This window comes from Actinomycetota bacterium, assembly GCA_035640355.1.
In the GTDB taxonomy this organism is placed as follows: domain Bacteria; phylum Actinomycetota; class UBA4738; order UBA4738; family HRBIN12; genus CALGFI01.
The window spans coordinates 1-56,453 of sequence record DASQWI010000022.1 but is presented as its reverse complement, the minus strand read 5'-3'; the positions used below and the strand labels follow the sequence as shown (position 1 = coordinate 56,453).

Annotated in this window: 62 protein-coding genes and 1 pseudogene (1 of these 63 running past the window's edge); 29 read left to right on the top strand and 34 right to left on the bottom strand. The window is 68.4% G+C overall.

Features of this window, described 5'->3' with window-relative positions; translation table 11 throughout:
• The 7 genes from VFA08_11885 to VFA08_11855 all read right to left on the bottom strand — a co-directional run.
• On the bottom strand, window positions 1–63 hold the start of the coding sequence (locus tag VFA08_11885; GenBank protein HYZ14284.1) for an SDR family NAD(P)-dependent oxidoreductase. 690 nt of this gene lie to the left of the window's left edge; the window shows 63 of its 753 coding nt (coding positions 1–63); its start codon is at window positions 61–63; its stop codon lies beyond the left edge, outside the window.
• A complete protein-coding gene (locus VFA08_11880; GenBank protein HYZ14283.1) occupies window positions 60–821 on the bottom strand; it encodes an SDR family NAD(P)-dependent oxidoreductase in 762 nt (253 codons plus the stop codon). Before VFA08_11880 ends, VFA08_11885 begins: the two co-directional genes overlap by 4 nt.
• On the bottom strand, window positions 818–1,606 hold the full coding sequence (locus VFA08_11875) for a polysaccharide deacetylase (protein ID HYZ14282.1): 789 nt from the start codon (window positions 1,604–1,606) through the stop codon (window positions 818–820). Before VFA08_11875 ends, VFA08_11880 begins: the two co-directional genes overlap by 4 nt.
• Window positions 1,603–2,271, bottom strand: a complete 669-nt coding sequence (locus VFA08_11870) for a branched-chain amino acid ABC transporter permease (protein HYZ14281.1) — start codon at window positions 2,269–2,271, stop codon at window positions 1,603–1,605. Before VFA08_11870 ends, VFA08_11875 begins: the two co-directional genes overlap by 4 nt.
• A complete protein-coding gene (locus VFA08_11865) occupies window positions 2,156–3,097 on the bottom strand; it encodes an SDR family oxidoreductase (protein HYZ14280.1) in 942 nt (313 codons plus the stop codon). Before VFA08_11865 ends, VFA08_11870 begins: the two co-directional genes overlap by 116 nt.
• Window positions 3,098–3,543: 446 nt before the next feature.
• Complete coding sequence (locus VFA08_11860) at window positions 3,544–4,569, bottom strand: universal stress protein (protein ID HYZ14279.1); 1,026 nt, start codon at window positions 4,567–4,569, stop codon at window positions 3,544–3,546.
• An 18-nt stretch (window positions 4,570–4,587) separates the two neighbouring features.
• A complete protein-coding gene (locus tag VFA08_11855; protein HYZ14278.1) occupies window positions 4,588–5,055 on the bottom strand; it encodes a DUF2269 family protein in 468 nt (155 codons plus the stop codon).
• A gap of 73 nt (window positions 5,056–5,128) precedes the next feature.
• Between VFA08_11855 and VFA08_11850 the strand changes: the two genes are divergently transcribed.
• Both VFA08_11850 and VFA08_11845 read left to right on the top strand, forming a co-directional pair.
• On the top strand, window positions 5,129–6,085 hold the full coding sequence (locus VFA08_11850) for a Ku protein (protein HYZ14277.1): 957 nt from the start codon (window positions 5,129–5,131) through the stop codon (window positions 6,083–6,085).
• 143 nt (window positions 6,086–6,228) lie between these two features.
• Window positions 6,229–7,737: a hypothetical protein gene (locus VFA08_11845; GenBank protein ID HYZ14276.1), complete on the top strand. Its 1,509-nt coding sequence runs from the start codon at window positions 6,229–6,231 to the stop codon at window positions 7,735–7,737.
• Between the two features lie 68 nt (window positions 7,738–7,805).
• Here the strand turns inward: VFA08_11845 and VFA08_11840 are convergent, their stop codons facing one another.
• A complete protein-coding gene (locus tag VFA08_11840) occupies window positions 7,806–8,156 on the bottom strand; it encodes a PRC-barrel domain containing protein (GenBank protein ID HYZ14275.1) in 351 nt (116 codons plus the stop codon).
• A gap of 212 nt (window positions 8,157–8,368) precedes the next feature.
• Between VFA08_11840 and VFA08_11835 the strand changes: the two genes are divergently transcribed.
• The 4 genes and pseudogenes from VFA08_11835 to VFA08_11820 all read left to right on the top strand — a co-directional run bounded on the left by VFA08_11835 (window position 8,369) and on the right by VFA08_11820 (window position 10,904).
• Window positions 8,369–9,001: a phospholipid scramblase-related protein gene (locus tag VFA08_11835; protein ID HYZ14274.1), complete on the top strand. Its 633-nt coding sequence runs from the start codon at window positions 8,369–8,371 to the stop codon at window positions 8,999–9,001.
• A gap of 368 nt (window positions 9,002–9,369) precedes the next feature.
• A pseudogene (locus VFA08_11830) lies at window positions 9,370–10,089 on the top strand (DUF222 domain-containing protein).
• The gene (locus tag VFA08_11825) at window positions 10,075–10,335 is read left to right on the top strand and encodes an HNH endonuclease signature motif containing protein (protein HYZ14273.1); all 261 of its coding nucleotides are present in this window, start codon (window positions 10,075–10,077) and stop codon (window positions 10,333–10,335) included. The pseudogene VFA08_11830 and the gene VFA08_11825 overlap by 15 nt, the downstream one beginning before the upstream one ends.
• Window positions 10,336–10,559: 224 nt before the next feature.
• Window positions 10,560–10,904, top strand: a complete 345-nt coding sequence (locus VFA08_11820; protein HYZ14272.1) for a plasmid stabilization protein — start codon at window positions 10,560–10,562, stop codon at window positions 10,902–10,904.
• A gap of 8 nt (window positions 10,905–10,912) precedes the next feature.
• On the opposite strand, the gene VFA08_11815 is transcribed toward VFA08_11820, so the two are convergent.
• The 3 genes from VFA08_11815 to VFA08_11805 form a co-directional block, all read right to left on the bottom strand.
• On the bottom strand, window positions 10,913–11,446 hold the full coding sequence (locus tag VFA08_11815) for a cupin domain-containing protein (GenBank protein ID HYZ14271.1): 534 nt from the start codon (window positions 11,444–11,446) through the stop codon (window positions 10,913–10,915).
• A 223-nt stretch (window positions 11,447–11,669) separates the two neighbouring features.
• Window positions 11,670–12,476 (bottom strand): ABC transporter permease, encoded by an 807-nt coding sequence (locus tag VFA08_11810; GenBank protein ID HYZ14270.1) that lies wholly within the window; start codon window positions 12,474–12,476, stop codon window positions 11,670–11,672.
• A complete protein-coding gene (locus VFA08_11805; GenBank protein HYZ14269.1) occupies window positions 12,473–13,462 on the bottom strand; it encodes an ATP-binding cassette domain-containing protein in 990 nt (329 codons plus the stop codon). Before VFA08_11805 ends, VFA08_11810 begins: the two co-directional genes overlap by 4 nt.
• Before the next feature lie 122 nt (window positions 13,463–13,584).
• On the opposite strand from VFA08_11805, the gene VFA08_11800 reads away from it, so the two are divergent.
• Window positions 13,585–14,061, top strand: coding sequence for a MarR family transcriptional regulator (locus VFA08_11800; GenBank protein ID HYZ14268.1), 477 nt, complete (start codon window positions 13,585–13,587; stop codon window positions 14,059–14,061).
• 109 nt (window positions 14,062–14,170) lie between these two features.
• Here VFA08_11800 and VFA08_11795 read toward each other — a convergent pair whose 3' ends face one another.
• From VFA08_11795 to VFA08_11755, 9 genes are all read right to left on the bottom strand, one after another.
• Window positions 14,171–17,143: a S8 family serine peptidase gene (locus VFA08_11795; GenBank protein HYZ14267.1), complete on the bottom strand. Its 2,973-nt coding sequence runs from the start codon at window positions 17,141–17,143 to the stop codon at window positions 14,171–14,173.
• Window positions 17,144–17,367: 224 nt separating this feature from the next.
• Window positions 17,368–18,048, bottom strand: a complete 681-nt coding sequence (locus VFA08_11790; protein HYZ14266.1) for a DUF1345 domain-containing protein — start codon at window positions 18,046–18,048, stop codon at window positions 17,368–17,370.
• Window positions 18,041–19,186, bottom strand: coding sequence for an ABC transporter substrate-binding protein (locus tag VFA08_11785; protein ID HYZ14265.1), 1,146 nt, complete (start codon window positions 19,184–19,186; stop codon window positions 18,041–18,043). The genes VFA08_11790 and VFA08_11785 overlap by 8 nt, the downstream gene beginning before the upstream one ends.
• A gap of 82 nt (window positions 19,187–19,268) precedes the next feature.
• Complete coding sequence (locus VFA08_11780; GenBank protein HYZ14264.1) at window positions 19,269–20,048, bottom strand: ABC transporter permease; 780 nt, start codon at window positions 20,046–20,048, stop codon at window positions 19,269–19,271.
• Window positions 20,045–20,872, bottom strand: a complete 828-nt coding sequence (locus VFA08_11775; protein ID HYZ14263.1) for an ABC transporter ATP-binding protein — start codon at window positions 20,870–20,872, stop codon at window positions 20,045–20,047. The genes VFA08_11780 and VFA08_11775 overlap by 4 nt, the downstream gene beginning before the upstream one ends.
• Window positions 20,873–20,880: 8 nt before the next feature.
• The gene (locus tag VFA08_11770; GenBank protein ID HYZ14262.1) at window positions 20,881–21,813 is read right to left on the bottom strand and encodes an ABC transporter permease subunit; all 933 of its coding nucleotides are present in this window, start codon (window positions 21,811–21,813) and stop codon (window positions 20,881–20,883) included.
• Window positions 21,810–22,826, bottom strand: coding sequence for a TIGR03842 family LLM class F420-dependent oxidoreductase (locus tag VFA08_11765; GenBank protein HYZ14261.1), 1,017 nt, complete (start codon window positions 22,824–22,826; stop codon window positions 21,810–21,812). Before VFA08_11765 ends, VFA08_11770 begins: the two co-directional genes overlap by 4 nt.
• Window positions 22,827–22,837: 11 nt before the next feature.
• Window positions 22,838–23,677 carry a nitrilase-related carbon-nitrogen hydrolase gene (locus VFA08_11760; protein HYZ14260.1) on the bottom strand — a complete coding sequence of 280 codons (840 nt, stop codon included), beginning with the start codon at window positions 23,675–23,677 and terminating at the stop codon, window positions 22,838–22,840.
• A gap of 138 nt (window positions 23,678–23,815) precedes the next feature.
• Window positions 23,816–24,049: a hypothetical protein gene (locus VFA08_11755; GenBank protein HYZ14259.1), complete on the bottom strand. Its 234-nt coding sequence runs from the start codon at window positions 24,047–24,049 to the stop codon at window positions 23,816–23,818.
• A 20-nt stretch (window positions 24,050–24,069) separates the two neighbouring features.
• On the opposite strand from VFA08_11755, the gene VFA08_11750 reads away from it, so the two are divergent.
• Entirely contained in the window at window positions 24,070–24,819 is a 750-nt protein-coding gene (locus VFA08_11750) for a hypothetical protein (GenBank protein HYZ14258.1), read from the top strand.
• A 9-nt stretch (window positions 24,820–24,828) separates the two neighbouring features.
• Window positions 24,829–25,374, top strand: a complete 546-nt coding sequence (locus VFA08_11745) for a hypothetical protein (GenBank protein ID HYZ14257.1) — start codon at window positions 24,829–24,831, stop codon at window positions 25,372–25,374.
• A gap of 8 nt (window positions 25,375–25,382) precedes the next feature.
• Here VFA08_11745 and VFA08_11740 read toward each other — a convergent pair whose 3' ends face one another.
• Window positions 25,383–26,888, bottom strand: coding sequence for an HD domain-containing phosphohydrolase (locus VFA08_11740; GenBank protein HYZ14256.1), 1,506 nt, complete (start codon window positions 26,886–26,888; stop codon window positions 25,383–25,385).
• Window positions 26,889–27,208: 320 nt separating this feature from the next.
• Between VFA08_11740 and bcp the strand changes: the two genes are divergently transcribed.
• Window positions 27,209–27,664, top strand: coding sequence for a thioredoxin-dependent thiol peroxidase (bcp, locus tag VFA08_11735; protein HYZ14255.1), 456 nt, complete (start codon window positions 27,209–27,211; stop codon window positions 27,662–27,664).
• 4 nt (window positions 27,665–27,668) lie between these two features.
• Here bcp and VFA08_11730 read toward each other — a convergent pair whose 3' ends face one another.
• Complete coding sequence (locus VFA08_11730; GenBank protein ID HYZ14254.1) at window positions 27,669–27,932, bottom strand: hypothetical protein; 264 nt, start codon at window positions 27,930–27,932, stop codon at window positions 27,669–27,671.
• Between the two features lie 39 nt (window positions 27,933–27,971).
• Complete coding sequence (locus tag VFA08_11725; protein HYZ14253.1) at window positions 27,972–28,937, bottom strand: winged helix DNA-binding domain-containing protein; 966 nt, start codon at window positions 28,935–28,937, stop codon at window positions 27,972–27,974.
• A 325-nt stretch (window positions 28,938–29,262) separates the two neighbouring features.
• Between VFA08_11725 and VFA08_11720 the strand changes: the two genes are divergently transcribed.
• The 3 genes from VFA08_11720 to VFA08_11710 all read left to right on the top strand — a co-directional run bounded on the left by VFA08_11720 (window position 29,263) and on the right by VFA08_11710 (window position 31,171).
• Window positions 29,263–29,622: a hypothetical protein gene (locus tag VFA08_11720; protein ID HYZ14252.1), complete on the top strand. Its 360-nt coding sequence runs from the start codon at window positions 29,263–29,265 to the stop codon at window positions 29,620–29,622.
• Between the two features lie 122 nt (window positions 29,623–29,744).
• A complete protein-coding gene (locus tag VFA08_11715) occupies window positions 29,745–30,263 on the top strand; it encodes a DinB family protein (protein ID HYZ14251.1) in 519 nt (172 codons plus the stop codon).
• Complete coding sequence (locus VFA08_11710) at window positions 30,260–31,171, top strand: 5'-3' exonuclease (GenBank protein HYZ14250.1); 912 nt, start codon at window positions 30,260–30,262, stop codon at window positions 31,169–31,171. Before VFA08_11715 ends, VFA08_11710 begins: the two co-directional genes overlap by 4 nt.
• A gap of 35 nt (window positions 31,172–31,206) precedes the next feature.
• Here the strand turns inward: VFA08_11710 and VFA08_11705 are convergent, their stop codons facing one another.
• The 3 genes from VFA08_11705 to VFA08_11695 form a co-directional block, all read right to left on the bottom strand.
• Entirely contained in the window at window positions 31,207–31,863 is a 657-nt protein-coding gene (locus tag VFA08_11705) for a sucrase ferredoxin (protein HYZ14249.1), read from the bottom strand.
• Window positions 31,864–32,194: 331 nt separating this feature from the next.
• Complete coding sequence (locus VFA08_11700; protein HYZ14248.1) at window positions 32,195–33,379, bottom strand: cupin domain-containing protein; 1,185 nt, start codon at window positions 33,377–33,379, stop codon at window positions 32,195–32,197.
• Window positions 33,376–33,666, bottom strand: coding sequence for a hypothetical protein (locus VFA08_11695; protein HYZ14247.1), 291 nt, complete (start codon window positions 33,664–33,666; stop codon window positions 33,376–33,378). The genes VFA08_11700 and VFA08_11695 overlap by 4 nt, the downstream gene beginning before the upstream one ends.
• A 109-nt stretch (window positions 33,667–33,775) precedes the next feature.
• Between VFA08_11695 and VFA08_11690 the strand changes: the two genes are divergently transcribed.
• Window positions 33,776–34,054 carry a Rho termination factor N-terminal domain-containing protein gene (locus VFA08_11690; GenBank protein HYZ14246.1) on the top strand — a complete coding sequence of 93 codons (279 nt, stop codon included), beginning with the start codon at window positions 33,776–33,778 and terminating at the stop codon, window positions 34,052–34,054.
• A gap of 62 nt (window positions 34,055–34,116) precedes the next feature.
• Here the strand turns inward: VFA08_11690 and VFA08_11685 are convergent, their stop codons facing one another.
• Window positions 34,117–34,632 carry a CHRD domain-containing protein gene (locus VFA08_11685; protein HYZ14245.1) on the bottom strand — a complete coding sequence of 172 codons (516 nt, stop codon included), beginning with the start codon at window positions 34,630–34,632 and terminating at the stop codon, window positions 34,117–34,119.
• A 96-nt stretch (window positions 34,633–34,728) separates the two neighbouring features.
• A complete protein-coding gene (locus VFA08_11680; protein HYZ14244.1) occupies window positions 34,729–35,886 on the bottom strand; it encodes an aromatic ring-hydroxylating dioxygenase subunit alpha in 1,158 nt (385 codons plus the stop codon).
• Window positions 35,887–36,033: 147 nt separating this feature from the next.
• Here VFA08_11680 and VFA08_11675 point away from each other — a divergent pair, with 147 nt between their 5' ends.
• The 9 genes from VFA08_11675 to VFA08_11635 are packed head-to-tail and all read left to right on the top strand — an operon-like array spanning window position 36,034 to window position 43,655.
• Window positions 36,034–36,696 (top strand): UdgX family uracil-DNA binding protein, encoded by a 663-nt coding sequence (locus VFA08_11675; protein ID HYZ14243.1) that lies wholly within the window; start codon window positions 36,034–36,036, stop codon window positions 36,694–36,696.
• Window positions 36,697–36,700: 4 nt separating this feature from the next.
• Window positions 36,701–37,771 carry an ATP-dependent DNA ligase gene (locus VFA08_11670; protein HYZ14242.1) on the top strand — a complete coding sequence of 357 codons (1,071 nt, stop codon included), beginning with the start codon at window positions 36,701–36,703 and terminating at the stop codon, window positions 37,769–37,771.
• A gap of 44 nt (window positions 37,772–37,815) precedes the next feature.
• Window positions 37,816–38,727 (top strand): non-homologous end-joining DNA ligase, encoded by a 912-nt coding sequence (ligD, locus tag VFA08_11665; GenBank protein ID HYZ14241.1) that lies wholly within the window; start codon window positions 37,816–37,818, stop codon window positions 38,725–38,727.
• Between the two features lie 59 nt (window positions 38,728–38,786).
• A complete protein-coding gene (locus VFA08_11660) occupies window positions 38,787–38,948 on the top strand; it encodes a hypothetical protein (protein ID HYZ14240.1) in 162 nt (53 codons plus the stop codon).
• A 39-nt stretch (window positions 38,949–38,987) separates the two neighbouring features.
• On the top strand, window positions 38,988–40,415 hold the full coding sequence (locus VFA08_11655; GenBank protein HYZ14239.1) for an LCP family protein: 1,428 nt from the start codon (window positions 38,988–38,990) through the stop codon (window positions 40,413–40,415).
• Window positions 40,416–40,418: 3 nt separating this feature from the next.
• Window positions 40,419–41,300 (top strand): LLM class flavin-dependent oxidoreductase, encoded by an 882-nt coding sequence (locus tag VFA08_11650; GenBank protein ID HYZ14238.1) that lies wholly within the window; start codon window positions 40,419–40,421, stop codon window positions 41,298–41,300.
• 47 nt (window positions 41,301–41,347) lie between these two features.
• Window positions 41,348–42,001, top strand: a complete 654-nt coding sequence (locus VFA08_11645; protein HYZ14237.1) for a metallophosphoesterase — start codon at window positions 41,348–41,350, stop codon at window positions 41,999–42,001.
• Entirely contained in the window at window positions 41,998–42,906 is a 909-nt protein-coding gene (locus VFA08_11640; GenBank protein ID HYZ14236.1) for a ParB N-terminal domain-containing protein, read from the top strand. The genes VFA08_11645 and VFA08_11640 overlap by 4 nt, the downstream gene beginning before the upstream one ends.
• 11 nt (window positions 42,907–42,917) lie before the next feature.
• Window positions 42,918–43,655 carry a Type 1 glutamine amidotransferase-like domain-containing protein gene (locus VFA08_11635; GenBank protein ID HYZ14235.1) on the top strand — a complete coding sequence of 246 codons (738 nt, stop codon included), beginning with the start codon at window positions 42,918–42,920 and terminating at the stop codon, window positions 43,653–43,655.
• On the opposite strand, the gene VFA08_11630 is transcribed toward VFA08_11635, so the two are convergent.
• Window positions 43,645–43,854, bottom strand: coding sequence for a hypothetical protein (locus VFA08_11630; protein ID HYZ14234.1), 210 nt, complete (start codon window positions 43,852–43,854; stop codon window positions 43,645–43,647). The genes VFA08_11635 and VFA08_11630 overlap by 11 nt on opposite strands.
• A 319-nt stretch (window positions 43,855–44,173) precedes the next feature.
• Here VFA08_11630 and VFA08_11625 point away from each other — a divergent pair, with 319 nt between their 5' ends.
• Window positions 44,174–45,448 (top strand): tetratricopeptide repeat protein, encoded by a 1,275-nt coding sequence (locus tag VFA08_11625; protein HYZ14233.1) that lies wholly within the window; start codon window positions 44,174–44,176, stop codon window positions 45,446–45,448.
• Between the two features lie 6 nt (window positions 45,449–45,454).
• Here VFA08_11625 and VFA08_11620 read toward each other — a convergent pair whose 3' ends face one another.
• The 4 genes from VFA08_11620 to VFA08_11605 form a co-directional block, all read right to left on the bottom strand.
• Window positions 45,455–46,435, bottom strand: coding sequence for a zinc-dependent alcohol dehydrogenase family protein (locus tag VFA08_11620; GenBank protein ID HYZ14232.1), 981 nt, complete (start codon window positions 46,433–46,435; stop codon window positions 45,455–45,457).
• Window positions 46,436–46,476: 41 nt separating this feature from the next.
• Window positions 46,477–47,286 carry an aldo/keto reductase gene (locus VFA08_11615; protein HYZ14231.1) on the bottom strand — a complete coding sequence of 270 codons (810 nt, stop codon included), beginning with the start codon at window positions 47,284–47,286 and terminating at the stop codon, window positions 46,477–46,479.
• Between the two features lie 68 nt (window positions 47,287–47,354).
• On the bottom strand, window positions 47,355–48,218 hold the full coding sequence (locus tag VFA08_11610; protein ID HYZ14230.1) for a PAC2 family protein: 864 nt from the start codon (window positions 48,216–48,218) through the stop codon (window positions 47,355–47,357).
• A gap of 95 nt (window positions 48,219–48,313) precedes the next feature.
• Complete coding sequence (locus tag VFA08_11605) at window positions 48,314–48,583, bottom strand: Lrp/AsnC ligand binding domain-containing protein (GenBank protein ID HYZ14229.1); 270 nt, start codon at window positions 48,581–48,583, stop codon at window positions 48,314–48,316.
• Window positions 48,584–48,690: 107 nt separating this feature from the next.
• Between VFA08_11605 and VFA08_11600 the strand changes: the two genes are divergently transcribed.
• Window positions 48,691–50,445 (top strand): D-alanyl-D-alanine carboxypeptidase, encoded by a 1,755-nt coding sequence (locus tag VFA08_11600; GenBank protein ID HYZ14228.1) that lies wholly within the window; start codon window positions 48,691–48,693, stop codon window positions 50,443–50,445.
• A 75-nt stretch (window positions 50,446–50,520) separates the two neighbouring features.
• A complete protein-coding gene (locus VFA08_11595; protein ID HYZ14227.1) occupies window positions 50,521–52,434 on the top strand; it encodes a PAS domain-containing protein in 1,914 nt (637 codons plus the stop codon).
• Between the two features lie 3 nt (window positions 52,435–52,437).
• Here the strand turns inward: VFA08_11595 and VFA08_11590 are convergent, their stop codons facing one another.
• Complete coding sequence (locus tag VFA08_11590; GenBank protein ID HYZ14226.1) at window positions 52,438–53,187, bottom strand: IclR family transcriptional regulator; 750 nt, start codon at window positions 53,185–53,187, stop codon at window positions 52,438–52,440.
• A gap of 67 nt (window positions 53,188–53,254) precedes the next feature.
• Between VFA08_11590 and leuC the strand changes: the two genes are divergently transcribed.
• The 3 genes from leuC to VFA08_11575 form a co-directional block, all read left to right on the top strand.
• Window positions 53,255–54,700 carry a 3-isopropylmalate dehydratase large subunit gene (leuC, locus tag VFA08_11585; GenBank protein HYZ14225.1) on the top strand — a complete coding sequence of 482 codons (1,446 nt, stop codon included), beginning with the start codon at window positions 53,255–53,257 and terminating at the stop codon, window positions 54,698–54,700.
• Window positions 54,697–55,287, top strand: coding sequence for a 3-isopropylmalate dehydratase small subunit (leuD, locus tag VFA08_11580; protein ID HYZ14224.1), 591 nt, complete (start codon window positions 54,697–54,699; stop codon window positions 55,285–55,287). The genes leuC and leuD overlap by 4 nt, the downstream gene beginning before the upstream one ends.
• A 151-nt stretch (window positions 55,288–55,438) precedes the next feature.
• The coding region (locus VFA08_11575) for a response regulator (protein HYZ14223.1) at window positions 55,439–56,453 on the top strand (1,015 nt) is incomplete at its 3' end.

Genomic DNA, 56,453 nt, shown 5'->3' with positions numbered 1-56,453 from the left:
GCCGATCCCCGACGCGCCACCGGTCACCACCGCCCGCCGCCCGTCGAACCTGTCGGTCGTCATGTCAGGACGACTCCGCCGTTCACGCCGATCGTCTGCCCGGTCACATAGGCCGCATCGGGCGACGCGAGCCACGCAACCGCGCCGGCCACGTCGGCGCCGGTTCCGTGTCGTTCGAGCGGAACGCTCGCCCGGACGGCCTCGACCTCGTCGTCGACCGCGACACCGCGCTCCCCGGCGCGCAGCCGGAGGTCGGCGAGGTGCATCTCGGTGAGCATGTTGCCCGGGGCGATCGTGTTGACCCGGATCCCACGCGGCGCCACCTCGAGCGCGAGCGAGTGCGTGAAGAGCGCGACCGCAGCTTTCGACGCGCAGTACGCCGCGGCGTTCGGGACGCCCTGCTGCCCGAAGATCGATCCCATGTTGACGATGCACCCGCCGTTGGCCATGGCGCGTACACACGCCTTCGACATGAGGAACGTTCCGATCAGGTTCACGTCCAGCACGCGGTGGAACTCCTCGATCGACGTGTCGGCGACGGTGGTCGACGGACCGCCGACGCCGGCGTTGTTGACGAGCAGGTCGATCCCATCGAGGCGCTCGACGATCTGGCCGACGGCGGAGGCGACTTCCTCTTCATCCGAGACGTCGCACCGGATCCCGAACGCCTCCCCGCGGGAGTTCTCCCGTTGGACCCGATCGGCCGTCACCATGACCGTCTCGTCCACGTCGACGAGCGCGACGCGGCCCCCGTCCGCGACAAGGCGCGCGGCAACGCCCTCACCGAGCCCCCGCGCGGCTCCGGTGACCAGGCTCCTCATCCGGCGTGCTCCGCGATCTCGCCCGTCGTGGCGATCCACACCCCGTCGAGACCCTGAACGAACCCTATGAACTCCTCGAGGAAGGCGATCCGCCCCGGCCTGGCGATGATCTGCGGATGACAGGTGATGACCGCGGCTCCGCCGAGCTCGGCGATGCCGAGCACCTCCTTCTCCCAGATGGAGCGCACTTCTTCGACCGTGGAGATTTTCTTCGTCCACGTCGACGGGTCGAACCAGAAGTGCGGCGCGTCGTCGAGGATCCACTGGATGGGGACCTCCACGACCTGGGATCCCTCGTGGCGGTACGGCCGGATCTCGTCCATGAGGTTCGAGGAGTAGGCGAACCCGTGGGTCTCGAGCAGCGAAAGCGTGTGGCCGCTGAAATCCCACGAGGGCGATCGGTAGCCGTGGACCCGCACGCCGAACCCCTCGAGGGCCTCGCGGCCCTTGACCAGCTCCGCCTCCTCTTCATCGCGAGACAGGTTCGTCGGCGAGGTATGCGTGTACCCGTGGTGCGCGATCTCGTGCCCCGCGGCGACGATCTCCTCGACGCGGTGTGGATGTCTCTCGGCCACGCGTCCGGGGATGAAGAAGCTCGCGCGAACCTCGCGGCGACGAAGGACGTCGAGCACGAGCGGCACCGCCACCTTCGCCCCGTATGTGCCCTGCGAAAGGATGCCCGGGCGCTCCGCGTTGGCCGGGTCCTCGCCGATCCACACCTCCTCCGCGTCGAAGTCGAAGGTGAACGCCACCGCGGCGCGGGCGCCGTTCGGCCAGTCGGTCATGGCTCCCTCCGTCCCACGCGGACGCGGGCTTCGGACGGCTCGTCGGTCGGCTCTGCCGTCGCCCCCTTCCCTTTCTCCGTCTCGTCCTCGGCCATCCATCGCTGCACGCGTTTCCACGCATCGCCGAAGGCGGGGACGAGGCCTCGAGGCGCGATCACGATCGTCCCGAGCAGAATGAGCCCCACGATGATCAGACGCGCCTCCTGGAAGTCGCGCAGGTACTCGGACACGACCGTGATCACGGCGGTGCCGACGATCGGACCGGCGAACGTGCCGAGCCCGCCGACCACGAGCATGGCCACGAACAACGCCATCGGCGCGAGACCCATCACGCTGGGCGCGATCACGCCGAAGTAGTGCGCGTAGAAGGCCCCCGCGATGCCGGCGATGAACGCGGAAACCAAGAACGTGATGATCTGCATGCGCATCGGGCTCACACCGCGCGCTGCGGCGTAACCGGGTGAGTCGCGAAGCGCCTTCAGCGGCGGTGCCAGCCAGTAGTACGCGCGTTGACGCGCGTCGGGCGAGAGGTCACCGAACGCGATGTCCTTACCGGAACTCGTCGATGCCGTGGCCGTCTTCCTGCTCCCAGCCGTGGGCGGCGATGTAGCCCCAGCAGTCGGGCCGGCTGCCGTCGGTGTCCGTGACGCCGTAGGCGTCGGCAAGCTGGCGCGCGCTGACGATCGAGCCCTTCCAGCGCTCGGCGTCGCCGGCCCGGGCGAGCGCGGCGACGCCTCGGGCGACATACGTCGGCGACTCTGAGATCGCGAAGCCGGGACGGTCCCGGCAGGCGTCCCGCCAGTTCGCCTCGGTGACGCCGAAGTTCTCCAGCATCTTCTCCGAGCGCAGCCAGCCCGGAGTCACCCCGACGACCGCCACCGGATCGTTCTCCAGCTCGACCGCAAGGCCCTTCACGATCCGCTCGACGTTGGCCTTGACGAGGTCGTAGTAGAAGCCCACGTTGCGCCGAAACTCGGCGTTCGCCTCCGAGGTGCCGTCCGTCATCTCGACGACGAGGCCAATCGTTCCGTCAGCACCCGCGGTGCGCAAGATGAAGGGGATCGCTGCGCGACACGTGATCAGATGCGTGTGCACGCCCATCTGCAGCATCCGTAGTCCGCCCGCCCAGTCGTGCTCCCAGAGCGGCTTGTCCCATTCCGCGTACCTGTCGCCGCCGAAGATGTCGTTGACGAGCACGTCCAACCGGCCATGGTCGCGTTCGATTCCCCCGACGAGCTCGGCAACCGAGGCGGGGTCTTCGTGATCGACCACGAGTGCCGAGCCCACCCCGCCTGCGGCCGAGATCAGTTCCCCGGTCTCCTCGATCGTTTCGGGCCTTCCCATCTCCGACGGCCCGGACGCACGGCTGCTGCGGCCCGTCGCGAACACGAAGAAGCCCGCCCGCGCCAGCTCCACCGCAATGGCACGGCCCGCCCCGCGCGTCGCTCCCGCAACCAGCGCCACCTGCCCCGAGGGCCGCCGCTCAGACATGTCCACCTCACTCGTCGTCCCCCTGGGTCCGGACGATAGATCCTCGGCTGGGCTGTGGTGTTACTTCCCGGACTGCAGCTCCCAGGCGGCGATCACGGCGTCTTCGACGGCATCGGCATTTCCGTTCACAAGGTCCGCCACCACCATCATGTGCTTCGTGAAGCGCTTCGGCACCGAGAAGGTCTCCGGGAACGACTGGAGTAGGAAGTCTCGAAACTCGAACGACGCACGAATCCGATGTGGCTGTCATCGAGCTGCCGCGCCACCAGACGGCCGCGATACCGCCAATGAAGCAAGCCGTCACGACGGCTCTCGGAGACACCGTCGAGCTCGGCCGCCAGGCGGCTGAGGTCCGCGAGGCTCACCAGGCCATCGTCGCATGCCGCTCCTGCATGTAACTATGCCGTCGCGCGTCGGGGCTGGACTTCTGCCACCGAAAGGCCGCGTCAGGTCGAGATCGGATCGAGCGGGTGACGCGTCGGGCCGTTCTTCACGGTGCCGTCGGCTTCGTAGCGGCTTCCGTGGCACGGGCAGTCCCACGTCTTCGCGCGGTGGTTCCATCCGACGGTGCATCCCATGTGCTTGCACCGTGGCGACAGCACGGTGAGCGCGCCATGCTCGTCTCGATAGGCGGCGACCCTCTTGCCGTGGAGCTCCACGATCCCGCCCTCGCCAGGCTCGAGATCCGCCGCCGAGCGCCCCACGGTGTTGACGATCAGCACGTCGCACGGCGCTTGGTGGGAGACCTTGTCGGGCACCACCCCCAGCAGGAACCGGAGGCCCCCGGTCATCCCCTTGTTGCCGACGACGACGAGGTCGTGTCCTTCCGAGGCGGCCAGCTCGGCGATCCTGTCCCCGGGATCGCCGGCGAGGACCTTCGTCGGCATGTCGCGGTTGCCGAGGCGCTCCGCGGTGTCGCGAAGGATGATCTGGCCGACCGGCTCCTCACCGACGTGGACGAGCGTGACGCTCGCGCCGTGCGCCTTGGCGAACTCGGCGCCCACACGCGCGGCTCGGTCGGCCGTGGGGGAACCGTCCGTCGCGATCAGCACGCTGGCGTACTCACCGGGACCCTTGGCCCGTTCGGGCTTGGACGTACGGATGATCAGCAGATCGCACGGCATCTCGTGCGAGACGCGGTCGGGGACGCCACCAAGCCGGAGCATGTGGCGTTCTCCCATCCCGATGTCTCCGACGATGAGGAGCTCGGCGTTGCGACGGTCGGCGATCTCGACGACGCCAGCGGCGGGTTCGCCCTTGACCGGTTCGGCGTCGACGGGGACGCCGGCGGCGCCGGCCCTCGCCCGGGCGCGCTCGAGCGCCTCGACGGACCTTCGTCTGCTCGGACCGTCGGTGAACGCCGAGATGAACAGGACTCGTCCGTTCGACGACGTGGCGAGCTGGAGCGCGACGTTCTCCGCGATCGTGGCCGTCTCGGATCCGTCGGTCCCGACGGCAATCGTTCCGTACATGTTGATGCGTCCTCCGTGTCAGAACGGCTTGATGACCATCAGGTACGCGATGAACAGGACCGACGCGAGGCCGACGATCACGACGATCAAGGGAACGTTCGAGCGCAGCATCGCGTCGAGCTGTGCGGGCGCAACGGCCGAGCTGCTCGACTCCTCGATGGTCATGACCTCTCGGATCTTCTTGTAGTACGGAGCGGGGAGGGCGTACATGAAGATGAGGTTCGCCAGGAACACTCCGAGGCCAACCCAGATCCAGCCCTGGTCCCACCAGCTCCCGCTGAACCCCGCCCAGATCCCGCCGCCCAGCAGTAGCACGACCGATACGTAGAACGCGCTGAGCGAGGAGTTCGAGATCTGGAGCATCACGCGGATCCGGTCGGGGTTGCGCTCGTGCCGGAGCCGCAGCGCCATCGCCGCCGAGACGCCGTGGCTGAACATGAAGCCCAGCACCCCCACGATGTGGATCAGGACGATCCATTCGTACATCGCGCTACCTCCGGGGAGGAACCCTACCGAGTTCAACCACCGGCTCGCTCGGCGCGAGGGTAGGCTTCGGTTCGTGCCGAACGCCGTGTGGAGCGGAAGTCTCAGCTTCGGGCTGGTGAACGTGCCGGTTCGGCTGATCCCGGCTACCGAGCCGAAGGACGTTCGATTCCATCTGTATGACCGGTCGGGACGGCGCGTTCGGTACGAACGGGTCGTGGACGAGGAGCCCTCGTGGGAACCACCGCAGCGGAGCGAGGAAGCCGCCGAGCCGGAGCCGGTTCAGGACCGGGATGCCGAGTCGCAACCGCCGTCTGCCGTTGGCGAGGTGCCCGTCGAGCGGGTCGAGCCTTCGGGCGGCGGGCGGATCGGCTGGGAGGACGTCGTTCGCGGAATGGAGACCGACACGGGCGACGTCGTGTTGCTCTCGCGCGAGGAGATCGACCGCGCGCGGCCGCAACGCAGCCGCGCGATCGACGTCGAGGACTTCGTCGACCTCGCCGACATCGACCCCGTGTTCTTCGAGAAGACCTACTACGCGATCCCGCAGTCGCTCGAGGCGGCCAAGCCGTACGTGCTCCTACACCGGGCGATGCAAACGACCGGTCGGGTCGGCATCGGCCGGTTCGTCCTGAGGACGAAGCCGCATCTCGTCGCCGTACGGCCGATGGACGACGTGCTCGCCGTCGAGACGTTGTTCTTCGGCGACGAGGTTCGAGATCCCTCGGCGTTGGCGCCCGGACTCGGCAGCCTCCAGGTCGACGAACGCGAGCTCGACCTCGCCGCGAAGCTCGTCGAGATGCTCAAGACCGAGTGGGACCCGTCGCGGTACTCGGACACCTACCGCGAGGAGCTCCTGCGGATGCTCGCCGAGAAGGCACCGACCCGGCGCGCCGAGGAAGCGGTGGCGGCCACCACCACCGCGGAGGGCGGGTCGGCGGTCGAGCAGCTGATGGCCGCACTCAAGGAGAGCGTCGAGCAGGCCAAGGCCAAGCAGGAGAAGGGGCCCCCGGGGTCGAAGAAGGTGGGCTAGCGCCGGCGACGAGTTCACAGGCACGGTGACGTGCCGAAAGACCGACCAACGCAGGATTGATGTGCCTGCGTTGGGCGGCTCACACTTTGCCCCTCATGCACGAAAGGCGATCTTCCGATGCCCCGGCGCGACGAAACCTGTGGGTGGTGCTCGCCCTGCTGGACCTCGTCCTGCTGGGGCTCTCGGTTCCCATCTCCGCCTCGTTGGTGGACGGCGCCGAAGCCGACGCGCGAGAACGGGCCGGTCGGCTCGCCGACTCGGTCGTCTCGGACGCGGTTCCACCACCATTGACGGGCGACATCGTGGGGACGGCTCGCCGAGATCTCCTCGAGCGCCTGCGTTCCCGAGCCCTCGACGACACCGTCGCGCGAGTCCTCGTCTGGACGCCGTTCGGCGATCTGGTCTTCTCCTCTGCCGTCGCCGAGGTTCCATCCGAGACGATCCCCCGCACCGACCTGCACTTCTCGCAGGCCGCGGCGGGTGCGATCTCGAGCTTCATCACCGAATCGACCGAGTCGTCGGACCGAGTTCATCGAACGTTCGTGCCGGTTCGGCCGTCTGACGGGGGCTCTCCGTACGCGGTTGCGCAGATCGATCAGCGGTACTCGGCGATCGTGGCTCAGGCGCTCCGTTTCTGGCGTCCGGTGCAACTTGCCCTGCTCGGCATACTCGTCGTCTTGGGCGGCCTCATCGTCTACTCGTTCCGTCGGGAACGACATACCGTGGCGCCGCAGCCCGTTCTCGCCGAGACCGCGGCGACGCTCTCGCTCGAGGAACGCCTTCGCGAGGCGGAGGCCGAGGCGGCGGAGGCCAAGGAGCGACTGGCCACCGCCGAACGCCAGATCAAGGACGCATCGACGTTGCAGATTCCCGCGAGCATCGTGGCTCAGGTCGACGAGCTCGAGGCGCGGATGGCGGCCCACGCAGCGGAGCGCGAACGGTCGGACTCCGAGATGCAAAGGCTGAGTGGGGAGCTGGAGGCGAGGAACGCTGAGCTGGTGACCAAGGATTCCGAGCTGGCGCAGGCCCGCGAGATCGTGGCCGCGAAAGACGCCCAGCTTGCGCGATCGTCGGAAGAGACGCGGGCCGCAGTCGAGGCCGAGACGGCCACTTCCGCGAAGGCCCTCGACAAAGCGAGGAACGAGGCGGACGTCGCCCGCAAACGTTTCGAGGAAGCGGAGAAGCGCGCCGCGAGGGGCGACGAGCGCGCCGAGGACGCCGAGCGCCGCGCGGCAGACGCCACGCAACGACTGGCGCTCGCCGAAACACGGATCACCGAGCTCGAGCGCGCGCTTCGTCAGGTCGAGCGCGCCGCGTTCGACAGGACGGCCTATGTCGGGGTTCCGAAGCAGGGCGACCGAACGAAGGAGATCAGCGCGGCGAAGGACGAGACGGCGGCGCTCAAGGAGAAGCTCAGCGCGACCGAAGCGGCCCTCGCCGAGACGAAGTCTGCGCTGATCGAGGCGAACGCGTCCCTCGTGGACGCGAGGGCCAAGCTCGCCGGACGGGTGACCGAGGAGCACCCGCCGCCGCCGGCGGCGTCCGGCTTGGAGATCGAGGTGCTCAGGGCCGAACGCGACGTTGCGAAGGCCGACCTGCTTCGTGTTCAAAGTGAGCTCGAGCGCTTGAAGGCCGAGTCCGGGGTCGATTAGCACATGAAGAAGGAGCGGGGCGTTGGCCCCGCTCCCTCTTTTGCTACCGCTGCCGCGTGGGTGATCAGCTAGCTGGCGCGGCGACCGGCGTAGTACTCGCCAAGGCGGTTGCGGTAGTCCTCGTTCCGCCAACCACGCTCGGCATCGAACTCGGGCGAGCTCTTGATCTGGTCCTTCGTCAGCGCGACGTGGACCGTGCTGGTGTCGAAGTCCGCCCGCTCGATCGTCCCGGCGGGGACGATGACCTTCCGACCGAAGATCCACGGCCCCGTGTCGACGACGATCGCCGAACCGCCAACCTCGTCGCTGGCCTCATCGACCTTACCGATGCGACCATCTCGGGCCTCGACGGAGAATCCCTCGAGCTTGCGGCCGTTCGGCATCACGTTCGTGCGGTACGTCCAAATCTCTGTGTACACGTGATCACCTCCTCGAAATCGTGGGTTACCCACCGCCATGGCGGGATCATGCGCGTGAGGCGAGATGAGGAAACGCGCTCCGCGCGGGGCTCAGTGACTGCGACGCAACGGATCACGGGCTCACGTGGCCAATCGTGTGCGTGGCGTGTTCGCGCACAGCGAACGGCGGGGGAGGGATAGACTCGGCCGTCCCTGGAAGGCGAGGAGCCGCCGTGTCGGATCTGTTGAACATGAACGTCATGGTCATCAGCCAGAAGCCGAAGTTCATCGAGATGACCAACGAGTACGAGATCACCGACGAGAACGGCACGCCGGTGGGCACGGTTCGTCAGGAGGGACAATCGAAGGCGCGAAAGCTCCTGCGCCTGGTGACGAGCGTCGATCAGTTCCTCACCCATAAGCTGGCAGTGCGGGACGCCGGCGGGGCGACGGTGCTCGAGCTCGTTCGCCCGGCGAAGGTGTTCAAGTCGACGGTCGAGGTTCTCGACGCGAGCGGAACGCACGTCGGCAAGATCGTGCAGGAGAACATCGTCGGGAAGAAGCGCTTCCGACTCGACGGGCCGTCTGACGAAACCCTCGGCTCAATCAATGCGGAGAATTGGCGCTCGTGGGACTTCGCTATCAACGACGCGGCCGGCAACGAGGTCGGCCGGATCACCAAGAAGTGGACGGGGATCCTTCGCGAGGGATTCACGACCGCGGACCGGTACCTGCTGCACATCTCCGGAAACGTCTCGCGTCCGATGCGGCAACTGATGGTGGCGTCGGCGGCGGGGGTCGACACGGCGCTGAAGCAGGACGACACGGGCGGTGTGGGGTTCGGCGGGCTCGACTTCGATATCTGAGTCCGCGAGTTCAGGGCCGCCCGTATCCCCCGAGCTGCGCCGCAGTTCGCTCATCGGGCCCATTTCATCGGCGGTGTGACCTAGCTCACTGCGGCGAGAACGCGCGTTGCCTATCGTCGTTCGTGCGATGAGCACGCTTCGATCTGCGCTCGATGAACTCCGGTCCACGGACGTGTTCGCACTGAGTGAGGAGCAAATCGCATCCGACCTCGACGAGCTCGAACACGCCACGCGCGTATTCGAGGTCGAGCGTGGCCGCCGGGTCGCCGAACTGGAGCGACGGGACACGTATGCACGCGACGGCCACCTTTCGCTGGCCTCATGGCTGACCGCGAGACATCGTTTAGCGCCGTCGACGGACGGCCAGTCACGTCCGAATGGCTCGGACGTTGGAGGCGATGCCGGTTGCCGCTGATGCGCTTGCCTCTGGCGATGTCTCCTCGTCGGCGGTGTCATTGCTCGCGCACGCCCGTGACGCGTCGCCCGAAGCGTTCTCGCGCTCGGAAGCGCAGCTCGTCGACGCGGCGAGAACGATGCCTGTCGAGGAACTCAAGGCCACAGTGACGCGGTGGCGCCACGACCACGCCGATGAGGCCGACGACGATCGCCAGGAGCTCTATCTCTCACCGACGCTGCGCGGTCGGGGCAAGCTCGCCGGCGATCTGAACGCCGACACCACGCAACTAATGATCACCGCGCTCCGGGCCGTCCAGGATGCGGAGATGCGCTCGAACGACCGGACCGACACCCGCTCACCCGCCCGCCGTCGCGCCGACGCCTTGGGGGCGATCTGCCGCCAGTGGCTGGACTCCTCGGGCCGGCCGACCGTGGCCGGGGAGCGTCCGCACGTCATCGTCACCATCGATGTCGAGAGCCTGGGTGGAGGAAGGAGCGCGCCGGGCACCGCTCGGTCCGCCGGGGCGCGCCTTGGCGGGCGGCTTGCAGACGTCGGCGCGATCTCCGCGGCGGACGCGCTGATGTGGGCGTGTGACGCCCAGGTCACTCGGGTGATCACCGACGCCGGCTCGAGACCGCTCGACGTGGGACGGACCACCCGGATAACCCCGCCGTGGATCCGCAAGGCGCTCCTCGTCAGGGACGGTGGATGTGCCTTCCCCGACTGCGGGAGACCACCCTCGTGGTGCGATCCGCACCACGTTGTCCACTGGACCAACGGTGGTCCGACCGCACTGTCGAACCTCGTGCTGCTGTGCCGGCGACACCACCGGCTGACCCACCACAAGCGTTTCTCGGTGGAGATCGTGGACGGCCTGCCGCGGTTCTACCGAGCGGACGGCTCGGTGCTCGAGCCCGCGGATCGGGCGCCGCCGTAGCGGCATCTACGTCACGCCACGTCCCTTAATCGGCTGAACCAGCCAGGCAACCCGCCGGCTGAACCGGCTGGGCAGCCTGCCGGGCCGCATCGCGGACAGGCAAGAAGCCCGCGAGTCGTGCTTCACCAGTGGGTGCGCGGGGTACACGCACCAATGAGTACGTGTCGCCATTGACCATCTGGTTTTGGAAGGCGAAGAACGAGAACGACACGGAGGTGCGACGGATGCCGCAAAAGGCGTGGAGCACGAAGCGCGAACGGCAGTACGAGCACATCAAGAAGGGCCTGAAGAGGGGCGGCCGGAGCGAGGACACCGCAGAGCGGATCGCCGCGGCGACCGTCAACAAGGAGCGGGCGCGCACGGGTGAAGCCAAGACGGCCAGCCGTCTCTCGAAGAAGGACGTGTCGTCGGGTCGGCGCGGCGGGCTTCGCTCGCACAGCGGACCGGGCGGTCGGACGCGCGATCAGCTGTACGAGGCGGCGAAGCGCAAGGGCATCAAGGGCCGGTCGAAGATGACCAAGGCACAGCTCGCGCGGGCGGTCGGCGGAGCCGAAAGCCGTCGAGGCTGACGCGGGACCTACAGCTCGAAGTTGCAGTTCTCGCAGACGAAGATGCGGGCGCGCGCGTTTGCGCTGTGCCCGCCGCATCGGGAGCACCGCCGACACGTCCCGCCCACCGCGCAGTCGGCAGGATCGGTCGTCTCGCCGGGCTGGTCCCAGGTCGTCGTCTTCTCGGACGGCCGCGGGACCTGCAACGAGATCATGTGCAGCGGCCCGCCGTCGTCGCTCACGAACCCGTGCGGGTGCGCCGCCGCCCGACCGATGATCACGCCGGGCGCGAGCGGGACGGGATTCTCGGCAAGGAGCGCGCGACCTCCGCCGCGCAGCACCACGATCCACTCCTCCGAGTCGGGATGGGTGTGCGCGTAAGCGATCTGCCCGGGCGCGAACCCCTGCAACGAGAGGTAGTGGTCCGAGCCCTGGTTGATCGGCACCCGTCGGAACCCCGACGGGCAGAGGGCGATGACGTCCTCCGGGTGCATCCTGAACACGCCGAGGTTGGCGAGCACCTCGGCGAGGTCGCCGATCTGGTGGCCGATGCGCTGATCCACGATGCGAAAGCTTGCCACGCCCCGCGCCGCCGCGGGCCGTGCGCTGCCGCGGGCCGTGCGCTGCCGCGCGCCGTGCGGGTCGCTGCGGGCAGCGCGGGCAGCGCGGGCGCCGCGGGCAGCGCGGGCGCCGCGGGCCGTGCGGCGCCAACAGCTGCCCGGAATGACCGCCCGCCCAGGCTGACGCCTCGCCCCGACGTTGCTCCGCCCGTGGCCGTCGCTGCTGCTAGATCGTCCGGCGGTACTTCCGAACGGCGAGCGGCGCCGCAATGGCGATGATGACAACGATCCAGGCGAGCGATTGCACGACGTACGTCGCCGTCTCACCCCCGATCATCAGCGCCCGAACCGCCGAGGCCGTCACCGAGACGGGCTGATGCTCGGCGAACCCCTGCAGCCACGTGGGCATCGACGCGACCGGGATGAACAGCGACGAGGCGAAGATCAGCGGGAAGACGATCGGGAAGGACGCCGCCTGCGCCGTCTCCGGATCGCCGACCGCCAACCCGACGCCGGCGAAGGTCCACGACAGCGAGTACGCAAACAGCAGGACGATCCCGATCCCGGCGAGGACCGCGAACACGTTCGTGTGCACGCGGAACCCGACGGCGAACCCGACGAGCATCACGAGCAGGATGACGAACACGTTGCGGAACAGATCCGCCGAGGTGCGTCCGGCAAGCACCGCCGAACGCGCCATGGGGAGTGAGCGGAACCGCTCGAGAAGACCGCTCTTCAGATCGGTTGCCAAGCCGACCGCGGTGGCCGTCGCGCCGAAGACCGTCATCTGGACGAACACACCGGGGAGCAGGAAATCCACGTACGGCACCGAAAGGTCGTTCCCGACCACGCCGCCGAACACGTACCGGAAGAGCAGCACGAACAACACGGGTTGAATCGTGGAGAACACCAGCAGCTGAGGCACACGGATGTAGGTCAGCAAGCCGCGCCACGTCATGGCCAGCGTGTCGGAGACCGCGCCGCTCAGTCTGCCGAGGCCCTGCCGTTCTGCCGGGATGGCGATGGCACTCATCGACGAACACCTCCCACGGGTGCGGGCTCTGTTTCTTCCTCGACCGCCCCCTCGACGTGATGACCGGTGAGCCTCAGGAACACGTCGTCGAGGCTCGGTTCTCGAACGGCGAGCGTCGCCGGGAACAGCTGTTCCATGTCGAGCTCACGGAGAACGCCCATGAGCGCTCGGGGTCCGTCGCCGGACGGAACCCGGATCGTGGTGCCCTCGCGCTCCGGCGAGATCCCGCCGAGGCGGGCGAGCACCGACTCGGCGCGTGACGCGTCGGATTCGTCGCCCATGCCGAACTCGATCACCGTGTTTCCGAGCTGCGCCTTGAGCTCGGGGGGCGTTCCCTCGGCGATGACCCTCCCGTTGTCGACAACCGCGACGCGGTCGGCCAGCCGGTCGGCCTCCTCGAGGTACTGCGTAGTGAGCAGGACCGTCGTGCCTTCGGCGACTAGCGCGCGGATCGTGTCCCACAGCGCCTCGCGGCTTCGCAGGTCGAGCCCGGTCGTCGGTTCGTCCAGGAACAGGACGGGCGGCCGCCCGACGAGCGAGGCCGCGACGTCGAGACGCCGGCGCATCCCTCCCGAGTACGTCTTGACCGGCCGGTCGGCCGCGTCGGCCAGGTCGAAGCGCTCCAGGAGCTCGGACGCGCGAGTCGAAATGGTCGGACGGTCGAGGCGCACGAGCCGTCCGACGAGGCGGAGGTTCTCGCGCCCGGTGAGGTTCGGGTCGACGGTCGCGGACTGACCGGCCAAGCCGATCCGGAGCCGCACCCGTTCGGCCTCGGCGACCACGTCGTGTCCGAGGACGGTCGCCCTGCCTGCGTCGGGCTCGAGGATCGTCGTGAGGATCCGAACCGCCGTGGTCTTGCCGGCGCCGTTCGGCCCGAGAAGACCAAAGACGGAGCCGGCTCGGACTTGGAAGTCGACGCCGGCGAGCGCCTCCACATCCCCGAACCGCTTCTCCAGCCCTTCAGCGATGATCGCGCTGTCGCTCATCGAAACCCTCCTCGTTCAGGCGTCATGTGATACCACAGATGCTTGAGATCATGCAACTATCGAGTCGTTGAGACGTTTGAGCTTCTTGAATGTTCCTGTCGGACCGTCTACGATTGAGATAGATGACCACCGATCGGGGAAGCAAGCAGACGTTGGCGCGCGAAGCGTGGCAACCGCTTGCCCGCTACTTCTTCGACACCGTTCGACAGCGCCAGCGGATCCTCGCCGCGTACGGCCTCACGCCGAACGACATGCGAGCGCTCGCCACGTTGGACACGGAGACCGGTCGAACGATGCGCGAGATGGCCGACGAGTGGGTATGCGATGCGTCGAACGCAACGTGGATCGTCGATCGCCTGGAAGAGCGGGGCCTGGCCGAGCGCCGAACCGTGCCGGGTGACCGGCGGGTGAAGTCCGTCGTGTTGACCTCCCGCGGAGCGAAGACACGCGACCGAGTGCTCCACGCGATGTTCGAGCCCCCGCCCGAGCTGCTCGAGCTCGACCGCGCCGATCTCGTGGTGATCAGAGACGCGGTCTCGCGGCTCCCCTTCACACCGTTCGGTGTGCCCTTGCCGCGGAGGCGCAGTCGCACCGCCTAGCAAGGCGTCACACACAACGTGATCGTCAGCTCTGACGCTGCGTGCCAGCCGAGCCCTTTGACGAGGCGCGAGCGGATGGGCGCCCGGCCGAACCGGGCGCCCTACCCACTCAGCGGTTGTCGACCTCCACCAGCGTGAGCCCGAAGCGGCCGGTGGCGTCGTTGTGCGACACCGCACCGAGGTGCCACTCGCCCGCCGTCGCGCCGGTCCACGACACCTGGATCGTGGCCGTCTCGTTCTTCACCGCGGCCGACGGGGCGCTGTCGATCGTCAGATTGCCGCCGGGGGTGCCGGAGATCGCCCACGAGTACATCGTGTAGTCCGAGTCACCGCCGGGCGCCTGCCAGCCGTGGACGTACACGGTCCACGTTCCGTCTGCCGGCTCCGAGAGATCGACCTGCTCGTCGGTCCCGCCGAGCGTGCTCGAGGCGACCAGATCACCGTTCGGATCGAAGACGTAGACGTCCAGGTCCGCATCGGGTTCCGTCGCCTCCGGCGGGATCGCGATGCGGAAGTGCGCCACACCGCTCAGGTCGAACTCATGTGCGTTCGCGCCTCCCGCACGCACATCACTGGGATCGAACGACTGATCCGGGTCCTGCAGGACGTTGTCGACTGTGAGCGTCGCCGGCTCGAGCCCATGGGCCCGCGCCGTGTACGCGCCGCTGTACCCGAACGTCACCTCGAAGCTGGCCGAGCCGTTCACGCCCGTGCCCGTGATCTCCTCCGGCGCGGCGAACTTCGCCCCCCGCACCGCGATCGGGCTTCGGACGTTGTAGGCGCCCGACGTCCACGTCAGCGACCCGAACCGAAACTCGCCGATCGGTGCGGTTTCGTTGGTGATCGTGACCGTGTACGTCTGCTCGTGCCCCGGAGAGATGGTGAACGTCGACGGGGAGACGGCGATGTCGTACCCCTCCGGCTCCTGGACGGAGACGGTGTACGTTCGCCGCGAGCTCGCCACGCTCGTCACCGTCCGCGTGACGGTCTCCCGGCCGGGCACGGCGGCCACGCCGATCGACGGATAGTTCAGGTTGTGAGCCTCAGTTGGGACGCCGGCGTTGGCCAGCGACGTACAGGTCGCAGTGGGGTTCGCGAACACCTCGGGAGCCTCATCACACAGGAAGCCGAGGTAGTCGTTGAACCCGGCGTCGTAGACCAGACCCGGCTGGAACATCGAACCGGCCTGCGACGGCCCGCCCGGCTTGACCTGACCGGCGCCCATCTCGAACGGCGTGGCCTGGCTCGTCCGATCGTTGTCGCGAACGTCCGTGTTCGCCGTGGTCATCATGGCCGACTTGGCCGCCGCGGCGGACCAGCTCGGGTGCTGCTGATCGATCAGCGCGAGCATTCCGGCGATGTGCGGACTCGACATCGACGTGCCCGCGATCGCCTGGAACAGCTCGTCCGGCACCATCCCCGGGTCCGGGAACGGCGAGTTGCCGGCGAGGATCTGGATGCCGGGCGCCGTGATATCCGGCTTGATGATGTCCTCGGCGACAGGGTCGGGTCCCCGCGAGGAGAAGTCGGTCATCGACGGCGCGCTCGGCCACGTCGACGGCGCGTCGGTCGTGATCGACGCCGTGGCGGGGTTGCTTCCCGTCGCAGCGTCGATGTATCCCTTGATGGCGAGACCCGGCGCGTTGTCGACGTGCACCGTCGGGACCCAGTGCGTGTCGGTGAACAGGTTCCCGATGTTGTTGTTCTCGTACATGATCATCCCGACGCCGCCGGCGTCGAAGACTTCCTTGCTCTTCTCGACACGACCGACCACGCCTCGCCGGCAGAGCACGATCGCGCCGGACACCTTGCGGGCGTCGAGAGTGCCCGGCTGGCACAGGTCGTCGTGCTGGCGCGCGACGTCGGCCGCATCGACGAGCGGCGAGGATCCGACGTTGCCGTAGATCGCCGCGCCGGTGAAGGTCGCGCCGCTGCCGAGGGTCACGGTCCCCTTGAAGAAGCGGCTCTGCGTGTTCGCGCCGACGGCCGTGAGCCATGGGACCGATGCGGGACCGCCGATCGTGGCAGGCCCCGGACCGGAGTTGCCGGCGGACGTCGCGACGTGCACGCCGGCGTCGGCCGCGAACAGGAACGCGATGTCATCTGGGCCGGTGAGGCCGGCGCCGCCGCCGATCGAGTAGTTGATGACGTCGACGCCCTGCTCGACGGCCTCGTCGATCGCCGCGGCGAGGTCCGACCCGAACCCGCCCTGGTTGCCGAGCGCCTTGTACGCGATCACGTGGGCGCGCGGGGCGATACCGGAGATGACTCCGACATTCCGGCCCTTGATGCTCGCCGCGACGCCGGCGTTTCCGGCGGCGGTCGACGCCGTGTGCGTGCCGTGACCGTCGTCGTCGCGGGCGGAGTCGAACTCGTCGGGGTCGGCTCCAAGCACCGCACGGTAGGTGTCGAGCACCTGGTCGGCGCCGATCAGCTTGTCGTTACACGTGAAGGGCGCGTCGGCGGGGTTGGCCGCAGTATTGCCGAACTCGCAGGGGAGGTTCTTGATCGGCGAGCGGTAGCTGCCGTCGTCCGCGAAGCTGGGGTGCTCGGGCCAGATGCCGGTGTCGATGACCCCGACGACAACACCCTGGCCGCGCACGCCGCTCGAGTGCGCCCCGCCGCTCCCGGTCAGGCCCAGGAACTGCGGGCTCGAGTCCGTCTGGGCCTGCTGCAGCTCGTCGGGCAGGACCAGCAGGACGTCCTTCCGCGCGGCGAGCTGCTCCGCCTGCGCCTGCGAGAGGAGCGCCGAGAACCCGTTCAGCGCGACCGTGTAGTCGTGGATCTTTTGCACGCCGCCGGGAAGTGCCTTCAGCGCGCGTGAGTGGCTCGCGCGAAGCTGCTGTCCCCGGTTCTTCGCCGCCGCGGTGTCCAGCTCATCCACGGCGAACGTCGCGACGAGCGGATCGTCCTTCATGATCACGACGTAGCTGCCATACGGGCTGGCGAGGACCGAGTCTCCCCGGGACGGAACCCGAGCCTCGTCCCTGGCGATGGCCTCGCCGGTCGGGACGAGAAGAGCGACCAGAAGGAGCGCGCCGAGCGATGCGGCGGACCTGCGAGCCACGGTGCTGCGCGACATGCGACCTCCTTGTGAGGAACTCTCTATGCCCTCGTCCCGCTCATCGGACGGAACGAGCGCGCGGTCGATCGCGTGCGCGTTTCGGCGAACGTGCGGGGCCCGAGCGGCACCAAAGCTAGTTAGCGCGCCGTTTCGCTGTCAATCCGGCGGAGGTCCCATTCACGTTGAAAGAGACACTCGACGTACCGTTACCGAACTACTGCGCGTTCCGTACGGTGGACTCCTTATCCACGGAACAGGCCGACCACGACGTTGATGACCGTGGCGCCGATCACGGCGCCGAACAGATACGACAGCAAGGTGTGGCGCAGCGCTACCCGGCGCATGGCCCTCGTGACGATGGGCGTATCGGAGACCTGATACGTCATCCCGATCGTGAACGCCAGGTACGCGAAGTCCCTGTAATCGGGGGGACCACCGTCGAAGCGAAGACCCCCGGCGTCGTAGTACAGCCGGGCATACCGAAGCGCATACACCGTGTGGACGGCAGCCCAGGACAGGGAGACGCTCAACACCGTGGCCACGTTGATCATCGCAGCCGCCACGAGCGACACGTCGTTCGCGTGAATGAGCGCCAGCGCCACCGCGACGAGGTTCATCACGCTCGCGGCGATCAGGACGAACTCGGTCGCCGCGTGCGAGAGGTCCTCGCTTCCCGCGACACGTTGGGTTGCCTGGGCGTCCAGCGCGCCCACGCTCGCCCAGACCCAAGCGACGTAGACGGCCAACGCCGCGTCCCACCCCGCGAGCACCGCGACCTCCCACGGCGCGAGGAAGGCGGCCGCCGTCGAAACCGTGATCCCCGCCCCCGCGCAGACGGCGAGGCGCGTGCTCGGCGCGGCGCGGAAGCGTTCTCGGGGCGCCGCCCTTGCGTCGTCGGGACTCGAGCGCTCCGGGTCAGGCACCACCCTCTTCCAGCGTCACCTCGATCGGCAGGAAGTCCCCGCCAGTGATGTCGACGTCGAGCACCTCGAGGTTCTCGTGCGCCGCCTCGACGATTTCGTTCGTGAACGCGTCGGGGTGGGCGGGCTCCGTCAACACCGTGGCGCCCTCGAGGTTCGGCGTGTTGAGCGCGATCTCCACCGTTCGATCCCAGGCTGCCTGATCGATGAAGCCGACGCCGTTCTCGGCCGGCCAGATGAGCCTATTGATCTCGTTCATCTGCCAGAGCTGGTGGCTCGCACCGAGCCGCGACCCCCGCGCGAGCACGATGTCTCGACACTCCTCGACGTTGTCGCGGCAGTACGCCCACCCCTGCAGTGACGCGGTGAGGAACCGCTCCGCGATGTCGCGGTACTCCTCGTCGCCGAGCCGCGTTCCATCGGCCCAGATCGCGTCCTGCAGCATGCCCACGCCGACCTCTTCGTACGAGATGACGTTGAAGTCATCCGGCTGGTACAGCTCGCCTGTGTCGGGGTTCACGGCCTCGAGCACCTGCGCGTACTCGTTGTAGGTCATCGCCTCGGCCGCGTCGATATCGCCCGACAGCAGCCCCGACATGTCGAAGTCCTGCTGGACGAGCTCCACGTCCGTCGCCGGGTCCAGGCCCTCCTCCGCAAGCGCGGCGAAGATCTCGTACTCGTTGCCGAATCCCCAGTTGCCGACCGTGCGGCCCTCGAAGTCGGCCGGCGAGGTGATCCCGTCCTCGGCGAACGAAACCTGTAGCGTCCCCGAGCGCTGGAAGACCTGCGCGATGTTCACGATGTCCGCGCCGGCCTCACGCGTCGCGAGCGCCTTCGGCACCCACGCGATCGCGAAGTCGACGGCCCCGTCCGCGAGCTGCTGCTGCGGCACGATGTCGACGCCGCCCTCGACGATCTCGACCGCGAGGCACTGGTCGGCGTAGAACCCCTGTTCGTCCGCCGCGAAGTAGCCGGCGAACTGCGCCTGGACGAACCACTGCAGCTGCAGACTGGTGTTGTCGACCGAGTCGCAGTCGCCCGTGTCGATTGCGGCGTCTCCGCCGTCGTCCCCACACGCCGCCCCGAGCAGTGCCAGCACGAGCAGGCCTGCCCCGAACGCGCGCAACCTTGGACCCCTCATGCACTCCTCCCCCTCTCGCTCAGCCGTGCATCATGCCCCATCACGCCAAGCTCTGCCGCGCCGGTCCGCCCGCCCGCGAGACCTACTCCGCCGACTGCGCTCGTCCCGGCGTCGCCGCGCGCTCGGCCACAACGGCCGTGAGGTAGAACGCCAGGCCGAGCAGGCACGCTCCGAGCACGTACCCCCAGGCAGTGGCGTTCTTCGAGATCGCGATGTTGCCGACGATCCGGCTACCCAGCCCGTTCTGCGACCCGCCGAAGTACTCGGAGACGAACGCCGTGATGACCGCCGCCGGGGCGGCGATCTTCAGCGCGGTGAACAGATACGGCACGGCGTTCGGCACACGGACCTTCCGTAGCACGGCCACATCGCTCGCGGCGTAGGACCGCATCAGCTCGACGTGCGTTCGATCCACCTGCGTCAGGCCCTTCGCCACGTTCACCAGCACGATGAAGTTCACGACGAGCGTGACCATCAACCGCCGGGGAACCTCGCTCGTCACCGAGAACATGTTGTTGAACAACGCGACGAGCACGAAGATCGGCACGGCATTGAGCGCGATGGCCAGCGGCGTGACCAGCTCGTTCAGCACACGGAACCGGCTCAGCACGAACGCAAGGGCGATACCGAGCACGGTCCCGATCACCAGGCCGACGAGCGCGTTGGAGCCTGAGACCTTCGTCGCCTCCCAGATGAGCGCGGCGTTCGCCTGGAACTCCCGCCAGATCGCGCTGGGCGGCGGCAGGAAGTACGGCTGGAGGTCGAGCACCTTTACAGTCGCCTCCCACAAGGCGACGAACGCGACGCCGAACGCGACCGGCGCCACCACCATCACCGCAACGGTGCGCGGCGAACGGTTCATCGATCCTCCATGCCCGCCGTCTGGGATGGGCCTGCCGCTTCTCTGCTCGAGGCCCGGTCCGTGCCGCGTAGGGCCTCACGCACCTCGGTGATCTTCTTGAAGAACCCGGGGTCCTCTCGCGTGTCGACGTCGCGACGAGGACCGAGGTCCACATCGATCACGTCGGTGATCCGGCCCGGACGGGGCGACATCACGACCACTCGCGTCGACAGGTACACCGCCTCCGGGATCGAGTGGGTGACGAACACGACGGTCGTCGACGTCTCACCGCAGATGCGGAGGAGCTCGGCCTGCATGTGCTCGCGCGTCATCTCGTCGAGCGCGCCGAACGGCTCGTCCATCAGCAGGAGCGGCGGGTGCGCAGCGAGCGCCCGAGCGATAGCCACTCGCTGCTGCATCCCTCCCGACAGCTGCCACGGCATGTGCTCGGCGAACTCGTCCAGCTTGACGAGATGCAGCATCTCGAGCGCGCGCTCCCGCCGTCGCGATCGGTCCCAGCCCTTCAGCTCCAGGGGAAGCTCGACGTTCTTCGTGACGTTTCGCCAGTCGAACAGGCCGGCCTGCTGGAACGCCATGCCGTAGTCCTGGTCGAGCCGAGCCTTCCGGGCGGGCTTGCCGTTCACGAGGATGTCGCCGCTCGTCGGTTCGAGCAGGTTCGCCATCAGCCGCAACGCCGTCGACTTTCCGCACCCCGACGGGCCGATCAACGAGACGAACTCGCCCGGCTCGATCGCCAGATCGACGTCGACGAGCGCGCGAACCTCGTTCGGCCGCCCCCGGTTGAACACCTTCGAGACGCCCCGAACGTCGACCGCGTCGGTCACTCCAGTTTTCACTCTGGCGCCTCCCGCGGGCGGTTCCGCATCAACACGACGTCGGCCACGCCGACGATCCCCGCCATGAACAACCCCAGTGCCGCCGCGCCGAACACCGCGGTGTACACCTTCGCCGGGTCGGCCGTCGCCTCGCGCGCGTACTCGATGATCAGCCGTCCGATCCCGCCGGCGAGCCCGGTCGACAGCTCGGCGACGACCACACCGACGACCGACGCCGTCGCGGCCAGCCGGAACGCCGGAACCATGTACGGCACCGCGGCGGGGAATCGCAGCTTGAACAACGTCTGGCGCCACGACGCCGCGTACGAGTTCATGAGCTCGACCGCCGTCGGCGGCGCCGACGTCAGTCCCTTCAGGGTTCCGACGGCCACGGGGAAGAATGCGAGGAACGCGCCCAACACCGCCGCCGACAGCCACCGCGGCCACTCGAACGCGCCGAGATGCAGCTTTCCGCCCCAACTCACGACGAGCGGCGCCAGCGCGATCAGCGGAACGGTCTGCGACACGACGAGGTACGGCAGCAGCCCGCGCTCGAACACCCTGAACCGCGCCATCAGCACGGCGAGCCCCAGGCCGACCGCTGCGCCGATGACGAACCCGGCGAACGACAGCCGGAACGTGAACCACGCGCCAGAAAGGATGGTCGTCAGGATCGTTCCGGGGAATCCGGCGCGTTCGGGTTCGCCGAACCTCGCCAGCATCTGCCACACGTGCGGCATCGCCTGGTCGTTCGCGCGAGGAAGGATCTTCCAGCCGAAGACCGTTCCGCCGTCCTGAGGACCGACCACCTTGTACAGCTCCCACAGGATCGCGACGAGCAGCAGGGCGAGCGCGAACATCCAAACGGCGCGCAACATGCGCAGGTAGCCGTCGCGCGCTCGTGGCGCCGAATCCGAGCGAGCCGGCCGCGCCGCTGCGGCCTCGCTCACGTCCTGGCGACGACGCCTTCGGCGATGGCCGGAAGAACCTTCTCGCCGTAGGCTTGCAGCGTCTCGTCCTTGGCGTCGTGCTGCAGGTAGAGCGCGAACTGATCGACGCCGAGCTTGCGGAGTTCCTCGAGCCGGCGCACGTGCTCCTCGACCGGACCGAGGATGCAGAACCGGTCGACGATCTCGTCCGGCACGAACTGCGTGTGCACGTTCCCCACCTGCCCGTGCTCGTTGTAGTCGTAGCCCTGCCGGCCCTTGATGTAGTCGGTCAACGCCCGAGGAACCTCTGAGCTGTCGCCGTACCGCGCCACGATGTCGGCCACGTGGTTGCCGACCATGCCGCCGAACCACCGGCACTGATCGCGCGCGTATCCAAGCTCGTCACCGACGTACGCCGGTGCGGCGACGCACATCGTGATCTCGTCGGGATCGCGCCCCGCCTCTTCGGCGGCGCGTCGAACGGACCCGATCGTCCACGCGGCGATGTCGGGGTCGGCGAGCTGCAGGATGAACCCGTCGCCCGCCTCACCGACCAGCTTCAGCGCCTTCGGCCCGTACCCGGCGATCCACACCTCGACGCGGCTCCTGCCCGCCCACGGGAACCGGATCGTCGAACCGCGATAGTCGACCGGGCGTCCGTTAGCCAACTCGCGGATCACGTGTACCGCGTGGCCAAGGGTCTCGAGCGTCGTTGGCTTGCCGTTCGTTACGCGCACGGCGGAATCTCCACGCCCGATGCCGATCACGGTCCGGTTGCCGAACATCTCGTTCAGCGTCGCGAACACGCTCGCCGTCACGGTCCAGTCGCGCGTGGCCGGGTTCGTCACCATCGGCCCGACCGTCACGTTGCGCGTGTTGGCCAGGATCTCCGTGTGGATCGGGTACGGCTCCTGCCACAGGATGTGGCTGTCGAACGTCCACACGTGGCTGAACCCGTACGTCTCGGCCTTCTTGGCCAGGTCGACCACGCGCGCGCTCGGTGGTGTCGTCTGGAGAACGACGCCGACGTCCATCGGCCTACCCCTTACCGCGCGACGATCGAGTCGTACGCGTCGGGCCGGCGGTCCCGGTAGAACGCCCACCGATCGCGAACCTCACGGATCTTGTTGAGGTCCAGGTCCCGGACGATCAGCTCCGGCTTGTAGGCGTCACCAACCTCGCCGACGAACTGCCCTTCGGGATCGACGAAGTAGCTCTGCCCGTAGAAGTCGTTCTCTCCGAGCGGCTCGATTCCGACCCGGTTGATGGCGCCGACGAAGTACATGTTCGCCACGGCGGCCGCGGGCTGCTCGAGCCGCCAGATGTACTCGGAGAGTCCCCGGTGCGTCGCCGACGGGTTGAACACGATCTCCGCGCCGTGCAGCCCGAGGATCCGCCAGCCCTCCGGGAAGTGACGGTCGTAGCAGATGTAGACGCCGACCTTGCCCACGGCGGTCTCGAACACGGGATATCCGCCGGTTCCCGGCGCGAAGTAGAACTTCTCCCAGAACCCTTTCACCTGCGGGATGTGCTGCTTGCGGTACTTGCCGAGGTAGGTGCCGTCGGCGTCGATCACCGCGGCGGTGTTGTGGTACAGCCCGGACTGCACGACTTCGTACATGGGCAGCACCATGACCATGCCGAGCTCTTTGGCCACGCTCTGGAACCGCTTCGTCGTCGGCCCGTCCGGGATCGGTTCGGTGTAGCTGTAGTACTGCGCGTCCTGGACCTGGCAGAAGTACGGACCGTAGAAGAGCTCCTGGAAGCACATGACCTGCGCTCCCTGGGCGGCGGCCTCGCGGGCGGCCTCCTCGTGCTTGTCCGTCATCGACTCCTGGTCGCCCGACCAGTCGGTCTGGAGCAGTGCGGCTTTGACGATCGTCATGGCGTTCCTCCTCGGCGATGGCCCGGCGTCCGCGGGCGCGACGTTCCAGGGATGCGCTGGTCCGATGGTACCGACCGCCCGCGAGGGACGCGACCCCCTGTTGGACGGACGGTTCACCGATCCGCTGGCCCGCCGCGTTTAGCGCCGTTCTTCGTCCTCGTCATCGCCGACACCGCGCGCTTGCTCGAGCGCGTCCGCCTCGGGACGATCCCCTACCGAGGGGTCATCGTCCACGCTCCGGCGTGTGGCGTCGGCGGCCTGTTCGAGCGCATCCGCTTCGGGCACCGTCGCGTCACTCGAGACGTCGTCTCGTGACTCCAGCGCTTCATCGGCTGCGTCCGCTTCGTCACGGTCGCGAGGCGTCTCGTTCATCGCCGTAGTCTGTCATCTCCGTGAGACAGCTGTGGATGACCGCGACGGGTTCGGTTCGCGCGATCGCCGCCGTCGATCGTGGGGTGGCCGACCGGGTGTTCGGGTCCGACGACGCGGTCGCGCTCGGCGGATGGCCCGGCGCGACGCACGGGCGCGCGTGGGCCAGCTACGAGGCATTCGCGGAGGATGTTCAGAGCGGCGCGATCCCCGATGACGTCACACTCGTCATGTACGACCCGGAGGCGTGGGACAAGACACCGCTCCACGAACGGCTCCACCCGGTTCGGTACATCGAGGCGTTCTGCGCACTCGCACGCGCGAACGGATTCTCCGTCGCTGTCACCCCGCATCCGAACCTCGTGGCCGTACCCGGTAGCCGTCATGTCCAGGAGCCGGGCGAGTCGCGCGAGGACGCGTACCTGCGCTCGGGCATCGTCGAGGTGTGCGCCAAGAACGCGGACGTCTACGAGACTCAGGCCCAGCGGCTCCAGAACGAGCCGGCCGTGTATCGCGCGTTCGTCTTGGAGACCGCCCTACTCGCACGGTCCGTGAACTCGAACGTGCGCGTGCTGTCAGGCCTGTCGACGCATCCGGGCTATCCGGCCAACGCCGAGATGCTCGTGGCCGCATGGAGCAGCGTCCGCGACGTCGTGGACGGCCATTACCTCTCGCTGGCCAAGCGCCGGTTGGTGGACGTAGCCGCGTCCTTCCTGTCGCGAATCGCCACGACGCCCGAGCTCGAGCGACTCGACGCGACCGCCGCGGGGTAGAGCCTCAGCGTGAACGGAGCACCAACGCTCCCGGTTCAGGAGCGCGCCGCGAACGCGCTTCGACGCGTCCTCGCAGTCGCGGCTCGCGTCCTCAGAGGACTGTCGTCGCTCGCGACTGTCGCGGCGATCTCGGTGACGGCTGCGTGGGGCGTTGGCCTCGCGGATGCCCCGCCCGAGGACGCGAACGAATGGATCGCGCGCATCGTCATCCTCGCGATCGCGCTCATCCCGGCCGGAGTACTCGTCCTGTTCGTGGCCGGAGTGGGACAGCTGCGCGAGCTTCCGAAGCGAGCTCGAACGCTCCCGGCGGACGTTCGCACTCGGGCCGCGCATCTCCGCGACCCCTCGACGCGGAGACGGGGTCCGATCGCAACGCTCGCCGCGCTTTTCGGCCTGGCCAAGGTGGTGTTCGGATCCCGCGAGGTGCTCTCACCGTACGCGGCGATCTCAGCCGTGCTCCGTCCGGCCATCCTCGTGGCCGCCCTGGTTGCGGCTTTGGCGGCGGTGGTGGAGATCCCGGCCGCAGTGCTCGTCATCCTGGTGCTACTCGCGTAGCCCGCGCGTCAGTTCTTGTTCCGCCACTTCATCACGGTGACGGTGATCCTCGTCCCGTCCGGCACGCGAGATCCGGCTGGGTCCGACTGGTCACCGACGAGATTCTTGAACTCAGGGTCGTTAGTCCATTCTTTGACCACGCGCACGACGAACCCCGCCGCTTCGAGGCGGGCCGTCGCGTCGGTCTCGCGGAGCCCAACGACGTCGGGAACCCGCACGCCTTCGGGGGTCGGCGACGGCTCTGGCTTGGGATCCGGCTTGGGATCCGGCTTCGGGTCCGGCTCGGGGTCCGGCTGCGGTTGCGGTTCGGGCTGCGGGGACGGTGCCACCGGTTCATTTACCTGTCCGCCACCGCCTCCGCCTGCGCCGCCTCCGCCTGCGCCGCCTCCGCCGGCGCCGCCGCCACCTTCGCCCTTGTCACCTGAGCCCTTTCCATCTCGGTCACGATCGCCGTCGTGGCCTTCATCGGTGACGTTTTCGTTCCTGACTTCACCCGACCCGCCGATATCCCTTGTGTCCTCCCCCTGCGTGCGGACGACGTCGGTGACCGGGCGCACCGCGGGAGCGGCCGCAGGGGCGATCAATCCAACAGCGACAACGCCGGCGGCAACGGACGCGGTGACGGCCTGCGCACCGGAGGACGTCACGACCCTGCCCAGCGTGGGGAGCCGGGCGAGGAACGGAAGGTGCACGAGGAGCGAGGCCGGACCGGTGGCCCACAGCAAGCGCGGAAGCGAGATCGACAGGAAGGCCCGAACGACCACCGGGTCGAACTGCTTGCCTGCGGCCCACACCAGCTCCTCACGTGCGGCTCGTGCCGACAGCGGCTTCTTGTACGACCGCGCCGACGTCATGGTGTCGTACACGTCGGTAACCGCGACGATCCGCGCGCCGATATGGATCTGCTCTCCCGCGAGCCCGGCCGGGTACCCGGTGCCGTTGTAACGCTCGTGGTGGTGCGCGATCGCGTCGGCCCACGTCCCGAGCCAGCCGGCGAGGGGTTCGATCATCCGAACGCCCTCGACCGGGTGCTTCTTGATCTGGTCCCACTCTCCGTCGGTAAGCGGTTCCTTCTTGTTGAGGATCGCGGCGTCGACCGAGAGCTTGCCGATGTCGTGCAAGAGCGCGGCCCACCGCAGCTTGTATCGATCGATCTCATGGAGCTCGAGCTCTTCCGCGAGCATGTCCGTGTACACGCGAACCCGTTCTGCGTGACCTCGCGTCGCACTGTCGTGCGCCCCGAGCGCTGTGACGAGGGTCAGGATGGCCTCCGCAACACCGCTGGCATCGCCTGCCTCGCTCTCCGTCAGTTCCTCGAGCTGCCGAACGCTGCCGGCCCGTCGCGCGAGCTTGAACCGGGACGGCGCCCTGCCCGGGAACAGCATTGCCAGCTTCAGGAGCGTGGCGAGTGGGATGAGCCGTCGAGCGGCATTCTCCGCGACGATCGCCACGACGATGCCGAGCACCAGCAGCCCGATCCAAGCGGCAACGGTTCTCTCGGTCGCATCGGGCAACAGCGCGCGGACGAGGAGCGTCGCCGCAAACGCGCACGCCAGCGGGAACAGGAAGATGCCAACACGCAGGAGCCAGCTCAGGCCGGGGCGAGCGGCCCACTTCCGGTCGGCGGCCGTGGGGGCGGCTTCCTTGCTCCGTTCGAGCCTTCTCTTCGGTGCGGCGTTCTGGTCGGCGTTGGGCAGCGCGGATCCACCTCGCTCAAAAATTCGAGTCCGTAGTGCGGTATCGGCTCATTCGGCTCGGCCGTTGAGCCCAGTCGGCGTCGGCCACGACCACGTGGTGGGGATGACGAACGGGGTAGGTTCTGTTCGGAGGATCGATGGCGAGACTTGAACCCGGAGACACCGCCCCGCCGTTCGAGCTGGCCGACCAGCACGAGAGGCGGGTCAGCCTGGCCGACCTGCGCGGCCGCAAGGTGCTCGTCTACTTCTATCCCGAGGCGGACACGCCGGGGTGCACCACCCAGTCCTGCTCGCTCCGCGACCACAGGCAGGACCTCGCCGGCATCGGGACGGAGGTCATCGGGATCTCGCCGGACATGCCCGACAAGCAGCTGGCGTTCGACCGGAAGTACGGGCTTGGGTTTCCACTGCTTTCCGATCCCCGCCACGAGGTGGCCGAGGCGTGGGGCGCGTGGGGCGAGAAGAAACGCGGGAGCATCGGCATCATCCGGTCCTCGTTCCTCGTCGACGAGGAGGGACGGATCGAGCGGGCGTGGTACGCGGTCACGCCGCAGGACACCGTTCCGAACGCGCTCGCCGCGCTCAGCGCGTAGCCGCCTAGAGCAGGCTGCTCTGACCGCGCGCGACGCGGCGGCGGCGCGGCGCAACGTCCGGCGCCGGATGCTCCACGAGGGCGACCACGCGGTCGGCCATGAACCGACCGGTGCGGACCGGCGTTCCGTTCCGCGTCACCTCGGAGACCTCGATGACGCCGCGAGACGTGGTGATCTCGACGCGACGGCCGGCCTTCGTCGCCTCGATGTCGTACTTCACGACACCCGCGCCCGAGTCGACGACGACCTCCACCCGATCGCCCCGCATGGCACGCAACCCTAGTGCTTCCCACCGACGCGAGCTGTCTCACGCAAGGAATGCCGACAGGCGCTCGGCCTCCTCATCCAGATCCTGCTTCGCCTGTCGCGGGAGCTTCTCGAACGGTTCGAGCTCGACCCGGCCGCCCTCGTACGTCCACGCCCCGGCGACCCGGCCGTCGACGAGGAACGTGGATATCGACTGCGGGATCTTGACGTGGAAGACCCGGGATCGATGGCGCTCGGGCAGGATCTGGGTTCGACGGGCGTGAACGAGGAGCGCCGCCTCCCACGGCCCCAGGAACCTCGGCGGCACCTCCGTTTCGGGATCGGGCAGGGGCGCACGCTGGGCGTCGAGCAGCTCACCGCCCTGCTCGTCGCGGAAGCGCCGAAGGCTCAGGCGTTCGAACGATGACGCGAGCGCCTTCGCCGACAGACCGGTGAAGCTCTGCACGTCTTTGCGCGACGCGGGGCCGAACGCGCCGAGATACCGGCGCACGAGGTGATCGATCGCGTCGCGCTCCGAAACCGGCGACGACCGGCCGAGCCAGTGGTCGGCGAGCGCGAATACGTCGGCGCGCCGGCGTTCCCAGGTGCCGGACGGAGGCGCCCGCACGAGGTCGACCCACATCTGCACGCCGTTCCACGTCGTGGTGTCGACGCCGAGGTGCGCAATGAGCTCCTCGCGACGCCGTGGCCCGTCGGCGAGGAGCGCTCGCAGGCGCCCCGCCACAGCCTGAAGGTTGTGAGGCTGATCGCGACGTCGCGTCGCCGAGAGCCACCACTCGCGGCGCGTCCCCCGCACGGCCTCGACGAACAGTGGATAGTCGCGGGCCGAGACGATGTGGATGGTCGCCCGCATGAGCGTTCCCTGCACGACGGTACGTCGTTCGAGGGCCCGGGTGAGGTCGTCGCGGCGGAACCGGTCGAGCCGTGACCACAGACCGATGTACGCCGTCGGCGCGTACTGCGTCTGAAGTCCGCCGACGCGCTCGACCGCCGTGGCGAGCGGCACGCGTCGACGCTCGAGCAGGAGCTGACGCGCGAGCAGCGCGCGATTCAGCTGACGTTCGGTGAGGGTCCGCTCGGCGATCGGCGGAGTCTAGCGATGACGCCGCCGGTGAGCTGTTCTCGCCTAGGGTTCGCCCGTGATCACCGCCTTCTCGCCGTAACCGGCGTGGTCTGACCGAGGCGAGCCACCCGCTGTCCGTCATGTCTCCGTGTCACACTGAAAACCGATGCCAGAGCTATTTGTTGGGCGGCGAGGCGAGGACCACATCGAAATCCGGGTCCTGCGACGGAGTCGCCCGCAGGCTAATGACTACTGGGATGGCAACTGGGTGGAAAGCGAGATCCGGATTGACATCAAGCCATGGCGAGCGACGTACGCGGCGCAGCTTCGCACTGAAGAATTCTCACAATTCCATGACCAGCTCCGCGAGATGTACGAAGGGGAGAGGAAGGAAGCATCCTTCGAGCCGATGGAGCCGTGGATCGGCCTCACCTTGGAGCTGGACGCGCTTGGCCACATAACGATCAAGGGCGATGCCGGTCCGGAGGGCTTCGGCAAGGTTTTCGGCAAGGTTCGCCTCAACTTCCACCTGACCGATGCCATGGACCGGACCGACCTTCCACCGCTCATCGATGATCTCGACAAGCTGTCGCGCGAGTACCCGACGAAGGGTGCCCCAACAGGCTAGGTCACGGTCGTACGCTGCTGTCGTTGAGCGTTTACTGCTCGACGTGTCGAGGCGTTCGTTATGTACCGAGCATCATGGCTCGCCCGGACGACGCCTGACTACAGCACCGCTAGGGTTGACGGATGGATGGCGAATCCCTGCTCGCGTTCGTTCGATATCACGCCTGGGCGAACGATCGAATCCTGACGACCGCCGCGGATCTCTCCGACGACGAACTCCGAAAGGACGGTGTGCTCGACCACGGGAGCGCGTTCCAGACGATCCGGCACCTCGTCGACGTCGACTGGAGCTGGCGCGAGTTCTGCATCGGCAACGACGTGGGCGAGACGTACGTGTGGGAATACGGGTTCACGCTCGAGGACCTCAGCGCCCTGCACGCGTTCTGCCTCGAGGAGGACGTGCGGCTCCGCGCCTTCGTCGAGTCGCTCGACGACCAAGCGCTCGCCGAGCCGTGGGGCACTGATGCCCACTTCACGAGACCGCGATGGCTTGTGGTCGCCCACATCGTGAGTCACGGCACGCAGCACCGGAGCGAACTCGCTCGGTACTTCACCGAATGCGGGCACTCCCCAGGCGATCTCGACAACCTCCTCGGCGCGTTCGAGCTCCCCTGGCCAGCCGCCGATACGCTGCGCGCGTGACCCACCGCGTTCTCTTGGATGTGTCGAGCCTGATGTACCGCGCGTATTTCGCGATGGGCGAGGCGATCAAGACCCCGGGCGGACGCCCGTCGGGCGCGCTCCACGGCTACCTCGACATGGTGACGAGCCTGCTCCTGTCGCGGCGACCCGACGAGGTCGTCCACGCGTACGACCACGAGTGGCGTCCGTCCGCGCGAACGGACCTGTACGCCGGGTACAAGTCGCAACGCCAGGCGGACCCGGAGGGCCTGCCCGATCAGTTCACGATGCTCCGCCAGGTGCTCGACCTCGCGGGGATGCCGCAGGCGCAGACGCAGGGGTGGGAGGCCGAGGACGCCATCGGTGCCCTCTGCGTGCAGGCGGCGCCGAACGATCGGAACGAGATCGTCAGCGGCGACCGCGACCTCATCCAGCTGGTTCGCGATCCGGCGGTGAAGCTGCTCCTCACCGTTCGCGGGGTGTCGGAGCTCGCCGAGCTCGACGAGGCCGGCGTGCTCGAACGCATGGGTGTCCCGGCCAACCGCTACGCGGAGTTCGCCATCTTGCGCGGGGATCCGAGCGACTCGCTCCCCGGGGTTCGTGGCGTCGGCGCGAAGACGGCTCAGGCGCTGATCGAGTCGTATGCGTCGCTCGACGACCTCGTCGCCGACTCTGCGTCGGAACATCCGCGCGCCGGGCCTCTGAAGGGAAAGCCCGCGCTCCGAGCGAGGATCCGTGAATCGGCCGACTACATCGCGACCATGCGGCGGATCGTTCCGGTGAACGCAACCGCGCCGCTCGACCGGTGGCAGGGCGAGCGAGACGACGAGTCGCTCACCGAGCTCGCCGAAGAGCTGGCCATCCGGGGGCCCGTCCAACGGCTTCGAGCCGCGATGGACGCGGCATCACGCACCCGCGCAGCGACGTAGCGCCGTTCGAAGCCGTCGAGGACTCGGCGCCCCCGTCAGTCGATCCGGCTGATCGATGCAGCACGGTAACGAGGCGGGGGCTGTTCGGTTTCACTCCTGCAGGTGAGGTAGTGCCGGTCTGCCTCGTCGATATCGAGCACGATCTCGAACCGGCCGCGTGGTGTTCGGAACGAAGCCTCGAGCGTCGAGGTGAAACGGCTCGCTCGTTCGAACACCACGTCGTCGAGACCCACGAGACGTTCCCTCGTCCGGAGTTGGAGCTCCGCCGCTTGCACCGCCATCGGGTAACACGAACGCCCCCGAAGGCGATCTAGGTCGAGTCGTCCGCCTGTGTACTCCGTCACCACGTGGTCGGCGTCGGCCGGTGCAACCCGACCGAAGTAGAGGCCGTGGGGGAACGCGATCAGGTTGCCGGCAAACCGGTCGCCACCGAAGTGACTGCTCTCCCACGTCTGCCGGGGGTACGTCGCCGCGAGCGCGGAGGCGAGTGGCCGGCCGCGTTCGGCACAGCACCGGTCGTGCCGACCGTGGGTGCACACGAGGAACACCGGGTCTTCGTGCGCGTCGAGTCCGACGGACGAACCGCGGCCGAGCGCTTCGATGTCGAGCTCCAGCGCGTCGGTCAGGCGCTCGAGCGATGTCGTCTCGATCCACGGTGGTTCGGGCCCGGAGCGGATCGCGAAACACCTCACACCGCCTCGATCCCCAGCGGGTGCAGCGCGCCGAATGAGGAGCGGGCGAACGAGGGCTGCTTCACACCGGGCGCTGACCTCGGCGGCGAACCCTGCCGGGAGGCGGGCATCGACGAAGGCGTCTTCGCCCCAGGGCCCGGCATGCTCCAGGAGCAGCCACGAACGGACGACCGACGCTGTCCCGGTCATGGGTTCGCCACGCATCTGGCTCTCTTGGCAGCAGCGCTCCGCTCGTAGGGCCACGGCGCTGAGCGTACGGGCTGTGCTGGCGAGACCGTTTCGAGCTCGGTGCGCCCGCCAGCGGTACGCGCATAACCTTCAGCCAGGCGAACTAGCGAACGATCGTCAGCAAGCCCTCCCGGACCAGCCGCCGGGTCAGAACGGCTCGGCTGTCCGCATCGTTCACCGCGTCGGCGAGGTCGTGAACACGAAACTGGTCGGCGGCCGCGATCCGGCGCATGGCCGGCTCCACCCAAAACGGCATCTCGAGGCGGCGATCGCCGAGGAGCACCTCGAGGCGGTCGCCGCGGGCACGCAGCTCACACACGGAACCGCGCCTGCGTTCGACCAGCGTCTCATCTCCGATCTCGTCGAGCTCGAGGACATCGGTGAGCGCGCCGCGGAGGAGCGAAGCGCGGGTGGAGAGGAAGTCCGACGCGTGGGTATCGGCGAGCTCGCGCGCCGACAGGCGTCCGAGCTCGCCGCGTGCGACTCCGAGCTTGTCCTCCAAAGCGCGCTCCACGGATTCGGGATCGCGATGCCATCCGAGCGGGAGCGGCTCGTCGAATGCAGCATCGCGCTCGACGACGCGCCACCCCCGCGTCACCACGTCGCGCCACGTCCCAACGTGAACGCCGACCGTCAGGTGGCCCGACACGGCCTCCTGCGTGGACGCCGCGTGCGGCGTTCCCTTCGGCATATAGATGGAGTCGCCCGGTTCGATCGTCGCGCTCACGGGGTCGCGCGTCGGCTCACCAGGCGCGGCATGTAGCTCCCACGCCTTCTTCCCGAACGCCTGCAGCACGAACACGTCGTGCGGGTCCTCGTGCAGCTCGAGACCCTGCGCTCCCGGCGGCGTGACATAGGCGTTCACCTGACATGCATGCCCCAGCTCGAGCTCCAGATCGCGGGTGAACAGCGAGACCGGTTCCCAGTACCGATGCAGGCCCTGCAAGACGATCGTCGCGCCCGCCCGGAAGAGCTCGAACACGCGCATGGGATCGGCCATCCCGCTCACCGGCTTCGAGCCAGTCGTGCCGGAGCGCGTGTACGACGACTCCGGGATCTGCTCGCCGGCCTTCACCAGCCGAAACGACGGCGTCCGCAGCGACGTCGTCGAAAGGATGCGATCGACGTCGTCCAGGCTCAGCAGTCCCGCGAACGCGTTCGGCCCGGCGCTCCGATGAACGAGCACGCTCCGCCCCCACGTTCGCTCCCTGAACGCGGAGACGTCACCGGTGCAGAGCTCGAGCGCGGACGTGGCGCCCGTGCGCTCGAGCTCGATGACGGACGTCACGAACGCTGGTCGGTTCCGTCCGTGTCCCGGCTGTCGGTGCCGTCGGTGTCGCGTGTGTCGGTGCCGTCGGCGTCCTTCATGTCCTTCGAGTCGGTGTCCTGGGAGTCCTGCCCGTCCTGGTCGCGCGCGTCGCCGTCGCGCATGTCCGTGGCGTCGCCGTCCTTTCCGTCGCGGCTGTCGGTCCCGTCGGCGTCTTGCGGCCGCTCCGTGCTGGCCGACCCCACGGGCGGCGAGATGGTCTGGATGTCGTCGTCGGACAAGGTTCGGTCGGTCGTCGGTTCGTCCACGTCGGCCTCCTCACTCAGGGACCCATCGATGCTATGCCGAATCGGGCATCGACGCGCCGGACGGTTCCACAGGCGCGAGGCGGGTACGACCTCCGATGGAGGTGGTGGCATGGCGACCAGGAAGCAGACTCAGGCGGCGAGGCGCAACATCCGCAAGGCGAGCTCGGCGGCGAAGCGGAAACGGACCATCGCGAAGCTGCCCAAGGCGACCCGGCGAGACCTCGGCCGGCAGGCCGCGGCATCACGACGACGCGGCGGAAAGGCCGGACGCTCGCTCGAGGATCGCAACCGGACACAGCTCTACGACGTCGCGAAGCGCAAGGGCATCCCCGGTCGCTCCAAGATGGGCAAGTGGGAGCTGATCGAGGCGATCCGCAAGGCCAGCTGATCGCCGGCGCAAGCAGGAGCCCGCCCGGGCGAACCGGGCGGGCTTCCCCGCCCTACGACCCCCTATCGGATCTGGCCGCGGATCTCGCCGGGCTGGAACAGCACCGTGTGCACGTTCGCATAGGCGGCGCCGACGCGCAGCGCCGCTACGAGCTCGTCGAACTCACCCGAAGCGATGCCCTGGCCCGCCGGACCGATCACGTCATCCGGTTCGATCGTCCCCGTGACGGTACCGCCCGCTCCAGGGCAATCGGGCACGCCCGGCAGGGCGTTCTCGGTCGAATCGCAGAGGAACGCGATGACCCCGCCGGCGATCGCGGGCTCACCGAGATGGATGTGTGCGAACAGCGCCGGACCGGTGAGGTCCGAGTAGCTCAGACGGTACGACAGCGATTCACCGGCCACGGCGAGATCGGCACGAAACGAGCCCGTACCTGGGACCGACAGCGTGAGCGGCGCCTCCTGGTAGCCGTCGAGCATGGCCATGAACACCCTGCCGCCGCCGGCTGAGGCCTGCAGGCTTCCGACCGACGCCACCACGAGCAACGCGAGCACCGCGATCGCGACGCGTAGACGCATCGAACTCCCCCTCTCTGATCCGGTTGCGGCCGCGACGCGGCCTCGCGGGTACTACGGACGGCCGTTGAGGGGGGTTTGGCGGTTCGAAAACCACGCTCAGCCGAGGAGGTCGCGACCCATGGCCAGTCTGTACTCCTCGTTGAACCAGTAGAGGAATCGATCCTGGCGCGGATATACGCCTGCCGTGAACGCACGCGAGCCGACCCCGGTCTGAGCGCGCTCGCAGACGTCCCAGTCCTGCTTTGAGATGAGGTCCCAGAACTCGACGACCGGCTCGGGCTTGAACACGGTCGGATCGGCAATCACCTCGGGTCGGAACAGGTATTCCGAGACGACCTGCGTGTGGCGTGGACCTTTCGGGAACGCGATGTAATACATCCCACAGTCCGGGTGCAGGTTCAGCATCAGGTTTGGGAACTCGTACGACCCGTAGTACATCGTGTAGTCGACGGGATCGAGGCCCGGGAGCTTCGGGAGCTCGGATGTACCGGAGATCGTGAAGCTCGTCGCGCCGTCGCGCATCGCGTTGCCGTCGTCGCGCGTCTCCTCGTCCCATACCTCTCCGAACCGGAACAGCGGAACGACCTGCACGAGCTCGGGATGGATGCTCGGGCAGTGCAGGCACTCGTTGTAGTTCTCGACGACGATCTTCCAGTTGGCGTTCACCTCGTAGACGATGCGGACGCCGATCCGCAGGTCTTGCATCTTGAACCGTTCGAACACGGTGATCGTCTCGGCGCCGTCCGTGAGGGCCTCCATCAGCGGACGAGGCTCCGGTGACAGGTTGGCGAACAGGAACCCCGCGTACTCGTCGATCGTGACCGGGTGCAGCGGGTAGTTTGACCGATCGAACAGCTCGTCTTCCTTGACGTTCGGCGTGCCGATCAGCCGCCCGTCGAGATCGTAGGTCCACGCGTGGTAGGGGCAGCGGAACGCCTTGCGTGCATTCCCCGTGGCGTTGTCGTCGAGGAACTTGGTTCCGCGGTGCGCGCAGACGTTGTAGAAGCCACGGAGGGCGGAGTCCTGGTTGCGAACGACGAAGATCGACTCGCCGGCAAGGTCCTTCACCACGAAGTCGCCGGGGTTCGCGACCTCCTCGCTCCGGCCGATCGTGACCCAGTCGGCCCACCAGATCTTGTCCCGCTCCTCGTCGTAGACCTCCTGACTCGTGTACTCGTGCCCCGCCAGCGTCGGACGAGGTCGCCAGTCGCGTTCGTCGTAGCGGAGGCGATCGGCGCGGCGGTCGGTCTGCATCTCGGGCTCCTCAGGTCCACACTCCGGCCGTTTGAACGGCCATTCAAACACCCCGCCCAGCATACGACGGCGCGGCCGCGCTGAGAAGCCCGAGGTCGCGAACCCGGGAGCGGTTCGGCGCGCAAGGCGCCGGGTAGGTACGCGTTCGTGGCCGATCCAGCGTCTCGCTCGGACGGGGCCAAAGCGGCCCGGGAGACCGCTGCCCCGCTGGTCCCGGAGAACCCAACGATCCCCAAGCTCCAGCAGGCCGCGGCGCCGTGCACCGCGTGCGAGCTGCATCTGCTCGGCACACAGACGGTCTTCGGCGAGGGGCCGGAGAAGGCCCGCGTGATGCTCGTCGGGGAGCAGCCCGGCGACCGAGAGGACGTCGAAGGGCACCCCTTCGTCGGTCCGGCGGGCAAGCTCCTGGACCGCGCGCTGGAGGACGCGGAGATCGAGCGCGACGACGTCTACGTCACGAACGTCGTGAAGCACTTCCGGTGGGAGGCGCGCGGCAAGCGTCGGCTTCATCGAAAGCCGGCCATGGCGCACATCACGGCGTGCCGCCCCTGGCTCGACGCGGAACTGGCCGTGGTCAACCCGGAGGTCCTCGTGTGCCTCGGTGCGACCGCGGCGCAGGCCATCGCCGGCAAGTCATTCAAGGTGACCGAGCGTCGCGGCGAGTTCGTCGACGTGGAAGGGATCGACGCTCTCGTGACTGCGACCGTTCACCCGAGCTCGATCCTCCGAGCGGACGACGCGAACAGGGACGCCGAGATGACCGCGTTCGTCCGCGATCTGACCACCGTTCGTCGCTCGCTCGACGGCTGAAGAGATGTCGCCGCCGATCGAGCCGATGCTTGCTCGACTCGTCCGCGAGCTGCCCCACGCGGAGGGACATCGTTACGAGCCGAAGTGGGACGGGTTCCGCGCGCTCGTCGTACGCGACGGCGACGACGTCGAGCTGTGGAGCCGTCATGCGCGGCCGCTCGCCCGCTACTTCCCCGAGCTCGTCGAGGCGTTCGGGTCAATGGAGCCTGACCGGCTGATCGTCGACGGGGAGATCCTCGTCCGCGACAAGGACGGGGCGTTCGACTTCGCCGCGCTGCTCTCGCGACTGCATCCCGCTGCGTCCCGCGTCCAACGATTGCGGAGCGAGACGCCCGCATCGTTCGTTGCGTTCGACGTGATTCAGATCGCCGAGGACGACCTCCGCGACGAACGGTTCGACGAGCGGCGTCGACGTCTCGAGTCGCTGCTCGAAGATCCGCCCGACTCGGTCGCGCTCACGCCGATCACGGACGACCCCGATCTCGCCGAGCGCTGGCTGGACGGGTACGCCGGCGGTGGCGTCGACGGCGTGGTCGCGAAGCACCGAGATCTTCGCTACGTGCCGGGCGAACGCGCCATGCTGAAGGTCAAACGCGAGCACACCGCGGAGTGCGTCGTCGCGGGCTACCGTTGGCTCGAGAGCCGGCCCGCGATCGGGTCGCTCCTGCTGGGCCTGTTCGACGAGGAGGGCCACCTCCGCCACGTCGGCGTCGTCAGCTCGTTCACCGACGCCTCGCGACGAGCGTTCCTCGACGAGCTGTCGCCGCTCGCCGTCCCGCTCCCGGAGCACCCCTGGGCGGAGGGGTTCCTGATCGAACCGAGTCCGCTCGGCCGGCTGAAAGGGACAGCCGGGCGATGGACGCCCGACATGGCGCACGACTGGGTCCCCATCCGGCTCGATCGCGTCGCAGAGGTCGCGTACGACAGGTTCGACCGTGACCGCTTCCGACATCCGGCGCGCTTCCTCAGGTGGCGTCCCGATCGCGATCCGCGTTCCTGCACGTTCGACCAGCTCGAGGTGGACCACCGCTCGCCGGCCCTCCTCGTCGCCGCCGGCCGGGGAGTGCACGGGTAGAACATGGGCGTGACGATCAAGGTGCGGCCCCCGCCGAGAAAGACGTGACGGCGCGCGACGCGACGCGCATAGACGTCGGCGGCACGACCGTCCGGATCACGACGCCCGAACGCATCCTGTACCCACGCGGCCGGTTCACGAAGGGCCAGATGCTCACGTACTACTACGAGGTCTCGGCCGCGCTGCTCCGCCACATCGCCGAGCGTCCACTGACGCTTCGACGATTCCCCGAGGGCGTCGAGGGCAACACCTGGTACCAAACGCGGTGCGGTTCGAACCGCCCCGAGTTCGTGGACACGTCCGTCCTCACCGTTCCTGGAGGCGAGCCCCAGGACTACTGCGTTGTGAACGATCTCGCGGGGCTGCTGTGGGCCGCGAACCTCTCGGCGATCGAGCTCCATCCACTGTTGATGCGCACGAACGACGTCGACACCCCGACGATGATGATGTTCGACCTCGACCCCGGTGGAGGTGCCGGCCTGATCGAGTGCAGTCGCGTCGCGCTCCTGCTCCACGAAGCCCTCGCGGGCGTCGGCCTGCGCTCGTTCGTGAAGACGTCCGGCTCGCTCGGGCTCCATGTTGCCGTCCCTCTGAATATGCGGGCGACGTTCGGGGAGACCAAGTCGTTCGCGCGGGTCGTTGCGAAGGCGCTCGCCGTGTCCACTCCGACCCTCGTCGTCGATCGCCAGGCGAAGGGCGTGCGCGCGGGCAAGGTGCTCGTCGACTGGCTCCAGAACGATTGGCGGCGCTCGACCGTCGCGCCGTACTCGCTTCGAGCCGGTCCATTCCCGACCGTGTCGATGCCGCTCGACTGGGGTGAGATCCACGCAGCCGTCGAGAAGCGTTCCGAACGTGACCTGTGGTTCGGGCCGAGGCGAGCCCTCGAACGGCTCGATCGGGACGGCGACCCGTTCGCCGACGTACAGACGCTCCGGCAGCAGCTGCCGGCGGGCTGACGCGCACGCTCGATTGCGTCGCGTCGCCGGTGGGTATCTGCCCGACAGGAGGTGACGTCATGCCACAGAAGAAGCACGGCAACGTCAAGAACTCCAAACAGTACGAAGGGCTCCGCGAGAAGGGCATGTCGAAGGAGCGCGCGGCGAGGATCGCCAACTCTCCGGGAGCATCGAAGCGCGGCGGGAAGAAGGCCGCCGCGAAACGCCGGAAGAAGTCGTAGCGGCGGTTCGATCCATACGCAGCCGATAGGCTCGGGCGAATGCTGAAGGCGGCCGTCCGGGCGGTCGGACACGCGATCGCGCTCCTCGCGACCGTCGCCACCGCGTGCACGTCGCCGTCGCCGCGACAGGTCGACGAACCGACGACGGTTCCGGTGGCACCGAGCGGCTCGCTGGCGGCGCCGCCGGTCCACGAGCTCTCGATGACGCTTCGTGAGGTGGACGCGCACGGCGTGGAAGGGAGGATCCGCCGAAGCGACCTAGCGGAACCGACGCGCGCGGTCCGCCGGACGATTTCCGAGCTCTACACGATCGGCTTCGTCGATCCTGTGCGGTGGCAGGACGGCGAGTTCCCCTCGCTCTTCCGTCTGTTCGCCGGGCCCGTTCGGGATCAGGCGAGCCGCGACATCGCGGATCTGACGCTCGGTCCTGTCGCGCGCGACGTCGATGCACTGCAGCCGAGGCGCGCGCTCCTGGACGTTCGGTTCCTGGCGGACGGGCAGAAGCGTCCGCTCTTCGCCGTCGCGGATGCGCGGTTCGCCGGCATCGCCCAGGCGGGCGAGAAGCGTGCCCCAGTGACGCACGAGGGCGAGTACGTCCTCCGCCGCGTGAACGGCGAGTGGCGAATCGTGTCGTACGACGTGCATGGCCACGTGCCGAACGTCCTCGAGGGCGGCCCGAGGGACGCCGCAATCGCGCCGGGCCTTCCCTCGAACGAGCCGTTGTTCGTGCTCGTGATCGGAAGCGACGCGCGACCAGGCCAGTCGGTCACCGGCACGCGCGCGGACTCGATCCACATCGTCGGCGTGAACCCGCGCCACGGTCGCGTGTCGATCGTGGGGATCCCGCGCGACTCGTGGGTGTCGATCCCCGGCTACGGCTCCGACAAGATCAACGCCGCCCTCGTCCTGGGCGGTCCGGGGCTGCTCGTCGACACCGTCGAGCGCCTGAGCGGGATCCGGATCGACGCCTACCTTCTGACTGGCTTCCAGGGGTTCGAACGCATGGTCAAGGCCGTCGGCGGGATCGACATGAAGATCCAGTATCCGATCAGCGACGTCTATGCGAACGCGCACTTCCGTCGCGGTCCGGAGCACCTCTCGGGGCGCGAAGCGCTGGCCTTCGCCCGCGTCCGCCACGACCTGCCGAACGGCGACTTCGGCCGATCGTTCAACCAGGGGCGTCTGATGATCGCCGCGCTCGCGACGCTCCGGCGCGAGGTTGCCGAGGGCTCGGCCGCGGTCGTTCCGTGGGCGCTCGCCGCCGCCCGGAACGTGGTCACCGATCTGTCGCTCACCGAGATGTTCGAGCTCCTCGTCGCGGCGCCCGCATTCCAGCCCCGGCGCGTGCGGAACGCCGTCGCCGGTGGACATGGCGGGTCGATCGCCGGGAAGAGCGTGGTCGTCCTCGATAGTCGCGCACAGGCGATATTTCGAGACCTCGGACGCGACGGGATGCTCGGCGGCTGACACTTGCGCATCGGCGTCCAGCTCCCAGAGGTCGAACGGGACGTTCCCTGGACCGAGTACGTGGCGATGGCGCGCGCCGCCGAGCAAAGCGGTTTCGACTCCATCTGGCTCGGCGATCACCTGCTGTACCGGGACTCACGCGGCGAACGCGGCCCGCGGGACGCGTGGACGATGCTGGCGGCGCTGGCCGCCTCGACAGAACGCGTTCGCCTCGGACCGCTCGTCGCGTGCGCGGCGTTCCATCCGCCGGGTGTCCTCGCCCGCATGGCGGCGAACGTTCATGAGGTGAGCGGCGGCAGGTTCGTGCTCGGGATCGGCGCCGGCTGGAACGAGACGGAGTTTCAGGCGTTCGGCGTTCCGTTCGACCATCGCGCGTCGCGGTTCGAGGAGGCGTTCACGGTCGTTCGCCGACTGCTCGAGGGAGAGCACGTGACGTTCCACGGCCGTTTCGTTCACACGAACGACGCGGTGCTCCTTCCGCGACCGGCATCGCGGCTGCCGATCATGATCGGCTCGAACGGAGAACGACTCCTTCGGGCGACGATCCCGCACGTCGACGCGTGGAACACGTGGTTCGACGACTACGGCAACGAACCGTCGAGGTTCACGACGCTGAACGAACGCATCTCCTCGTTCGTGGTCGATGCGGGACGCGAAGCCGCCGAGGTCACCCGGAGCGCGTGCACGCTCGTCGTCCTCGACCGAGACGCGATGGAGCGCCCGATCCGCGACGGCGTGACGCCGGTAGAAGGATCGTCCGAGCGAGTCGCACGGCACCTTCGCCAGCTCGCCGACGCCGGAGCGGACGAGATCATCCTCGTCCTGGACCCCATCACCGAACTCTCGATCCGCGCCCTCGGCGACGTCGTCGCGTCCGTCGCCTGAGAGCCGCTCCGTGCGACGGCGGCGTAGCATCGATATCGGGCCGTTCGATGCCACGCATCCTCGCCGTCGCCGACGAACCGTTCCCCGGTCTCCCGGACGTGCTCCGGGCGCGTCCGGACGTCATCGTCTCGTGCGGCGACATCCCGTGGGACGACCTCGAACACATCGTGGACGCGGTGAACGCGCCGTTGCTGTTCGTCCCCGGGAACCACGATCCCGCGCTGACTCCCGCTCCGATCGCGTTGCTCGGGCTTCCGGCGATCGCGAACCAGCACTTCGTCGATCCCCCCGGGCCGCGGGGCGGCTCGAACGTCGACGGCCGCGTCGAAGACGTCGCGGGCCTGAGGATCGCAGGACTCGGCGGTTCGATCCGCTATCGACCAGGCCCGAACCAGTACACGCAGACCGAGATGCGCCGACGCGTACGCAGGCTCCGCCGTCGGGTCGCATGGAAGACGCGTCGCGACGGACGACCCGTGGACGTGGTGATCGCGCACTCGCCGCCCCAGGGGATGGGAGACGATGACGACGCACCGCACGAGGGGTTCGACGCGTTCCACGACCTGATCGCGCGCCTGCAACCGAAGCTGTTTCTTCACGGCCACATCCACCCGTACGGGATCGTTCGACCAGACCGTCGTGTGAACGGAACGCGGATCGTGAACGTCGTGCCCTACAAGGTGATAGACCTCGACGCGTGAGCGAACGAAAGGACTACCTGAGCTCGTCGTTCCCCAAGGCCCGCCGGCAGGAGGCCTATCGCAGGCTCTCAACGGTGGCGAAGGGCCGCGAGCAACGACCGCTCCTGTCGCTCGACGAGGTGTCGAGGCGCCTCGGCGCACTCGAGCAGACGTACGTCGGCGTGCGCCCCATCCCCGTTGACAAGATCGTGGGGACCGTCAGCCGAGTGGACGACTTCGACCGTGATTTCCTGCCCAAGCGCTCGAAGATCCAGGAGCGGTGGCAGCAGGTCGAGGAGTCGTGGCCCGACGGCGATTTTCCCCCGATCGTCGTGTACGAGATCGACGGGCGGTATTTCGTCGTCGACGGCCACCACCGGGTGGCGATCGCCAAGCAACGCGGCATCGAGATGATCGACGCCGAGATCACCGAGCTGCGGAGCCGCACCCCTCTCCCGGCCGACGCGGACGTCGGCAGCATCATCATGGCCGAGCAAGAACGGCGGTTCATGGAGGAGTCGGGTCTGGGGCGAGCGCGGCCGGACGCGACGGTCGAGTTCAGCCGGCCGCAGGGATACATCGAGTTGCTCGAGCACATCAAGATCCACGGCTTCCACCTGATGATGGAACGCGGAGAGGTTCTCTCGCCCGAGGACATCGCCGCGGACTGGTACGACCGCGTGTACGTTCCGACCATCGAGGCCATCCGCCGCGAGAGGCTCGACGCGATGTGGCCCAAGGCCACCGACGCCGACCTGTTCCTGTGGGTCGGTCAGCGACGCCGCGAGCTGTTCCCCGACCGTCCCGAGGATCTCGACATCGAAGGGACCGTGCGAGCTGCGCGCGAGGCGACCCCGCGGCCGAAACGGCGAGCGTCGAGCGCGACGCGTCGCGTCACGAACCGACTGAGGCGAAACATCGACTGATCGAACCTGGGATGACGGGCCCGCTCGCGCTCGTCGGAGGCGACGAGCTGAAACCGGGGAACGAGCCGCAGGACGAGATCCTCGTCCGTGCCGCTGCGGGGGCTCCGGCGTACGTGCTCGCGACGGCGGCCGGACGGCAGCGCCCCGAGATTGCCGTCGCGAACGCGGTTCGATGGTTCGGCGCATTGGGCCTTCACGTCGAAGAGCTCCCGGCGCTGCGGAAGCGCGATGCGACTTCGCCCGCGAACGTCGAACGCGCGGTGGCAGGACGGTTCTTCTATCTGGTCGGCGGTGACCCGGCGCTCGTTCCGGCGACGCTCGCCGGAACGCCGCTGTGGGACGCCATCGCCACCGCTTGGCGCGGCGGCGCGGCGCTCGCCGGCTCGTCGGCCGGCGCGATGGCGTTCGGCGAGTGGACGCTGACCCGTGAGCGGATGCCGGGCGACCAGCGACGGCGCTACGCGCCGGCGCTTGCACTCGTGCCGCGCGTGGCCGTGATCCCGCACTTCGACGGCTTCGGACACCGGTGGGTCGACTCGGCGCTCGCCGGCGCCGAGCACAACGAGGTCATCCTGCTCGGGATCGACGAACGGACAGCCGCGGTTCATCACGACGGGATGTGGTGGGCGGTCGGCGAGGGCACCGTCACGGTGATTACGCAGAGCGGGCGCACGCGGTTCGACGGCGGATCGCCCATCGCCGGACTGCCGGAGCCGTCTCGCAGGGTGACGACGGGGCTCAGCGGATAGCGCGGTACGGCTGTGCCTCGATGGGCGACAGACGCGCCGCGTGGGGGTTGTGGATCACGCTCCCAGAGGTGATGGGCGTCCAGACCCAACGGCCCTGCCGCAGGTACTCGGAGCCCTGCTCGAGACGGTCCATGCGCACCCGGAAGACGACGCCCTCGAGACGGTAGTAGCGCTCTTCGGCGCGAAGTTCGACCTCCACGACGTCCTCCCCGGGGCGGTCGGCGCGAGTCGGGGGTTCCCCGGAACCCCCGGACCCCGTCATTCCCCTTCCTTGGCCTCGTTCTTGGTTCAGTGCCTCGGCCAACCGGCGCTGCCGGCAGCGATCATCGCCGCGAGCGTGCCCAGCGTGAGCGCCAGGTACCGAGCCCGAACCGTCCAATGTGCCCGCATCGGCTCCTCCTTCGCCTCCCCCGAACGGGAGCCGAATGTAACTAGCTGCTTGCCTGCGGGCAACCTCGATGGTTAAGTTCGGCACGTCCGCTGCCGAAGTTGAGAGCGCGAGCGACGAAGGGGTTGCGGTGGTCGGCACAAGACTGCGGCGACTACGCCAGGCGCGCGGCCTCACGCAGCGCCAGGTCGGGGAGCCCCGCTACACGCACGCGTACGTCAGCACCGTCGAGGCCGGGCGGCGAAGGCCGTCGCGTGAGGCGCTCGAGCACTTCGCGTCGAAGCTCGGAGTCGACGCGGAGGAGCTGATCACGGGGCGGCCGCCCGGCCTCGAGACCTCGCTTCGGATGCGTTTGCACGACGCGCGCGTCGCCATCTCCGACGGCCGCTTCGAGGAGACCGAACGCGAGCTCGAGCACATCCGCCGTGACGCCCGCCGCCACAGCCTGTCCGGCATCGAGGCAAGGACCGAGGAGCTTCACGGGCTGTGGCTCCAGCGCAGCGGACGCCCCGACCTGGCGCTCGAGCGTTACCAGCGTGCCGAGGAGCTCCTCCGCGACGAGCCAGCGGCCGCCCGCGTCGACGCCGTCGACGGGAAGGCGATCTGTTTCAGCGCGCTCGGCGACGTGCGGTACGCGATCTTCCTGCTCGAGAGCCTGCTCGACGAGATCGAGCGATCGGGCCTCAGCGATCCGGACGCCATCGCCCGCATCCACGCGAGCCTCGTCTATTCGTACATCGATGCCGGGCTGATGGCGAAGGCCGCCGAGTCGGCTCGAGAGCTCGAGCTCCTCGAGCCGCGGATCGCCGATCCCGCGCGCATCGCTCAGATGCACATGAACGTCGCGCGCCAGTACCTCGCGGCTGGACGGATCGACGACGCGACGGCGTCGCTGCAGCGCGCGGAGGATGCATACCGCGCGCTAGGACTCCAGACGGAACGCGGAGGAGCGCACCTCGCGCGCGGCTACGTGATGCTCCGTGAAGGAGACGCCGACGGCGCACGGCGCGAGCTCGAGACGGCGCGTGCGACGTTCGAGCGAACGGGGAACACCAAGGACCTCGCCCGCACGATGAACGAGCTCGCCCGCCTCGCCCAGCTGCAGGGCGATCGACACAAGGCGCGCGCGTTGCTCGAACACGCTATCGCCCTGCTGGCGACGAGCGACGATCCGGAGCTCGCGTACGCGCACCTCGCGCTGGGGCGGGTGCTCGCCGAGCTCGACCGGACACAGGGCGAGAAGCACGTCCGCGCGGCGATCGAGATCTACGTGCGCACCGAGCAGACGATCGGTCTGGCCGTCTCGTATGGGACGCTCGGCGACCTGCTCCGAGAGGGTGGAGACGACGCCGGCGCGATCGAGGCCTACCGCACCGGGATCCTGGCGGTCGAACCGCTCCTGTAGCGGAACCTAGGGAACGAGAACGGAGGTTCCGCCCAGTCCGGCCCTCGCCGCATCGAGCGCGTCGTTCGAGCGGTCGAGCGGATACGTCGTCACTTGCGTCGTCACACCGGCCGCGGCCGCAAGGGACAAGAACTCGTGTCCGTCGCGACGCGTGAGGTTCGCGACCGAGCGGATCACACGCTCGCCCCACAGCAACTCGTACGGGAACGACGGGATATCGGTCATGTGGATCTCGGCGCATACGACGGTGCCACCGCGCGCGAGCGAACGGAGCGCCGCCGGAACGAGCTCGCCCGCGGGCGCGAACACGACCGCTGCGCCGAGCGGCTCGGGGGCGGACTCCGTGGAGTCGCCCGCCCACGCGCATCCGAGCTCGAGCGCCTCGCGCTGTGTCTCGGCGTCGCCCGGACGAGTGAACGCGAACACCGACCGACCCTCGTTTCGTGCGATCTGCGCCACGAGGCGTGCCGCGTTACCGAACCCGTACAGACCGATCGAGCTCACGTCGCCAGCCATCCGGTACGCGCGGTAGCCGATCGGTCCCGCGCACAACAACGGCGTCGCGTGGACGTCGTCATACGTCTCGGGGAGCTCCAGGCAGAATCGCCCGTCGGCCACCGCAAGCTCGGCGTATCCGCCGTCCCGTTGATATCCGGTGAAGACGGCGCGGACGCACAGGTTCTCGCGCTCCGATCGACAATAGTCGCATTCGCCGCACGCCCAGCCGAGCCACGGTACGCCCACGCGGTCGCCGATGGCCCGGTCTGCGACCGCGTCCCCGACGGTCTCCACGACCCCGACGATCTGATGTCCCAGCACGAGGGGGAGCTTCGGTTCGGACAGATCGCCGTCCAGCACGTGCAGGTCCGTCCGGCAGATCGCGCACGCTGCAACGCGGATCCGCACCTCGCCCGGCCCCGGCCACGGGTCGTGCATGTCGCGCATCTCCAGGGGGCGAACCGGGGCGTCCATGATCGCGGCGCGCACGGGCGGACCCTACGATGGCACGGACGCGTTCGTTCGGCCGCTCATCCCCGCGCGACGACCCGCTCGACGAGGGCGCGTTGCTCATCGTCGAACCACGGCGGGTCGCCGGCCGCGGCGTTCGAGCGCGCGTGCTCGACCGATGAGGTCGCCGGGATCGCCACGTGAACACGTCGATCGCTCAGCGTCCACTTGAGCAACGCCTGCGCCCATGTCTCGACGCCGAGCTCGCGGAGGACACGCGGATCGGACGGCGCGTGCGCCAGCAAGCTGCCCTCCGCGAAGGGACGCATGGCGATGACACCGATGCCCCGCTCCTCCGCTTGCGACAGAACCTCACCCTCGGCCTTGCGCTCCAGCGGGTTGTACGGGATCTGGATGGAATCGAGGTGACCCGTCTCCATCACCTCGATCAGCTCTCCGAACCGCGCCTCGCTCCAGTGCGTCGCGCCGAGCAGACCGATACGCCCTAGTTTCACCTCGTCCTCGAGCCAACCGAGGTGCTCTCGCCACGCGACGAGGTTGTGGATCTGCTCGATGTCGACGCGCCCACCGAAGAAGTCGAGCTGCGACTCGAACTGGTGGCGACCTTCCACGATCGACGGTGTCCAGATCTTGGTCGCCACCGTCGCGGAGGCGCGAACGCCGGCCCGGGTCAGCGCGCGACCGAGCACCGCTTCCGCGCGGCCGTACATCGGCGACGAGTCGACGAGTCGAACCCCGTCACCGAACGCGCCCTCGACAACCGCGCCTGGACCGGCTTCATCGGACGGCGCGACGTCGAACACCGTCCACGTGCCGAGCCCGATGACCGGAACCTCGAGGTCGGCGCGACCGAACCTCCGAAGCTCCACGCCTCACTCGTCGGGGGACGACGTTCGCTCGCGTCGCTCGCTCACTTCTTGCGTCCCCCCCGCGCCCCCTAGTCGTCGGTCGAACCGCGCTCGCGAAGGTAGCGCTCGAGCTCCGCGGCGAGGTCCTCGCCGCTCGGGACATCCGAGGGATCGGCGACGAGCCCCTGCTCGGCCGCGTCCTCGAGCCTCTTCACGTAGTCCCCGAGATTCCCGTCGTGCTCGATCGCGTCGTCCACCTCGCGTTGCCAGGAACGCGCGGCCAGATCGACGGCGCCCGTATCGATGTGCAGCTCGAGCAGGTCGCGCATCCGCTCGAGGAGGGCGAGCGTGACTTTCGGATTCGTCATCTGCGGCAGGTAATGCGGCGATGCCGCCCAGATCGACACGGCGGGAACTCCGGCGCGCAGGGCGAGGTCGTTCAGCACGCCGACGATGCCGGTCGGACCCTCGTACTGCGCAGGAACGATCCCGGGCCGGCTCGCCCACGAACGATGCCCGGACGATGCGCTGACCGGCGCGGGGACCGTGTGCGGCACGTCGGCCAGGAACGCACCGAGCGTAACGAGCACCGATGCGCCGAGCTCGGAGCACACGGCGAGGATCTGCTCGCAGTACGTCCGCCAACGCACGTTTGGCTCGACGCCGATGAACACCACGACGTACCGGCCGCCCACACGCGCCCACGAGAACTCGTTCGCCGGCCAGTCGATGCGCCGGGTTCGACCCCCGACGAGTTGGACCGAGGGGCGATGCACCTGGAAGTCGTAGAACTCCTCCGGGTCGATCGAAGCGAACGGCACGGATCCCCACTGCTCGCGTGCGGTTCGGAGCGCGTTCGTCGCCCCTTCGCCTCCGTCGTTCCAACCCGCGAACGCGCACAGCACAGTGGGTTCGTAAACGTCGGGTTTGGCCTGATACGAGACCGCGTTCATGAGTCCTTCCTCGCCGGGGGCCGTGGAACGTTCGGTTCGCTCACCGTGTTACCCCCGAAGCCGTAGGACAGTCTCCCCGCGGATTGCATCCCTTGTCACCCACGGTCGGCTGACGCATCGTCCCCGAGCCACGTCCATCGCCGCATGATCGGACACGTCAGCGTTCGCGTAACGCCGTCGATCTGTTGGATCGGCCGAAGCACGCGCTTGCCGAGCTCGTCGATGCTGTCCGCCTCGGCCCGCACCACCACGTCGTGCGGGCCGGTGACGACGTCGACCGACACGACGCCCGGCAGATCCGCCACGCCCCGCGCGACGCTCGCGTCCACGCCCGCCTGGACCTGCAGGAAGATGAACGCCTCCACCGGCAAACGGTAACAACTCCGGTCAAGCGGCCGCGTTGTCCCATTGTGCTTGTAGCGCGGAACGTGAAGCGGCAGGATACGCGGACCTCCGATCCCGGTAGGCTCGCATGAACCACGGCCGAAAGCTGGGCGCGCTCGTCGCCGCGACGGTGGCGCTCGCGCCACTCGTCCTGGTGCCCGACGCCGTCGCGGGATCGGCGACGATCGAGCTCACCGCGTCGACGGCCATCGTCGACTTTCACGAGGACGTCACCGTCTCAGGCAACGTCACCGGCGATGCGACGTGCGTCGGCCCGCGACAGATCCTCCTGCAGTGGCGGCCCGCCTTGTCCGTCAGCTTCGCGACCGTCGCGACGGGAACCACCGCAGCCGGCGGCGCGTTCTCGTTCGCGCAGTCGCAGGAGCACAGCGGCGCGTATCGCGTCCAACTGCCAGCGGTCGGCGGGTGCGCGGAGGCGACCTCCGGCGAGGCGCTGGTGGGCGTTCGCGCGCTCGTCCACGCGACGCTCGTCGTCGGGTCGAACGTCGCCGGATCGTGCGCCGATCTGACGGTCGTCGTCTCGCCCCCGAAAGCTGGGCAGACGGTCGACGTGCTGAAGCGGGACGGTGGCGCGTGGACCATCGTCGAGACCCTCACGCTCGACGCGATCAGCTTCGCCCAAACGCAGCTGTGCGTCCCAGCGAACGACATCGGCGTTGCGCGTTTTCGCGTCAGGTGGCGCGCACAGGATCCGCTGAACGAGACGTCGACGAGCCGAATGCTCACGTTCGAAGTCGTCAAGCCAAAGTGGATCGAACAGATCGACGAGGCGATCGGACGCCGCCACGTCTCCGTCGCGGTTGCCGAACAAGGCGCGTTCCTGTATCGGCATGCCGACGCGGCGTCGCGCATCCCGGCGTCGACCGAGAAGCTCCTGCTCGCGATGGCGTCCCTCGACACGTTCGGCCCCGAGCATCGAATCGTCACGCGCGTTGGCGCCGAGGGATTCAGGGGCGGCGTGGTCCGTGGCAACCTGTGGATCCTCGGACGCGGCGACCCGTTCGTCGACCGACGGTCGATGCGCGCCATCGCCGTGCAGCTCGTGGAGGCGGGCGTGCGGCGTGTGACCGGTCGCGTGATGGGCTCGACGTCGTTCTTCCGTCACGACTGGGACGCGCCCGGGTGGAACAAGGTGGCACGAGACTACGTAAACCGGCCGACCGCGCTCACGTTCGAGAGCAACCATGATCCCGTTGCCGAACGCGAGGCGGCGGATGCGCTCATGAAGCTGCTCGAGCGCCGTGCCGTGCAAGTCGCCGGGCGGCCGGGCGCGGGCTCACCGCCCCCCGGGCTGGAGTTCATCGCGGAGATCGAGTCGGACGAGCTGCAAAGGCTCCTGGCGACGACGCTCCGCTCGTCGTGGAACTTCGCCGCGGAGGTGCTCGGGAAGGGACTCGGTGCAGAGGTGCGCGGAAGGCCGGGGACCATCGCCAAGGGCGCGGCCACGATCGAAGGCTGGGCCGCTCACCGCGGCGTCCGGATCACGGCGATGGACTCCTCCGGGCTCTCGTACGACAACCGCGTGACCGCGGCCGGCCTGGTCGAGCTGCTCGGCCAGTCGGAGGAGGAAACCTGGGGCGACGACCTGCGCTTGGCGCTCCCGAGGGGCGGTCAGGGCACGCTCGAGCATCGTCTCCGCGAGGTTTCCGTTCGGGCCAAGACCGGCACGCTGGAGGACGTCTCGGCGCTCTCGGGCTGGGTCTACGCGGAGCGGCTGAACGCCTGGGTCGAGTTCTCCATCCTGGGCTCGAGGATCTCCAAGTCGACGGCGATCCATCTCGAGGACCGCATCGTGAAGATCCTGGCCGAACACGCGCGGTGACGACCGGGCCCGAACCGCTGGTTTCGGCCACCTGACCGTAAACTCACTCCCCCGTCCGGCCGATGTTCTGACGACATGGACTCGGACATCTCCGCCCCGCACCGCGAGGGCCTCTTCGACGGTGTCTTCCACGGAAGCCTCGTCGGGATGGTCATCGCCCGGTTCGACGACGGCGTCGTCCTCGAGGCCAACGACACCTTCTGCTCGCTCGCAGGCCTGAGCATCGGCGACGTCCTCGGCTCGAGCGTGGACGACCTCGGGCTGTGGGGCGACCTCGGCCCGGAGCGCTCGCGCGAGCGGCTCCGCCAGACCGGACTGATCGACGGGTACGACACGACCCTCACGGCATCCGAGGGCGAGACACGCATCGTGCGCGTCTCGGCGGAGTTGATCGAAGGCGTCGAGCCGATCCTGGTCGTTCGTGCCTTCGACATCGATGGACGCACGACCGCCAAGGCGCGCTACCTCGAGCTTCGCGAGGCGGAGGTGCGCTACCGAATGCTCGTCGAACAGATCCCCGCCATCACGTACACGCTCGTTCCGGACTCCAGCGCGGCGGAGGGGTACCGGGGCGTCTACGTGAGCCCCCAGGTGACCACGCTGCTCGGCTACTCGGCGGACGAGTGGATCTCCGACCCATCGCTGTGGCTCGCCGCCATCCATCCGGACGATCGCGAACGTGTCAGCCGCGACAGCAACGCGGTGGGCGTGGCGAAACGCTTCGAGTCGGAGTACCGGATGCTCGCCAAGGACGGGACCGTGCGGTGGTTCCGCGACGAGGCGTTCTTCGTCGAAGAACCGACGACCGGCGCTCGGTTCTGGCAGGGCGTCATGATGGACGTCACCGACGCCCACATCGCAGCAGAGCAGCACGCGCAGACCGATGCCAAGTACCGCAACCTGGTCGAGCGGATCCCCGCCGTCGTCTACCTCGCCGGGTACGGTTCGGACGGAGACTGGGTCTACATCAGCCCGCAGATCGAGCAGCTGATGGGCTTCACGCCGGAAGAATGGCTCGCGCACCCCAGCCCGCAAGGGACGTTCACGCACCCCGACGACCTTCCCGGTCTTCTCGAGGCGGAGGAGCGCTCGCACGCGAGCGCAGCTCCGTTCCGTTACGAGTACCGGATGCGCCACCGGGACGGCCGATGGCGGTGGATCTTGGACGAAGCGTCAGTCGTCCGGGACGACGACGGCAACGCGCTGTTCCTGCAGGGCGTGATGTACGACATCACACAGCGCCGGCACTCAGAGGAACGGCTGTTCGCGCTCAACCGCTTGAACAACACGCTCCTGCACACGCTGTCGCACGATCTCAAGGAACCGCTCACCGCCATCATGGGCGCCGCCAGCACGCTCGACCGACTGGATCGAGACCTCGATCCGGCCGAGCGCGCGCACCTGCTGAAGACGATGGTCGAGCGAACGAAAGCGATGAATGCGCTGCTGTCCGATCTGCTCGACCTCGACCGGCTGGACCGCGGCTTCGTCGAGCCGCGGAGGTTCCCGTGTGATCTCGGCGAGCTCGTGCAGCGCCTCGCGGACCGGGTCGAGCTGCTGCATCACCGCAAGGTGATCATCGGCGACACGCGCGTGACCGTGAACGTCGACGAGCCGAAGGTGGAACGCATCATCGACAACCTCATCCTGAACGCCGTGCGGTACACGCCCCCGTGGGCACGTATCTGGGTACGAGTGACGCGGCACGATGAAGGTGGAGCAACGATCGTCGTCGAGGACGAGGGACCCGGCGTGCCGGACGAACACAAGCTTTCGATCTTCGAGGCGTTCCGTCGCGGACCTCGCTCGCGCTCCAAGCCCGGAAGCGGTATCGGGCTCTCACTCGTCGCGCGTTTCGCCGAACTCCACGGCGGACATGCGTGGGTCGAGGACCGTGAGGGCGGCGGCGCGTCGTTCCACGTGTATCTGGCCGACGGCAACGCGGACGTCACCAACGGCGCGCGCGATGCCGTCAGCGTCGCGCAGTAGGCCCTAGCCGGGGACGCCGAGGGCGGACTCGATCCGTCGCGCGGCCTCCTGCAGCGCAGGGACGTATCGCCTTGCGTTGGCCTTGCTCATCCGCGACGACGGACCGGAGATCGAGACGACGCCGAGCAGCGCGTCGCGGTCGCCGAGGATGGGAGCGCTGACCGAGCCCACGCCCTGTTGACGTTCGTCGACGCTCGACGCCCATCCGCGCGTCAGAACGACCTCGACGTCGCGGCCGAACCGAACCGGATCGGCGGCCTTGCGGACGTGTCGCCCCCGATCGGGTGCGAACGCCAGGAACACCTTCGCGGCGGATCCGGCGTGGAGCGGGAGCGACGCGCCGACCCGGACGATCGTTCGGAGCTCGCTCTGCGATTCGACGGCGTCGATGCAAACGCGCTCGTCGCCCGACCGCACGTACAGCTGTGCGCTCTCGCCCGTGACACGCGCGAGGCGCTCGAGGGAAGGATGCGCCACGTCGCGCAGCGGGAGCTCCCGCATTCCCTCGTGGGCCAGACGGAGCAGTCGCGGTCCGAGCCGGTACCCGAACCCCGGATACCTCGAGAGGAAGCCGTGACGCTCGAGCGAGGCGATCAAGCGGTGAGTCGTGCCCCTCGGAAGGCCCGTCGCGTGCATGATCCCGGTGAACCGATGGACGCCGGACTCGACGGCGTCGAGGATCGCAACGGCCCGGTCCAGAGTCCCCACGCCGGTATCGGCGATCGTCACGGTCGTTCGGCCTGTTCCGCCCATCGGAACCCCGTTCCACTATGTGGAACTAGCCTAGACGGACTCGGCGTGCCCTGTCACCATGAAGACGATGTCCGGGACGGCCCGAACGCTCGCCGAGAAGGTCTGGGAACGCCACGTCGTTCATCGCGCGGAAGGCGAGCCCGACCTGCTCTACGTCGACCTCCACCTCGTTCACGAGGTGACCAGCCCGCAGGCGTTCGACGGACTGCGCATGGCCGGCCGTGGCGTCAGGCGTCCTGATCTCACGGTGGCGACGATGGACCACAACGTGCCGACCGGGCCGGGTGACGTGGATCCCGTGAGCGTGAAGCAGATGGAGGCCCTTGCCCGCAACTGCGCCGAGTTCGGCATCGAGCTCTTCCCGACGGGCCATCTGGGCCAGGGGATCGTCCACGTGATCGGGCCGCAGATGGGGCTCACGCAGCCGGGGCTGTTCATCGCCTGCGGCGATTCGCACACGAGCACTCACGGCGCCTTCGGTGCACTGGCGATCGGGATCGGGACGTCGGAGGTCGAGCACGTCCTCGCGACGCAGACGCTTCCCCAGTCCAAGCCCGGAACGATGGCGGTCACCGTGGAGGGCGAGCTGCCCGAGGGCGTCTCGGCGAAGGACGTGATCCTCGCCATCATCGCGCGCATCGGAACCGGTGGTGGCGTAGGCAAGATCATCGAATACCGGGGAAGCGCCATCCGGGGACTGTCGATGGAAGGCCGCATGACCGTGTGCAACATGTCGATCGAAGCGGGTGCGAGGGCAGGCATGGTCGCGCCGGACGACACGACTTTCGCGTGGCTCGAGCGCAGGCCGCACGCGCCGAACGGCGCCAACTGGGAGGACGCTCTCGACGACTGGCGAACGCTTCCCACGGATGACGGCGCGGCGTTCGACGACGACGTCGTGCTCGACGCGACGAAGCTTCGGCCCCACGTGAGCTGGGGAACGAACCCGGGACAGACGGTCACGATCGACGACGTCGTTCCCGAACCGGCGAACGACGCCGCCGAGCGCGCGCTCGCGTACATGGCGCTGAAGCCCGGGATGCCGATCCGGGAGATCCGTCCCGACACGATCTTCATCGGCTCGTGCACGAACAGCAGGATCACGGACCTTCGCGAGGCGGCGAGCATCCTGCGCGGCCGAAAGGTGGCGGCGGGGTTGCGTGCGATGGTGGTTCCCGGCTCGATGTTGGTGAAGCAGCAAGCCGAGGAAGAGGGAATCGACCTCGTGTTCAAAGAGGCTGGATTCGAATGGCGTGACGCCGGTTGCTCGATGTGCCTCGGCATGAACCCTGACAGGCTCGATCCCGGCGAGCGCAGCGCGAGCACGAGCAACCGCAACTTCGAGGGGCGCCAGGGGCGCGGTGGCCGAACTCACCTCGTGTCGCCCGCCGTCGCGGCGGCGACGGCCGTCGCCGGACACTTCGCTACGCCGCAGGATCTGGCAGGGGCTGCGGAGGACCCAAGAAGTGAGCGAGCGGGCGAGCGAACGTCGTCTCCCCAAATGAACACATGAGGCCGTTCACTTCGCACACGGGGCGGGCGCTCCCACTCGATCGCGCGGATGTCGATACGGACCAGATCATCCCGGCTGAGCACCTGAAGCGCATCGAGCGCGCGGGCTTCGGTCCGTTCCTCTTCGCCGAGTGGAGAACGGATCCGTCGTTCGTCCTCAACGATCCGCGATTCGAGGGCGCCTCGATCCTTCTCGCGGGCGCGAACTTCGGAAGCGGCTCGAGCCGCGAGCATGCTGTCTGGGCCCTCGAGGACGCGGGATTCCGAGCGGTCATCGCGCCGTCGTTCGCCGACATCTTCCGGAACAACTGCGGGAAGATCGGGCTCCTCGCTTTGGAGCTCCCAGAGGCGTCAGTCCAAAGGCTGATGGATCTCGCTCACACGGATCCAAGAAGCGAGATCACCGTCGACCTGGAGGCGCTCCGAGTCTCGTCGTCCGCCGGCGAGGAGCCGTTCACGATCGACCCCTACACTCGGTGGCGACTCATCGAGGGTCTGGACGACATCGGCCTCACGCTTCGTCGGGAGGCGGAGATCGCCCGCTACGAGGCCAAACGGCCCACCCGCCTGCCTTCTGTGACGGGCTGAGCGACTCAGCCCAGGTATCTCAGGCAGGAATCACCTGCGGTTTCCGCCTTTCGGCTGAGGTTCGATGTGGGTCGTGCGTGGAAGCATCCTGGGCAGTACTGGGTAGCCTCTAACTACCATGCCCCATCGAGCAGTGAGGGAGAGGCAGTAGATGACGCCGGCCGAGCGCATCCGCGTGTTCATCGTGGGCGACATCTATCCCAAGCGGGGCCTCGTGCGCCGATTCCTCGAGGACGACGGCTACGACGTCGTCGGGACGACCGCATCCCAGAAGGCGATGGTGGCCAGGATCCGTGCGGGCGAGCCGGACGCGGTGGTGGTCGACGGAGACCTGCTGGCGGCCGGCGCCGCCGGCGGTACGCTCGCGAGGATCCGCGAGGCCGTCCCCGACGCGAAGGTCATCGTGTTCACCGGCGGCCCGGCCGCTAGTGGACCCCCGCCGCCGGGCGCGGACGGATATCTCGAGAAGGGGGTTGGGCTCTCGGCCCTGACCGCCCTTCTCGGAAACATGTTCGTCGCCGAACCCCCGCGGATCGTCCAACCGGCCGCGTCGGGCACCGCGGCGGCGACCGGCGTCGCGGCGACCGCATCAGCGCCTGACGGTCCCCCCAAGCGCGTTGCTGCCGCGTCGAACGTGAACGGCGCCGGCGGGATGGCGCGTCTCGTGGCCATCGCCAGCGGCGCGACGCTGGTGGTATGGGGGCTGATCGCGATGCTCGCGACGGGCGGTCCGACGCCGCGGCCGGTGGATCGGACCGAGGGAGGCACTGGCGGCAACGTCATCGACCTAGTCGACCCGATGGACCACGCTCGCGCGACACTTCGTGAGCTGGTGGGCGCGCTCGAGAGCGGCGACTACGTCCTCGCAAGCCTGGTGGCCGAAGAGCTGGTGGACGTCCGCGACCGAGCCAAGGAACAGGGCTTCTCGATCAACGGTCTGGACGCAGATATCACCGCCCGCCTCAGCACCTTCGTCGCTCTGCTGCCGTCGCGCGTCAACACGGCGCTGTCGTCGATCCTGGGCAGCCTGTACCCCGACCTGTCAGACGAGGGCGGTGGTGGCCCCGTCGAAGGCCCGAACCTCACGGGCGGGAACGGCGGTGGCGGTGGAAACGGCGGCGGCGGTAACGGCGGCGGCGGCGGGAACGGCGGCGGCGACAACGGCG

Bases quoted from the DNA above. Each gene is read 5' to 3' on its own strand.
- VFA08_11880 (HYZ14283.1), bottom strand. From the start codon at position 821: ATGAGGAGCCTGGTCACCGGAGCCGCGCGGGGGCTCGGTGAGGGCGTT.
- VFA08_11875 (HYZ14282.1), bottom strand. From the start codon at position 1,606: ATGACCGACTGGCCGAACGGCGCCCGCGCCGCGGTGGCGTTCACCTTC.
- VFA08_11865 (HYZ14280.1), bottom strand. From the start codon at position 3,097: ATGTCTGAGCGGCGGCCCTCGGGGCAGGTGGCGCTGGTTGCGGGAGCG.
- VFA08_11860 (HYZ14279.1), bottom strand. From the start codon at position 4,569: ATGTACGGAACGATTGCCGTCGGGACCGACGGATCCGAGACGGCCACG.
- VFA08_11855 (HYZ14278.1), bottom strand. From the start codon at position 5,055: ATGTACGAATGGATCGTCCTGATCCACATCGTGGGGGTGCTGGGCTTC.
- VFA08_11820 (HYZ14272.1), top strand. From the start codon at position 10,560: ATGCCGCAAAAGGCGTGGAGCACGAAGCGCGAACGGCAGTACGAGCAC.
- VFA08_11810 (HYZ14270.1), bottom strand. From the start codon at position 12,476: ATGAGTGCCATCGCCATCCCGGCAGAACGGCAGGGCCTCGGCAGACTG.
- VFA08_11805 (HYZ14269.1), bottom strand. From the start codon at position 13,462: ATGAGCGACAGCGCGATCATCGCTGAAGGGCTGGAGAAGCGGTTCGGG.
- VFA08_11800 (HYZ14268.1), top strand. From the start codon at position 13,585: ATGACCACCGATCGGGGAAGCAAGCAGACGTTGGCGCGCGAAGCGTGG.
- VFA08_11795 (HYZ14267.1), bottom strand. From the start codon at position 17,143: ATGTCGCGCAGCACCGTGGCTCGCAGGTCCGCCGCATCGCTCGGCGCG.
- VFA08_11785 (HYZ14265.1), bottom strand. From the start codon at position 19,186: ATGAGGGGTCCAAGGTTGCGCGCGTTCGGGGCAGGCCTGCTCGTGCTG.
- VFA08_11780 (HYZ14264.1), bottom strand. From the start codon at position 20,048: ATGAACCGTTCGCCGCGCACCGTTGCGGTGATGGTGGTGGCGCCGGTC.
- VFA08_11765 (HYZ14261.1), bottom strand. From the start codon at position 22,826: ATGGACGTCGGCGTCGTTCTCCAGACGACACCACCGAGCGCGCGCGTG.
- VFA08_11760 (HYZ14260.1), bottom strand. From the start codon at position 23,677: ATGACGATCGTCAAAGCCGCACTGCTCCAGACCGACTGGTCGGGCGAC.
- VFA08_11755 (HYZ14259.1), bottom strand. From the start codon at position 24,049: ATGAACGAGACGCCTCGCGACCGTGACGAAGCGGACGCAGCCGATGAA.
- bcp (HYZ14255.1), top strand. From the start codon at position 27,209: ATGGCGAGACTTGAACCCGGAGACACCGCCCCGCCGTTCGAGCTGGCC.
- VFA08_11730 (HYZ14254.1), bottom strand. From the start codon at position 27,932: ATGCGGGGCGATCGGGTGGAGGTCGTCGTCGACTCGGGCGCGGGTGTC.
- VFA08_11715 (HYZ14251.1), top strand. From the start codon at position 29,745: ATGGATGGCGAATCCCTGCTCGCGTTCGTTCGATATCACGCCTGGGCG.
- VFA08_11690 (HYZ14246.1), top strand. From the start codon at position 33,776: ATGGCGACCAGGAAGCAGACTCAGGCGGCGAGGCGCAACATCCGCAAG.
- VFA08_11685 (HYZ14245.1), bottom strand. From the start codon at position 34,632: ATGCGTCTACGCGTCGCGATCGCGGTGCTCGCGTTGCTCGTGGTGGCG.
- VFA08_11680 (HYZ14244.1), bottom strand. From the start codon at position 35,886: ATGCAGACCGACCGCCGCGCCGATCGCCTCCGCTACGACGAACGCGAC.
- VFA08_11670 (HYZ14242.1), top strand. From the start codon at position 36,701: ATGTCGCCGCCGATCGAGCCGATGCTTGCTCGACTCGTCCGCGAGCTG.
- VFA08_11660 (HYZ14240.1), top strand. From the start codon at position 38,787: ATGCCACAGAAGAAGCACGGCAACGTCAAGAACTCCAAACAGTACGAA.
- VFA08_11655 (HYZ14239.1), top strand. From the start codon at position 38,988: ATGCTGAAGGCGGCCGTCCGGGCGGTCGGACACGCGATCGCGCTCCTC.
- VFA08_11645 (HYZ14237.1), top strand. From the start codon at position 41,348: ATGCCACGCATCCTCGCCGTCGCCGACGAACCGTTCCCCGGTCTCCCG.
- VFA08_11635 (HYZ14235.1), top strand. From the start codon at position 42,918: ATGACGGGCCCGCTCGCGCTCGTCGGAGGCGACGAGCTGAAACCGGGG.
- VFA08_11610 (HYZ14230.1), bottom strand. From the start codon at position 48,218: ATGAACGCGGTCTCGTATCAGGCCAAACCCGACGTTTACGAACCCACT.
- VFA08_11600 (HYZ14228.1), top strand. From the start codon at position 48,691: ATGAACCACGGCCGAAAGCTGGGCGCGCTCGTCGCCGCGACGGTGGCG.
- VFA08_11595 (HYZ14227.1), top strand. From the start codon at position 50,521: ATGGACTCGGACATCTCCGCCCCGCACCGCGAGGGCCTCTTCGACGGT.
- VFA08_11590 (HYZ14226.1), bottom strand. From the start codon at position 53,187: ATGGGCGGAACAGGCCGAACGACCGTGACGATCGCCGATACCGGCGTG.
- leuC (HYZ14225.1), top strand. From the start codon at position 53,255: ATGTCCGGGACGGCCCGAACGCTCGCCGAGAAGGTCTGGGAACGCCAC.
- leuD (HYZ14224.1), top strand. From the start codon at position 54,697: ATGAGGCCGTTCACTTCGCACACGGGGCGGGCGCTCCCACTCGATCGC.